The sequence below is a fragment of the Acidovorax sp. BL-A-41-H1 genome, assembly GCF_051942715.1.
In genome coordinates this window covers 1,293,215-1,347,185 of record NZ_JBPVJQ010000006.1, presented here as the reverse complement: position 1 = coordinate 1,347,185, position 53,971 = coordinate 1,293,215, and the positions used below count along the sequence as shown (strand labels likewise).

Sequence of the window (53,971 nt, the reverse complement as noted above, 5' to 3'; positions counted from 1 at the left end):
TCACGCGGTCTGCTTCTTGCTGCACCACCATGGCGGCTTCCTGCTCGGAATCGGTGGGGGTGTTGTCGGTCGGGTCAGTGTCGGCAGGCTTGTCGGCCTTCTTGGCCTCGGATGCCCGCTTGAACTCCACAAAGCGCAGCAGCTTCTCTGCGGCGACAGCGGGCACCAGCTTGGTGTCGCCAGGCGCCCAGGTGTTGCCGGAGTGGGATTCACGGTAGGCCTTGCGGCCTTCGTAGGTGATGCGTGTCAGGTCCATGGTGGACGCTCCAGTGTGTGGATGGAAAACAAGCCGGGCGGGCCGGCTTGTTCCTTGGGGGTGGCGTGTGCTTACGCGACGCCTTCGCTTGCCAGGGTGAGCACCACGTCGATGCGCGATACCTTGGCATTGGCCGCCACTGCGGTCGTGAGGGTCAGCCACGCATCTTTGGGGAGCGTGACCGGGGCCTTGGTCGTGGTGTTGCGCAGTCGGGCAGCGGTGGCCAGGGCCAGGCCGGCGCCGAAATACTGCAGGTCTTGCGGCACGGCAGTGCTGTCCACACCGTCGATGTACTCGAAACCGAGATCGCCGGTGATGGTGGCAGTCATGCCAGTGGAAATCACCACCATGCTGTCCAGCAGGACGGAGCCGGCAGGGATGCGGCCCAGGCGCACCTTGTCGGCAGCCAGGATTGCGGCGGTGGAATCGGAACCGATGGCGCTACCGTTGGCAGCGGTCTGCAGCGAATACTGCAAGCCATGGGCGTTGCCCCAAGGGGTCGCGCCTACCAGGTTGCGGGGGTTTACTTTGCGGGTGATCGTGGGCATGTCAGCCTCCGTAATCGAATCTATGAACTGGGGGTGTGGGCCGGGCAGCCTCTCAGCCGCCCGGGTCAATCACACTGGCTTACTGGCGGGCGCCGATGATCGGCACAGCCGTATCGAGGGCGATAACACCGTGGTCGGTGAAGTGCTTGACACCGTTGCCCTGGTCCACGGCCCAGCGGATCTTCGACAGGCCCTGAATCGCGCCGATCAGCAGTTCCATCTTGTCGTCGTGGTCGAACGTCTTTTCGCTCCAGAAGTAAGGCATGCCGCCCTTGTCGCTGCGGCCGAAGGCCTGTGCCAGCGCCTGGCCGCCCAGCAGCAATGCACGGTCCACGGCGAACGTGGTGCCGAAGGCTGCAGGGACGATGCAGGTGGTTTCCGTCTCGCTGGTGTTCGAGTTGCAGTAGCTGATCGTGTCACCGGCGTAGAAGCGGATCGGCTTGGGCATCTTGCAAATCAGGATGCCGTTCCAAAGGCCCACTTCGCCCAGGAACAGGGGGTGGTTGTCGGCCTTGGACGCGCGGGCCAGCGCATTCGCCTGGAACTGGCGGAAGTTCGGGTCGCTGGAAAAGCTGTGGTACTGGGCAGGCGACACCATCAGGCAGCGCAGCGGCGAGTCCTCGGCCACCTTGTCGCCCGGCAGCTTGATCGCTGGGGGCGGCAGGGCAATCGACTCGATCATGGTGCGAACGCTGTCCACCACATCCATGTCCAGCGTGTCCGTGGTCTGGAGGTCCACCTCGCCACCGCTGACAGCGAAAGGCTTGATCGTCGTGCCGTCCGCGATGAAGTGGCGGTTCTTCGTGGGGGCCATCACTGGGTTGATGGCCATTTCCGCGAAGAGCTCGTGGTCTGCTGTGGGCAGGCGCCACTCGATGTTGTCGTGAAAGCCACGGGCGCCAGCCATGTGCACCAGCATCGACTGGTCCTGGTAGGCGTCCATCAGCGACTGGGCAATGGGGCGGCCAATCTTGCGGAACTCCACAGGGCTGCGCAGGTCGGTCATGGTGTTACCCACGTCCACCGGGAAACGCGCCTGGTTGACGCGCACACGGTCCTTGTCCAGCGAGATGCCAGTGCCTTTGCCTTCGGCCTGGCGGCTACCCATGATGGGGTAAGCGCCTACGGGCTGAACGAAGTGGAATTCCACCTCATCGCCCTTGCCGCGGGACAGGTCTACGGTGCGGACCACGGGCATGTCGGTGCTGGTCTGCTTGCGCAGCACGGCATTGACCTCACCCTCGCCGGAGGGCATCTTGCCGACCATGCGGTTCATGGTCGAGTTGCGCTGCATCGACTGAGCGAAAAGCCCGGCAGCCTGTACGAATTGGGCGTTCGGGGAGCCCGAAGCCACGGCGGTTTTGCTGGTCATGCTGACCTCCATCAAGGGGATGGGGCGGCCTCATCACGAGGGAGCCCACGGGGGTTACGGGTCGTGGCTTACACCACGCTATTCATCAGCCGGTTTTGCTTTTCAGGGCTCAAACCCGCCATGAAGTCCATCAGCGCTGCAGGATCACCGGCCAGGGCGGCAAGCCGCTCCGCGTCACCAGTGCCGGATGCGGCGGCGCCAGGCAGGTCCGACAAGCTCATCGGGGGCTGCTGCTTTGCGTTCGCCAGGGCGCGGGTTACGGCATCGGCGGGATTGCCTTTGCCTGCTGCGCCCTTGAATGTCGAAAACACCTCGATCACCTGTGCTGACGTGCCCTTGGCAAGCGTGTGCTCGATGGCCGCGCGGGCGTAGCTGGGCTGGTTGCCCATCCATGCCTTGAACTCGGCCGATTCGTACACCTCGTCGGCGTCCGGATGGGCGCCGTAGATCGTTTGCTCGTGGGCGGTGACGGCGCTCTGGGCTTCACGCTCGCGCAGGGGTGCCAGCGCTGCGTTGAGCTTGGCGTCCACCATGGCGGCGGCGCGTTGCTCTACCAGTGCGGCGACACCCTTGGCCAGCGCTTCCTCGGAGAAGTCACCAAACAGGGAGACATCCACGCCTTGATCCGCTGCAGCCTGGGCCACCGCGAGATTGCTGTCCGCTGCGGTAGGTGCTGCCCCGGCGTCCGCCCGGGCCTGCGCCTGTGCCTGTGCGGCGGCGAGGTTTTGCGCCTGTGCGGCGGTCAGGTTGGCCAGTTGCGCGCGCAGCTGATCGTTTTCAGCCTTGAGCGTGTCCCGGGCCTGCCGTGCTTCGGTCAGCTTTTCATAGGGGATCGTGTACGCACCCGACTTGCTGGCAATGGGCGCTGGCTGCTCGTCATCCTGAGCGGCTGCGCCTGCCGTGGCGGCGGGGGCGGTGTTTTCGGCCGGTTGGCCTGCTTCGCTGGGCGGTGCAGAAACGGCAGAATCCCGGCCCGCATCCGCGTCCAGGTTCAGTGTTCCGGCGAAAGCCGCATCCAGCAGTTGCTGTGCTTCAGTTGTCACTTGTGCTCCATCCCAGCTATCCGGCTGGGCCTGTTTTGGGCACACCGATTCGAGGGACAGGGCCGGGACTATTGAAGCCCCAGCCCTCTCACTCTCCAGCGGTGGGAGGGGGCCGACTCATCACGAGCGGGCTGGATTGCAGTGTCTGGCGGTTCGCTGCAAACCCGAAAACCTAATAGGGGTCACGCGGGCATGTTGTCTGCTGGCGTGGCCGTCTCGATGCCCTCCATCGGGGATGTGCCGTCATCGGGCACGGGCGGGAATGTCGGGCTGGTGTTCTGCGGCACCCCGCCAGGCATGGGGCCTGGGCCCTGCGGCACTGGCATCGGCACATCGGCCGTGGGAAAGTTCGGGTCATCGCCGCGTGCGGGCTTGGTGTACCCGGCGCCCTGCATGATCGCGTCGGCCACGGGTGCAATCTGCGGCATCTGCGCCACCTGCGCTCCTGCTTGCATAGCAGAAAACGCAGCCTGCACGCCGGTTTGCACTGCTTGGGCCATCAGGTTCTTGATGCGCGCATCGCTCTCGCGCTCCTGAACTGCCAACTTGCGTTCTTCCAGCTCGTACATCAGCTCCTGCTTGATCTGTGCACGCAGGGCCTCGGGGTCCACCTTCCCGGAACTGGCCGCCTTGATGGCCTCCACCACTTCCTTCTTGCGGGGCAGGTCCATCAGGTCGATCATGAATGGCATCACTACCTGCTGGATCTCGGGCGGCGCGGCCTTCACGGCTTCGGACAGGGCGTTGAGCTGCTGCGCGCGGAAACTGCTGCTCGATGGCACATCCTCCAGGGCCACCTTGATGCGGGTGCGCTGCACATCGTTGCTCAGGTAGGGCATGCCCGTCTCGGGGTCCACCTCGGGTTTGTTGAGCACCACCGTGCGCGGCGGGTTGAGCGTGTCACCCTCGATGACGATCACCTGTTCCTCTTTGCCCATGTCCTCGATGATGAGTGCCAGCAGCAGCTCGCCCACCATCGTGCGGCCGTCCTTGAAGTTGTCCATCAGGTCCGCCATGGATACCTGCGACTGCTCCAGCTGCGTTTGCTCCTGCACGCCGCTGGTGGCGGTACCGGTGCGCCCCTGCATGGCCGGGGTGACGGGAGATACCCGCTCCAGCGCCGCGCGGCTGTCGGCCATCAGTTGGAACTGTTGGGCATTCAGCTGGAAATCGCGCTTGACCTCGAACCGCGCGCCGGGCTGCGCCATCGCATCCGGGTCGAGAATGATGTCCGCATCCGGGCGGCCGATCTGCTTGCGAAACTGGGCGTCCGTCATCGCCACAGCGCCCTTTGTGCGCTCCGTGCGGGTCGCTGCCATGCCCCATCGCAGCTTGGCAATGGTGCTGTTCAGGTTGTCCTGCGGGAAAAGCATGTCACGCACCAGGCCGAACGGCACGCCGGTCATGTCCTCCACGTAGCCCCAGAACGGCACATACGGGAAGTGCCGGTGCGGGTACGGCGTGGGGCCATCAAACAGGCAGTGCGGGCCCATCCAGTAGCTGCGGCGCACGCGCGCCACGGTCGTGCGCTCCAGCTTGCCCTGGCCGCTGGCCACGGCCGCCTGGTGGGCGGGGTTGTTCGCGTCGAACTCCACAATCCGGCCGCCACGCAGGCGCATGATCGTCGTGTTCACCCAGCGCCGGTACCAAAGTTCGATGATGCACACCTCATTCGTCTCGCGCCGGTACCACGCCTGCTCGCGGCTGGTCCATGCGCGATTCACATCCACGCCCGCGTTCAGCCCGGTCGATACGCCACCTTCCACCACATAGCCACCGTACCCGCCGATACCACTGGCAGCGTCGGCCTGCTTAATCAGCTCCGCATGGTCGGGGAAGGCTGCGGCGGCCCGGCTGCGCTTGATGTAGCGCTCGCGGAAAAGCCAGCCCGCGTCGGACAGGTCTTTCTCCTTGGCGCGCATGTCCCAGAAGATCTCATTGCGGTGCACGGCACGGCAGCGTTGCGGCGGGGTGAATGGATCGCTGCTGCGCGCCACCTCCACCCAGCCCATGCCTACGCTTACCTGCGGCCGGAAGGCGGCTGACATTGCAGCATCCGCACCCGATTGGCGCTCTGCCTGGTTCACCCGGTAGTTCATGGCGTCGGCCACGTCTTGGCCATCGGGGTCGCCGTCCGGTGTGATGCGCCAGTCCGTGCGGGTCTTGGCCTCGTATCCGCACATCGCGGCGATGGTCGGGCCGATGATGTTCTCCTTGGCCGGCGGGATGCCCAAGGCCTGCAAGCGCTGCAGCAGCTGGCTATCCAGCTGGTTGCCGTCCACGTAGTCGGCCTCTTTGTCCGCTTGGGCGCGCCATGGCGGCTGGTCAATGGCCTCGTCGATGATGTCCGCGAACTCGCGCGGGGTCATGGGCTGGCCCAGGTCGGCATTGGCGGGGGGTTTGAGGTATTGCATGGGAGGCCTCTGTGTCACGTCCGCCAGTCGGCGGGAGGGGGTTCTTGGTAGCTGCTGCTGTTGCTGCCGTAGGCGTCATCGGCAGGGGAATAAAGGCCCGTCTCCTTGGCCTGTGCCCACTGGCGCATGGCGTCGGCGCCCTCGGTGCAGCCGTTGCTCTTGTCGGGCTCGTCGGTGAACTTATTGAGGGCCTGGCTGAACTTCTTTTTGTAGCCACGCAAGCGCTCGATGCCCAGGGCGCACTGGTCCTTGTCGATCCATGCGCCTTTCAGGTGCTTGCGCAAGGTGTGCACGCCGGTCATCAGCTCGGTGATGCGGGGCACGATGACGAACTTTTGCCCCGGCATCAGGGCCTGCAGCATCTGCTTCGTCGATCGGTTGAAGTCGCCCAGGCGCTTGTGGTCGGCGTCGTGGGGCAGGAAGTGCTTGCCGAACACATAGCCCAGGCCCTGCAGGTGGCGCACGTAATGCCGCAAGTCCTCGTTGTGTTCCTCGTAGTAGTTCACAAACCGGTCCTCGCCGCGCAGCGACTGGGCAAACCAGATCGCGCACCCGTCGCTGTTGCCGATGTCCCAGAACGTGTAGATAGGCATGTCCAGCACGGGCACGCTGGTGATGCCTCCGCGCCGGGTCAGCTCCACCATGGTCTTGGTGAGGTAGTGGCCTTCTGTGGATTGCTGGAAGGCCTCGCGCGGCGTGGATGGGTACTCCTGCCACATCCGTTCCTCGCGCCCGGCAAAGTCGGCCTGCTGGGTCGCTGCGTACCATGCGCGCTGCTCGGGGTCGAGCTTGGTGCCCGTCTCGGCCTCCACCTCGTCGAAATACTCGTGCAGCTTGGCCGGGATCGCCACGACCGTGGCGTCCATGCGGTAGTTCGGCTCCTGCCACCAGGCGTAGAAGTGGAATCGGTAGTCGCGCTCGGTCAGCACCTTGTGCGCGTGGTGCAGCGCCTCGGCCCGGCTGGAAAGCTCGTAGAACTCCCCGTTGGCGCCTTCCGCGGTGGACTCAATCACCAGAATGCCGGTGGTGGGCACGGCTGGTATCGAGCCCGTCATCACCTCCTTGGCCTTGTCTGGGTACTTGGCGCAGATCTTCCCGAACTCGGAGATATGCAGGCGGTGGATGGTCCCGGAGCGCATCGACGTGGCCACGCGCACGCTGCTGTTGTTGTGCGCGAAAAGCAGCTCGGTCGCGCTGTCACGCGCCAGGGGGAAACGCTCGCGGATCTCGTCGGGTAGGTTGTTGTAGGCGTAGCGCACCTTGTCCCGAAAGATGGCCTCGGCCGCCTCGCGGTCCTGCGCGATGATCCCGCACCGCTGGTCGGCGTTGAACAGGGCATGGTCCAGCCAAAGGATGGCAATCAGCGTCGTAAAGCCCAGCTGGCGGGCCTTCAAGATGATGTTGCGATGCCATAGGCGCTTAATGAATCGCCGCTGCGCGCGGTTGGGCACGAACGGCCGGGAGAACGACTCGCCCGGCTCTCCGTCCTTGTCGTCGCCCTTGACCATGATCTTGTAGAGACACCCGGAGAACAGGCGCCACTCAGGATCGCGCAGGCAGCGCTCCAGTTCTTCCTCGGTGTTGGGAAGCTGGTTCAGTGGGACGCTGGGCCGGGCCGACACATCAATCCTCGTCGTCGTCGCCAACATCCGCGCGCATGGGCAGCCCGGTCGCGGGCTGGCGCTCGGGGTCCACGGCCACGGGCACAAACCCGTTGCTGTTGCCTTGTGCAATGCGGGTCAGCAGCGAAGAAAGCGGGTCGGCCTTCTGCTGGTTGTCCTTCTCGTAGAGGCCCACATGCTTGGCCAGCTTCTCAACGGCGTCCATCTTGGAGTGCGATAGCACCTCAATGCCGTACTTCGTCTCCTTGGCGCCCGCATACAGCGCCACGGCTGCCTGGCTCAGTTGCCGGGTGTCCTTGATGACCGTGCGCGCGTGGCCTTCACCTACGCAATCGGGGCAATCGGGGTGTGGCGGGCGGTGGGGGTTGTAGCCAATGCCTCCTTCCTGGTCGAAGTCGGCCGGGTCTTTGCCATCTTTGCGCCACTCCACCATGTCGGCGTTCATTTCGCCCACGGTGCGCTGGCGCTTGAAGCCTTCGCCCCAGCAGTGGCGGCAGCAGCCTTTGCGCACTTCCACAAGCTCGCGGGCGTCAGCAAAGGCCACCAGGGCTATCTCGGTCAGCACCCGGTCTGCGGTGATGCCTGTGCGCTCCTGCTGTGCCTTGCGTGCTATAGAAATCGCAGCTTGGATGTTAAGTTTTGCTAAGAGCTGGCAGCCCTGCTCGCCGGCTGTGTGCCGGCTGTATCCCGCCCGAATCGCGGCTTGGGTGGCGTTCAGGTCCACCATGTATTCATCCACAAAACGCTGCTGTTTTGGGGTCAAGCCCTTATCTGCATTGTCTGTGCTGCTATCACTTTTGATTGCACTGGACGCGCGCTCGGGCTTGGGTGTGGCCTTCTTGGGTGGCGCAGCCTTCTTCGCAGGCGCAGAAACGCCCGCGGCACTCTTACGCGCAGCGGGCTTCTTCTTGGCTGTGGGCTTCTTGGGGGGCGCCTTCTTGGGCGCGGGTTGTGATGCCATGGCCCGGAGTGTTCCGGGCGGGCTGGGGGGTGTCGAACCCTACTAGGGGGTTCAGGTCTTGGTCAGGCCGCAATCGCCCCCTGCCGCTCAGGCGCAATCGCGTGCAGCTGCTGGCGCACCTGGGAGTAGTCGCGCACCAGCCTGCGAATCTGCGCCTGCTGCTCGTTGATCTGGTGCTGCATCAGGATGACGGCCGCCTGCTCCACATACCCCGCGAGGCTGCGGGCCAGCGCGCGGGCTTCGCGCGGGTTCAGGTCCATCACCTGGTCGGCCTTCTCCAGCTTCACGAACCCGTTGGGCAGCACGGTCTGGGATACCGCTTGCGTCTCGGGCAGCTCGCCGGTCACGAAAAATGCCCCGTTGTCGCTGTAGATCCGGCCGCGCTGCTTGAGCGCCTTCACGCTGTCGTACACGATGGCGATTGCCAAGCCCGTGACAGCGGCAATGTCACGCACGTTCGCCGGCGTCTCGCTGTCCGACAAATCGAGGATGGCGTCGTACACAAGGTCGCGGCTGCTCTTGCGCGTGTTGTGCGCGGCCAGGGATGCCGCCTCGGTTTCGGATGGGGCGGTGGCGGTGGCGGTCGTGTTTGCAGTGGTCATCGTCATGGCTCCTGGGTATCATTGCGATTGCTCAGGTCGCAAGATCGGGAGGGCCACCTTCGGGTGGCTTTTCTTTTGGTCAGTCGGGCACGGGCACACCCTTGGGCCATAGCCCCAGCGCCACCAGCTTGCGGCGCGTGTCAGCGGCCCACACGGGTTCCAGCTCGCGGCGCACGGCTTTTGTGAATAGCGCGCCCTGGTCGATTCGCCCATGGCAGCCACGCACACCCGGGCGGTCGCAACACGCGGGGAACAAGGTGAGGTCACATGCCTTGATGCCTGCACCTTTCCCTTCTGACCCGTGCGCGGCCTGGGAATAGCCATACACACCGCAGATAGCGCACGGCAGGCTGGCCACAGCGCGGCGCAGGGCTTCGCTGCGTACAGGGGCGGTCTTGGCTATCTGCTCGGTGGGCGCGGCGTCCACTGCCCGGGGCGTGCGCCATGCGCCAGCCGATACCGTGGGGGTGCTGCGAACACGGTCAGGGTCGCGGGGTTCGCGGTGCTGCGCGCGGGGTTTGAATCCGGTGCGCTTCATTTGGCCCTCAACTCTTTGCTCTCCCGCCACACTGAATGCAACGCGGCGTAGTTGCTTGCGCTGGTGAAAGTGGGCTCCCGCCCCGTTTCAAACAGAAACCGATTCCGTGAGCACAGGCTGGCATTCTGTTGCGCGGAGACTTGTTTTGATGTTTCCGCGGCGCGGGCAGTACGGATGCGGTTAGCCCGCATCTTCTGGAACTGGGTGGGGGGGGTCACTGCGTCAGTCCTCCGATGATTTCGCCCGTATCCGGATCCACCTGCATTCCCTCCCACTGCTGGTACGTGGCCGGGAACGTCACCCCCAGCTCGGTCGCGGCAAATGCGCTCACGCGGTCGATCAACTGGCTGTAGCCACGCACGCCCAAGTCCTCAGTGCTCACGCGCACGCGGGTGCGGGTTTTCTTGCCGGTCAGCGGGTTCTTGTGGGTCAGGGTCTTGAAGCCCAGGTATTCCTTGCGGAAGTGCTCTTTCCAGACTGCCAGCGGGTACTGCTGGCCGTTGGGTCGGGCCTGGTCGGCAATGGTCTTGAGCACGACCCCGTGGTAGTACGCCCTTTGGCGATCTGTCTTGGCGTCCTCGTGTAGTCGCACCTCTACATGCAGCCGGTGGCCAGCGGCCCACATGCTCTTGCACCAGGGCACCAGCACGTTTTTGAAATGCTGGCCAGCCTGTATCGGCTCGTTCCAGGCGGCAGAAATGGCAAGTTCAGGCACTGCGGACCTCCACCTTCACGAAGCCGCCCACCTCGTCCGACTTGAACGGCGCCAGCTGCCAGTGCTTGTCATCCACCCCCAGCACATCGGCCAGGCCGTCCAGGCCCGACTTCATGCGCGCCAGGCAGTTGTCCAGGTCGTGCGCGCGGCGGTTCGGCGGCACAAACACCAGCGTCAGGTGCAGACGCGCGGCCTCGATGCGCTGGGCGCCCTGCTCCTTCGCGGTCCACGCGCACGCGGCGCGGTAGGCCTTCTTCGCCCGGGCCAGCTTGCTCCAGTGCCCGCGGGCGTTCGGGCTCAGGTCGGCCGGCGGCCATGGCAGGGTGAAGTGCAGCGGCTCAGACATTGGCGGCCTCCAGAATCTCCAGCCCCAGGCCCACGGCCAGCTGGTGCTCGATGCACGCGCCCTTGGACTTCGCCCAGCCGGGCAGCATCACCACGGCATCGCAGCTCGCCAGCTGCGCCACGGCCAAGCGCATGTAACCCAGCCAGCTTTCGCACGCGGGCGGGTCGTTCTCGGCGGGGTTTTCGACGTGCAGGCCCTTGGCGCGCAGGTGTGCAGCCATGGCATGGAAGGCCGGGTAGTTCAGGTCGGGCAGGCCGGACATAGGGCCTGCGATGTAGATGCGCTGGGTCATGCGGCACCCCTTGCGCGGATGGCTTCTGCCATGGCTCTGTCGTAGTAGTTGACTTTCGAGTGCTCCGGATTGAAGTTCTCACACACCTGCGCACACGCCTCGCGCTCCTTTGCCGCCGCCAACTGAATCAATCTCTGAACCTCTACCGACAATCGCCGGCCCTTTGGAAAGCCAGCATCCTTTGCCATTGCAATGATTTCTTCGGCGGTCATGCCTGAGCCTTTCGCAGCTGCAGCGCCCGGCCGCCCAGGTAGTGCGATGCACGCGCCTCGTCGCCTTGGGCGATCTCCGACAAAAAGCAGTCGTCGCACAAATCTGAAAGTTCATCTGGCTCCAGCCCGATGTCTGCCTGGATTTCCGCGATCTCCTTGTCGGTGTACGGGCCGTGGTGCACGGGCGAATCGCACAACTCGCACAGGCCCTGCTTTGCTTTTTCAATCGCGGTCATCGCTTTTTCCTTGTTTCCTTCTCTGGCTCCGGCGCCAGCTGCCACTCCGGCGCCTTGGCCATTCGCCGTATGTCCGACTCCGGCAGTCCCAGCGCCATTGCCTGCTGCAATGCCGTGCGGCACCTCGCCTGTGTGTTCGTCGCGCCCATTCGCAGGGTCCGTTGGATGAACTGGATGCGCCTGGCTGCGCAGTACAGACAGCCGTCCGCGAACATGCGGTGCTGTTCCGGCGCTGGCCGGGCCTCGTTGCAGCACTCGCACATTCATCGCACCCCCCGCGCGAAGCGCAGCTTTCCGACAGCGTTGCGCTCCAGCAGGCCATGGCGCACCAGTGCATCCGCGTGCGCCTGGGCGGCCTGGGTGGACGCCCACCCGAAGTGCTGGGAGATCGTGGCGATGGGCGGCAGCTGGTCGTTCTCCGCGAAGAACTCGCGCATGTACGCCAGCACATCCTTGTTGCGCGGCGTCGGGCCCGTGGCCTTCTTGCCGGGAGGGCTTGCACGGCCGCGCAGGCGGGCCGCAATGGCGTTAGCGTCTTGCATGTACCCCATGGCTCAGTAGTCCGCGGCGAAACGGCTGGATGCCGGGGTGGATGCCTTGGCGGGCGCCGACAGCGATTCCGTCGATTCGCCCCAGCGCTGGTATTGGCCCTCGAAGTGCAATGCCACCTCGCCGGTCTGCCCGTCGCGGTTCTTGAGCACGGCGCAGCCCTTGATGTCGGCCTGCCCTTCCTCGCCCTTGCGGTGCGTCCACAGGGCCAGGATCACGTCCGCGTCCTCTTCGATGGCACCGCACTCCTTGAGGTCGGACATCACCGGGCGCGGGTTCGTGCGCTTTTCCACTTCGCGGTTCAGCTGCGACAGCAGCACCACGGTGATGCCCAGCTGCTTGGCCATCTGCTTGGACCCGCGCGTGATTTCTTCGAGCTCCACCCGGCGATCCACCCGGCCGCCCGATCCCTTCATCAGCTGCAGGTAGTCCACCACGATGAGCTTCACGCCATGCTTGCGCACCAGCTTGCGGGCCTTGGACATCACTTCTGCCAGCGTCATGCCTGGCTGGTCGTACAGATACAGCGGCAGGTCGCGCAGCGCTTCCACGCCTTCGGACACGCGATTCCATTCCTCCGAGCTCAACTTGCCCGTCTTGAGCCCACTCAGCGGAGCGCGGCCGATGTTGGCCACCGTGCGGTTTGTGAGCTCGCGGCTGGTCATTTCCATGCCGAAGAAGGCGGCCGGGATGCCGTCACGGGCAGAGCTCAGGGCCAGCTGCTGGGCAAAGGACGACTTCCCCACCGATGGGCGTGCCGCCACGATCACCAGCTGCTCGTCGCGCAGGCCGCCCGACAGCAGGCGGTCCATCGCAGGGATGTGCGTGGGGCGGGCTGGTGTGATGTTCCCGTCCGCCATGTCCTGCAGGCGGTCCAGGAAGTCGGCCACGAACTCCGACACCGGCAGCGCATCCTTTTCGGCGCGTTCCTCAATGACGGCCTCCAGCTTGGCCACCGACTGCGACACGCGCTGCTCAATGGTGATGCTCTCGTCGTTGGCCAACTCGCCCACGTCACGCGCGGCAGACTGTAGGGCGCGGGCCTTGGCGTATTCCCGCACGATCTTGGCGTGGCCGCGAGCGGCGCGCAGCGTGGTGTAGCTGGCACTCAGGCCCTGCACGTACACCCAATCCATTTCGGTGCCGCGCATCGACTGCATCAGCTCCACTACGTTCACATGCTTGCCGGCCAGGATGAGCTTTTCCATTTCCACCCACAGCACCTGGTGCACGGGCTGGAAAAACATCGCGGCGGTCAGCGCGGTGGCGTCGTAAGCGTCTGGGCCAATGTTCAGCACAGCGCCGATGACGGCGCACTCGGCTTCGTGCGAGTAGCTGAATTCTTCGGTGGGGAGATCGTGGGGGTTCATGCTGGGGTTGCCTGTGTTTTTTCGATGACGTGCTTCTTGCCCTTCTCGGACAACAGAAAGTCGAGGTCGCATTGCCAGCTTTCGTGGCCTGCGCCCTTGCTTCCCCGGCCCATCAGGAAATCGTTTTCCCGGGCTCGGGCGAAGTAGCCGCGAATCCAGTTCATCGCCTCGGCTGCGTTGGTCGCCCGGGGTGTGCCGTCCGACCGCTTGCAGGTCAAAACGAACTTCCACAGCGAAGCGATGGCCTTGCGGCGCCCGTCGTTCATCAGCCGCACAGCGGGCAGTTCAGGCAAAACCTCGTGGTACAGGTCCACCACGGATTGCGTGTCGCAACGTGGCAGCGCGTCGGCCTTGCCGACAGAACCGTTAGGTTCTTTATCTGTATCTGTATCTGTATCTGTATCTGTATCTGGGGGCGTTGCTGCAACGTTGCGTGACGTTGCAATCACATTGGCAGTGGCCTTTTTAGCCTCCCGATGCTTGCGGCTGCGCTCTGTGCTGCTATCAGAATTGAACTGGCGCTTGTCCCAGTTCAGCAGATTCCAGGCGTCGTCAACAAAGCCTTTGCGCATGAAAAGAGCCTTCGTTTCGGCCAATTCATCGTTGCCAATGTGCAATGCAAACTGCAACTCGTCGTCTTGCAACGTTGCAAGAACGTCGCTGCAACGCAGGCACAACAGCATCATGAGACGGCGCTGCATCGCCTCGGTCATGCTCTGCACCTTCGCGTCCGTTGCGAACTCGGCGTACATGCGGAACCACGGGTTCGCCATCAGTGCGCTCCCATCGCCCGGCACATCGCAAAGCGTGCGGCCTTGCGGGCCTCGGTCTGGGCATTCATTTCATGCAGATGGCGGCGCGCGGCATCACGGTCGCCCACGGCCATCGCAATTTCGAGCTCAACGCCCGCCAGTTGCGCGGCCAGGTCGCGGCGCCTGTCGATCAGCTGGGCCAGTTCGGTATCAGTCATTGCAAACCCATCCTGGTGTGAGCGAGCCATTGCCCATCGAGCGCTGAAACAGCACCTCGCTGCGGCGGATATGCCCATCGCGGGCGGCCTGCGTGAAGATGGCACCCCACGCGCGCAAGTCCTGGGGCGCAATGCCTGCATCCATGGCCGCCAAGGTGACGTGCTCAGAGCTGAATGGTTGGCCCTTTTGCTTGCGCGCGAACCGGATCAGGAAGCCCAATGCGTCCTCGTCAAAGCGGCGCGGAGCTGGGCCGCCAAAAAGGTCTTGCTGTGCGGTTGCGGTCATTTCGCCACCGCCCTGTTTTCGCCATAGGCACGCGGCTGCATGGTCACAGTGCGGCGGCCGTTGCGGTCGAGCGCCTGGGCCACGTTGCCCTCCTTCGGCGCCTTGCTGGTGTTGGTCTTGCGTGGGGGGACGGCCGGGATGTCGAGATCCGGGCCGCGTGGGCGCACCGTGAGGAAAGGGCTCAGGCAGGAACAGTTACCCATGGCTGACCACTCCTGATTCGGGGGCCCCAAAATGACCTATGAGCTTCGTGAGCGCTTGGATACGCTTCTCGTCATGGCTCACCTTCTCCACCACCATTTGCCGATAGCTCTTGCCGTGCACCATGACGTACACGCAATCCCGCAGAGCGCAGGACGGGTCAATCCCGCGCATGGCGCACTGCTGCAGGAACAGGGTGTGGGTGTGCTCATCGACCTTCGTTTTCAGGTCGTGGTCCAGCTTGCCCAGGGGGCCGGCAATACCGCGGGAGAACGCGGGCAGGTCGTCGTCGTGGTGGTGGTCAACCATGCGTGACCTCCTTGGCTTCGGTAGCCGCGTCTTTCGCTGCGAAGTCCATCAGCGGGCGGCCAGCAGGATGAGGCCACTGCTCATCAGGAATGCGGCGCCACACGAGATCAGGGCGGATCACTTCGCACGTCCACTCGCCACGGGTTTCCCGCTCGATGGTCGGACAGTGACGGTCAGGGACGGCCTTCCAGCCGTGAACGGTCGGCACCGACAGCTTCACCATCTTGGCTACAGCTGTAGGCCCTCCAAGGTCTTGAACAGAGATCATGCGCAGATTCTAAGGCGCACCTAAGACAAAGACAAGGTGCACCTATGTCTTTTTTGCTTAGGATTGCCTAATGACCACGCTCAAGCAGCGATTTGCCGCGCTGTCGGCCGCCCGACCTGACATTTCGCAGGCTGACCTTGCTCGTGCAACGGGCGCAAAACCGCCATCCGTGAACGCCTGGTTCAGCGGGGATACAAAATCCATGAAGGGTGAAACGGCCGCAAAGGCAGCCGCCTTGTACGGATGCAGCGCAATATGGCTGGCCACCGGCGCAGGGTCGATGAACGATGCCAACCCTTCGCAGTCGAACGTTACGCCCGCCCCCATAGGTGGCCGCAGCATCCCTGTCATCAGCGCCATCCAGGCCGGCATGTGGTGCGAGATCGTTGACCAGTTCCAGCCGGGCGATGCCGACGAATACCTGCTGACGGACCTTGAACTATCAGCCCACGCTTTCGCGCTCACCATTCGGGGCGACAGCATGCTGCCGGAGTTCAACCCAGGCGATAGGGTCATCATCGACCCGGAAGTGGCCCCGCACCCTGGGGATTTCGTGGCCGCCAAAAACGGCGAGCAGGAAGCCACGTTCAAGAAGTACCGCCCGCGCGGCATGGACGCCAGCGGCAACATGGTGTTCGAGCTCGTGCCGCTGAACGACGATTACCCCACCCTGCGGTCCGATGTGGAGCACATCAGGATCGTGGGCACGATGGTGGAGCACCGGAAGTACCGTAGGCCCCGGTGATGCGCGCAGCCGCGCTGGGACTCGCTGCCCTGCTTTTTACGGCAGCGCTCCCAGCCGTGGAAAGGGATCGCTCGCAGGTACGCAATTTCCGGGCGGAACACCCATGCCCGGCCACGGGGAGCACGCGCGGAGCTTGCCCTGGCTGGCATGTCGATCATGTGATTGCGCTGTGTGCTGGCGGTGCTGACCGACCGCACAACATGCAGTGGATCACGCGAGAGGACCACCGGTTCAAGACGCTGGTGGATGTGAGGGAGTGCCGGAGATCCCGGCAAAAGGAAAACAAATGACCAGTTGGTACAAGCTCAACCTTGGCAACGGCGCAGATGCTTTTGCGCCCACGCGCGCGATTCAAGAGGCGTGCATAGCACTACTCATTGCGCACGGCAAACCATGGCCTGAATGGGCACTTTTCTCGCGATACGACCTGCAGGCCGACAACGTGGAGATGTACTTCACGCCCGCAACCAGCGCACTCGCTCTGCAGTATGGCGCAACCCCGTGCGAGAAGCCTGCACTCAATAAGTACAGGATGGGGTTACTGTGCGGTGAGGCCGACGCGCTGCGGCTTTATTTCCCCGATCAGTCTGTTGACCACCGTTAGAGCGTGATTCACAACCTTTGTGCCGGGCGGGAATCCCTCAACCCGTCCGTCCAGATACGCACGCCACACCTGCCCATCGGGACCGTGCAGCTCGAATAGAAGTTCATCGCCTTGCATCGCATCTCCATACCGCCCACTGAGGCGGTTTTTTTTCGCCCGGCGGGTGCAGGGCGTGGGGCAGTTTATCAAAAAGAATTAGGCACACCTATTGACACATAACTAAGGCGTGCCTAATAATTACCTCACTGGCAGCAAACACCGCTGCCGGTGGGCCCCAAGTGATCGAGCAGGCGCCCAGGCTCTTCCCACAATTCAACCGCCGATGTTGCTGGCCCTGCCTGTGGGGCCTTCGTCCGGCACATGAGCACCATCGGGCACGGCCGATGCTCTGCGCGGAATCCATCCGGTCCCAGTCCGCCGAAGCGCGGTACACGGGCTAACAAGGTGAGGTGTAGACGACCAAGAACAGAAACGGTTACGCCGGATGGAATGCCGGCGGATGCCCTGGAAACAGGGCCATCACATCAGGGGCGGCGTGGAAAGCAGACACGCTAACGTGGCACGGGTGTCCCGACAAGATCGGGCGGAAGGGGTGAGAGTCCCGCTTGGGCAGCGTCAGCCGATGCCAGTTCCGACTAGGCAAACCGTGTATCGACCGCATAGCAGGAGTAGCGCCCTGCCCCCTGATGTGATGGAAAGAGCACCGGCCATCCAAAGCCGTGAAGCCTGTTAGTGGCGAATGCCCTTGGCAATTTGGCGCGGTCCTTCGGGACGCTGGAGACGTAACCAGCACCATCATTGAAGCGCGGCGAATAGGCGTAGTGCGCAAGGGAGGTGGGTAGCACGCTGCAGCGTGTCCACTGGCTCTAGGGGTCTGAGAGTTCGTGACGGCTCAGGGCGCTTCAATGATGGTCAGCGCAGGCGCCCGTTGCCTTGGAGTGGCGCGGGCCGAAAGTACGGCAGTGAAAGCGCAGCGCGCGTGAGGGTTTGTATCCCTGCGGGCCTGTGTTTCGCCATCAGAGCGGATTGGGGTATCCCGGTCGTGTGCGCAGCGGGTGGAAGCCCCGCACCAATCCCCCAGTAGCACAAGGAGTGCACCGGCTTTTTAAGCCGAAGGCGCGAGGGTCATCCCCTTTGGTTCGATACCCGCCTGGGGCACCAGTCTCCCTCCCCCCTGCCCCGCGCAGGGTTCGCCCACCTCGTGTGGGCTTTTTTCATTCTCCGGCCATGCCAGCAGACGCAACCATCCCCCAGGCGCCCACGGCCGTGCACGGCAATGCCAGCCAGCCTTACCCGTGCCATGCAGCGCCAGAGCCACCCGGCAGTGAACCATTCATCGACTACGGCTACTGCCGCACGAGCCTTGACCACCAGCCACCAGGCGCGCGCCACGGCAGCAGCGATCCGCGCTGCCCGCGCAGCTGCCCGCACAAAGCGCCCGAGCGCGTGGCGGTGCAGTTCACCAAGGTTTTCGCCTGGAACGGGGCGCGCGCCGCCGCCGCGCTGTCCAAAGCGCACCGCGACAGATCGGGCAAGTAGCCCGGCCCAAAACAACCACCAGCCCGCCGACCGCGGGCTTTTTTACGACCACCAGGAGAGTCACATGAAGAACGTCCACGCGACATTCCAGCAGCTGCTGCGCATCCCTGGCGCACCTCCCCCGATTACAGAAGAGCAGATGCGTGCAGCACACGCCGATGCTTGGGCCCAAGTGCAGCACTCGGAAGCAAACGACCCGCGGATCTACCGTGCGCTGCAGGACCAGCAGCAATATCTGCACAGTACCGGGGTGCTGTCATGAACGGCGAAGTGAAAGGTGGCGGGCCGGCGTTTCCCGTGGATATGAACTACACCACGCAAGAGGGCATCCGCACGCGTATAGCCAGCGATGGCATGACTATCCGCCAGTACGCAGCCATCCACTTGTGCATCCCGGAAAGCGGTACCGACTGGCTGGACGACATGATCCGCAAGGCGGCGCGCGACAAGATTGCAGCGAAGGCGATGCAGGGGAGCCTGGCCGATGGGGCTGAAATCTACAAGCACGACGAGTTCGCGCGCTGGTGCTACGAACTGGCAGACGAAATGCTCAAGGTCGGGGAAGGCGGTGCAGCATGAGCGCAGCGCAGCCCTACACCGGCACCCTGACCGTGCGCGCCAACGGCGACGCCAACAGCTACGCCCTGCTGGACGATCACGGCCAATGGCTGCTGGCCGTGCTGCACAACGGCCAAGCGTTGGAGGCCAAGCAGCTAGCCACCCTGAACCGCCTGGCCGCCTGCTGGAACGCCTGCCAGGGCATCCCCACTGCGCAGCTGGAGCTTGCCGCCAGCTGGGGCGACATCATCAAGGCCGCTGTCGTCAGCGTGCCACCACACACCGGAGACGCGACATGCACGACCCGCTGACCTACCGCTACAAGCGCACGCTGATCGACGCCTTCGGCTGCGATGCCGCACAGGCAGTAGCGATCCACAAATACAAACCGCCCCTGCACCGGCGGTTTTTTTACGCCCTGATCCGCACCGGCTGGGCAGTGGCCGTGGTGGCGCTGGCCGCCGTGGTGCTGACAGGCTGCAGCGGCGACATGCGCTACGAGCAGGCCGCGGCCAAAGAACTGCAGGCCATCCAGCAAGAGGAAGCAGCACAGGCCAGCCGCGATTACGTAGGCAAGCGCCATTGCGGGCCCGCTGCGGTGCACGAGTGGGTGGGCGACAAGGACATCCGCTGTACGCCGAAGCGTGGCAAGCCGTACATGGTGGCCGGGGTGAAGCCATGAAAACCGCCGCAGCTGTCGCCCTGTGGCTTGCCGCCACCGTCATCGGCACCGCACTGCTTTACGTGCGGATCTACGGGGCCTGAGCCATGGAATGCCCAACTGGAAACGTAGTGCACACGCTGCAGACCGCGAAGGAAGCCAGCAAACGCGCCCGGCGCCGCACTGAAAAAACGCTGAGCCCCTACCGCTGCGCCGCTTGTGGCCAGTGGCATGTGGGCCAAAACAGCGGGCTGAAAAAGCCCGTCAAGACCATCCGAAACAACCACCAATTGAGGTTTTCATGAATGCACTGACACAGACCGGCACGCAGGCATCCGCGCCTGTCACCATGGGTTTCAACGACCTGCACAGCTTCGAGTTCCTGCAGCGCACGGCCAAGGCTTTTTCCAACAGCACGATGGTGCCCACGGCGTACCAGGCCATGGTCACGAAGGGCTACGGCGACCGCGCCACGGTCGAGCCCAACCCGGCCGCAATCTCCAACTGCATGATTGCCCTGGATATGTCCCAGCGCATGAACGCGAATCCGCTGATGATCATGCAGAACCTGCACATCATCGAGGGCCGCCCCAGCTGGTCAAGCCAGTTCATCATTGCCGCCATCAACAACTGCGGCAAGTTCAGCCCGCTGCGCTTCGACTTGCAGTGGCTGGACGAGATCGACGCCACCTACTCCACCTTTGAGTGGGAGGACCGCAAGAAGGTCGAAAAGAAGCACAAGGTACGCATCCGCAATGCGCGCTGCGTGGCCTGGGCCATCGAAAAGGCCACGGGCGAACGCCTTGAATCCGCCCCCGTCACGATGGAAATGGCGGTGAATGAGGGCTGGTTTGGCAAGAACGGCAGCAAGTGGAAGTCCATGCCCGACCTGATGATGCGCTACCGCAGCGCGGCATTCTTCGGCCGGATCTACGCGCCCGAGCTGCTGATGGGCCTGCCCACCGCCGAGGAAGTGCACGACGTATTCACGGTGGAGCCAGACGGCACTGTGACCGAGGGCGGGAAGCAATCGGTACCGCGCGCCACCGGGAACATTGACCCAGGCACGGGCGAGGTGCGCCCCGTCGAACTGCCGCCCTATGCCGATGAGGAGTTTGCAGCCATGTTGCCAAAGTGGCGCGCGGGCATTGCAGCGGGCAAGGCAACGGCGGATTCGATCATCGCCAAGGCCAGCACCAAGAACACGCTGACGGCCGCGCAGATGGACGCCATTCGCGCCCCCATTGAGCAGCCCGTGACGGATGTGGAGCCCAAGGCCACGCCAGCCAGCAGCGAGGCGCCCGAACCCATCCAAGAAAAGACGCTGGGCGACCGCATGCACAACGCCGCCACCCTGGACGCGCTGTACGAGGCCGCCGACCTGATTGGTGAAGTGGCCGACCCCGATGCCCGCACCCGGCTGACCGGGTTCTTTGAGCAGCGCAAGTTTGCCCTCGAAAGCGAATAAACCGCTATCACATTCATAGCTTTCAGCGCTTATAAATCAAGCGCTGCGCGCCAATTTCATAGGAATTTCCATGATTACCCACAACCTGATTCAAGGCTCCGCCGAATGGCACGCCTACCGCGCCGCCCACGACAACGCCAGCGATGCGCCGGCCATGATGGGCTGCAGTGCGTACAAGACGCGCGACCAGCTGATTGCAGAGTACGCCACGGGCATCCGCCCCGAGGTGGATGCAGCCACCCAGCGCCGTTTCGATGCTGGCCACCACTTCGAGAAACTGGCCCTGCCGCTGGCCCAAAAGATCATCGGGGAGGATCTGTACCCCTGCACCGGCTCTGTCGAAGGCTCGCGCCTGTCGGCCAGCTTCGACGGGCTGACGATGCTGGAAACCGTGGGCTACGAGCACAAGACGCTGAACGAGCGCCTGCGCGCGGTTCTGTCGGTCGAGGGGTGCACGGGTGCCGACCTGCCCATGGAGTACCAGATTCAGATGGAACAGCAGTGCGCCGTGTCGGACTGCGAGCGCATCCTGTTCGTGGCCAGCGCCTGGGACAGCGACGACCAGCTGATTGATGAAATGCACTGCTGGTACACGCCAAACCCTGCGCTGCGTGGCCGCATCCTGGCCGGGTGGGAGCAGTTCCATAAGGACGTGGCCGCATGGGTTCCGCCCAAAGCAACAGCGGTGGTCAAGCCGACAGCAAAGCTGCGCGATGCGCTGCCAGTGCTGGTGTTTGACGCCAAGGGCGAAATCACCGCGTCCAATGTGGACGAGTTCAAAGCCGAGGTGCTGGCGCGAATCAACAGCATCAAAACGACGCTGGAAACGGATCAGGATTTCGCGGACGGCGAAACAGATGCCAAGTGGCTGCGGGAGGTGTCCGCCGGCATGAAGGTGGCAATTCAGCGGGTCCGCAGTGGCATGACATCGGTGAACGATGTGCTGGACACACTGGAGCAGCTGGGGAAACTGGCTGCCGAGCGGGCCAACGCCGTAGAGAAACAGGTCAAGAGCCAAAAGGACAGCATCAAGCAGGCCGAGGTGCACCGCGGGCAGAACGCCCTGCGGGAACACATTGCCCATCTGAACGCGGCCATGCCAGAGGCCTACATGCCCAGCGTGCCCACCGATTTCGATGGCGTAGTGAAGAACAAGCGAACGCTGGACAGCCTGCGCGGCGCTGTGAACGACGAGCTGGCCCGGGCCAAGATCGCAGCCAGCGAAATCGCCACCCGGATCCATGCCAACCTCAAGACGCTGGACGCCAGCGGCCTGGTGGTGCACGACGCGGCAGCGCTGGTGCTCAAAGCCCCGGACGACCTGGCCTTTCTCATTGCGGTGCGCAAGGCAGACGAGGAAACCCGGCTGGAAAGAGAGCGCGAGCGCATCCGGGCAGAGGAAGCGGCGAAGCTGCAGCGCGAGGCCGATGCCCGCGCCCGCGCCGAGGCGGCCGAGCTGCAGCGCCAGCAGGATGAAGCAGCCCGCGCGGCCGTAGAAATTGCACGAAATCAGCCCGTAACGCACGCATTCATTGCCCCGGCTGCTATCAATTCTGATAGTGATGTGGTGGACGCGGAAATTGTTGACCGCGCGCCCGAGAGTGTCGTGCAGCTGTTCCGCGCTGCGCCAGCGCCAGCAGAGCGCACCGGCAACCCGACGCTCAAGCTAGGCACGATCAACGAGCGCCTGGGCGGTGTGATCCTGACCAGCGTGGAAGGCTTGCGCGCCGTGGGCTTCGCACCGGCCGCCACCGCAGGCAATAGCAAGCTGTACCACGAGGCCGATTTCCCCCTGATCCTGGCTGCGCTGGTGCGGCACATTGAGGGATTGCAGGCCCGCGCCGCAGCATGAGCGTCACGCCCCGCGTCAGCCTGGTGGCTTGGGAGGACCGCCAGGGTGGATTCATCTTCGTGGCCGTGCCCGACGAGCGCGGGCGCTACCTGCGCACCGACCGGAGCGTGACTGTCTGCGGCTGCCCGCAGTGCGGCGCGCTGGTCGGTGAGCCTTGCAAAAGCAAACAGGGCTACGGCGGCGGCACACACGTTGCGCGCCGTGTGCGGGCCGAGCGCATCGTGCCCCGAGGCTACCGGCCCGACGACCTTCTTTGCACCACTGAGCCGCCGCCCCCTGTTCCCGACGAGTGGATGGAGTCGGCAGCCTGACCACCACCCGCGTGCATGAACCCCCTTCGTGCACGCCCTTTTTCAACAGCCCGCACCACGCGGGCTTTTTCTTTGGAGCGCCATGGAACACAACATCATCAGCGTAAGCGGCGGGAAGGACAGCACGGCCCTGCTCCTGCTGGCCATTGAGCGCGAGGCCGAGAACATGCAGGCCGTGTTTGCAGACACCGGGCACGAGCACCCCCAGACCCTTGAGTATGTGCACTACCTGAGCGACTGGATGGTGGGACGAGGGTTGCCGGCAATCCGCTGGGTGAAAGCCGACTTTGCCAAGGACATTGCTCGCAAAGCGGAATTTGTCCTGAACCACTGGAAAAGTGGCCTCATGGCTGGCCAGCCAGGCGAGTGGAGTTGGTGGCCCGCGGAGAATGATGGCGATGACGCCTGCGCCCAGCCGGTCAACCGACTGACCGGCCAGCCCGTGGACGAGCCGCCAACGCCTGAAAACCCATACCTTTCGGCCATCGTTCCGCGAGGCACGGGCCGATGGTTTTGGGCGCCAGCCGTGCGGGCAATGAGCGATTCCGAGGCCGATGCCAAGATCCACGCTGCACGAGAGGTACTTGTTCCCACAGGGATACCCTTTCTGGATTTGTGCATCTGGAAGGGGCGCTTCGCATCGACGCGGGCACGTTTTTGCAGCGAAGAGCTCAAGCATGTGCCCATCACCGAGCAGGTTCAGCTGCCGCTGCTTGAATCCGGCGCCGATGTGATGAGCTGGCAGGGTGTGCGCGCCGATGAATCACTGGCACGCCGCCACCTGACGGAGTTGGAGGCAAAGCGCACGCTACCCAATGGTGCAACCCTGTGGAACTACCGGCCTATCCTGCAATGGACGGCCGATGATTGCTTTGCGATGCACCGCAAGCACGGGGTCAAGCACAACCCCCTGTACGAGCAGGGGATGGGGCGCGTGGGGTGCATGCCTTGCATCCATGCCCGAAAGGATGAGTTATTAGCCATCAGCCAGCGCTTCCCGCAGGAGGTTGAGCGAGTAGCCGAGTGGGAAAGAATTGTCAGCATCGCCAGCAAGCGCGGCTGCAGCACGTTCTTTGAAGCCGACACGATCAGCGGAAACCCACGAGACATGGCCGCCATCCACCATGAGACACACGGCATCACATCCGTGATTGAGTGGGCCAAGACAAGCCGCGGCGGTCGCCAGTTCGATTTTTTTAGGTCGCAGGACGCAGGGCCCAGCTGCTCGTCCATCTACGGGCTGTGCGAGTAGCACCACCCGCAACCCCACCAACACCCAGCCCGCCCCAGCGGGCTTTTTTACGCCCTCACCATGCTGAAAAACCTCATCATCTACCGCATTTCCCCCCTGTGGCCCGCCGACCTGTCTGCCATTGAGCAGGCCCTGGCCGCTGCCCCGTTCATCGAGTGCACCGCCACGCAAGAGAAATCCCGCGGCTTTGTGCCCCCGCGCGGCGAGGCCCACGGCGCCATGGTTGAAGCCATCGGCGGCCAGTGGATCGCCCGCTACAAGACCGAGGCCAAGGCCGTGCCCGGCGAAGTGCTGGCGCGCAAGGTGGCAGAGAAAGCCGCCCGCATTGAGCAGGAAACCGGCCGCAAGCCCGGCCGCAAGGAAACTAAAGAGCTAAAGGAGGACGCCAAGCTGGAGTTGCTGCCCATGGCGTTCACCAAGCAGGCCAGCACCTGGATCTGGATCGACCCGACCGCCCGCACCCTGGTGCTGGACACGGGCAGCCAGGCGCGCGCCGACGACATTGTGACCGCGCTGGTGGAACTGCTGCCCGGCCTGTCGGTGGCGCTGCTGAACACGCAGAGCAGCCCGCAGGCTTGCATGGCGCACTGGCTCAAGGAGCAGGAGCCGCCCACCGGGTTCACCGTGGACCGCGAGTGCGAACTGAAAGCGGCCGACGAGAGCAAGGCGGTCGTGAAGTACGGCCGCCACCCGCTGGACATTGACGAGGTGCAGGCCCACATCGAAGCCGGCAAGCTGCCAACCAAGCTCGCGCTGACTTGGGATGACCGGGTTTCGTTCGTGCTGACCGAGGGCCTGCAGGTGCGCAAGCTGGCTTTCTTGGACGTGGTTTTCGAGGGGCGCAGCGGCGAGGATGGCGGTTTCGACGCGGACGTGGCCATCGCCACCGGCGAGCTGTGCAAGCTGATCCCCGACCTGATCGAAGCCCTGGGCGGCGAGCAGGGGCCCGGCGTGCCCTGCCCGAGCAGCCTGGCGGTGGACGAGGCAGGCAATGTGACGGCACCAGCGCCAGCCGCTGACAGCGAAATCGACCCCATGTACCAGCAGGCCGTGGACCTAGTGCGCGCCCCCGATGGCCGGGCCAGCCCCAGCTACGTGCAGCGTAAACTGTTGATCGGCTACAACCGTGCCGCCCGGCTCCTGCATGCCATGGAGAAGGCGGGGATTGTCAGCCACATGGACGCCAGCGGCGTGCGCAAGGTGCTGGCATGAACTTCGGCAGCGTCTGCAGCGGCATTGAGGCCGCAAGCGTGGCGTTCGCGCCGCTGGGCTGGAAGGCCGCATGGGTTGCAGAGATTGAACCCTTCCCGGCCGCCGTGCTGGCTCACCACTACCCCTATGTCCCCAACCTGGGCGACATGACCACCATCGCGCGCCGGGTTCTGACCGGCGAGGTGCCTGCGCCTGAGAGCCTCTGGGGCGGCACCCCCTGTCAGGCTTTCAGTGTTGCAGGCCTGCGGCAATCATTGGCTGACGAGCGCGGAAACCTCACGCTCAAATTTGTGGAGCTTGCAGATGCAATTGACCATGTTCGAGCTCGCCGCGGTGAGCGAGAGTGCATCATTGGCTGGGAAAACGTCCCCGGCGTCCTCAGCACCAAAGACAACGCATTCGGGTGCTTTCTGGCAGGCCTTGCCGGGGAGGATGAGCCGCTACAGCCACCAGGGGAAAAATGGGCAAACGCTGGTGCTGTGTATGGACCAGCGCGCGCAGTTGCATGGCGGACCCTGGACGCCCAATATTTCGGAGTGGCCCAACGACGCCGCCGTGTGTTCGTTGTCGCAAGTGCTCGAAACGGGTTCGATCCCGCCCAGGTTCTTTTTGAGTGGGACGGCCTGCGCCGGGATACTGCGCCGAGCCGAGAAGCGGGGAAAGTCGCTCCCACCATCCCTTCACGGAGCACTGCAGGCGGTGGCCTTGGGACCGACTTCGATTGCGATGGAGGGCTGATTCAAGCCTTCGGCGGAAACAACCAAAGCGGCCCCATCGACCAGGCCGCCGCGCTGAACGCCAACCGCGGGTGCCACAACCCTGGCGATTTTGAGGCTGGAACACTCCTCGTTCAAGAAACCGCCCACACCCTGCGCGGCGCAGGCTTCGACGCCAGCGAGGATGGCACGGGGCGGGGGACGCCGCTGGTGCCGGTGGGCGTCACGATTCACGGCACCGACCCAACTGTGCAGAAGGTAGCCAGTTATTCCGATGTGGCTCAGTGTTTGCGCGCTCGCACGCCAGGCAACATCGACAACAGCAGCACAACGGTCGTGCAGCAACCCGTGCTGGCTTTCGACACCACCCAGGTGACGAGCGTTGCAAACCGCAGCAACCCCAAGCCCGGCGACCCATGCCACCCGCTTGCAGCCGGGGCGCATGCGCCTGCGATTGCGTTCCCTGCCAATTTGTCGGGCACCCAGCACGCCAGCACGGAGAACCTGAGCCCGGCGCTCGGGGCATTGAACCCGACAGGTGTGGCCTACACCACCAAGCTGCACAACACGCAAAGCAACCAAGCCGGGAAGGTGTACGAGGAATACAGCACCAGCCTGGACCGCAGCAGCCCGCCACCCGCCCTGTTGACCGCCATGCAAGTGCGCCGCCTCACACCAACGGAGTGCGAGCGCCTGCAGGGATTTCCCGACGACTACACCCTGATCCCATGGCGCAAGAAACCCGCCGGCGACTGTCCAGACGGCCCTCGATACAAGGCGCTGGGCAACAGCTGGGCCGTGCCAGTAGCCCGGTGGATCGGACAGCGTATCCAGAAACACATTGAGCAAACCACATGACCCCAGCCGAAGTCACACAGATGCGCCTCGCCCGCATCCAGGCGCTGCACCAGCTACAGCCGCTGCGCTGGCCATTCGCTACGCAGCCACCAGCGCCACCCGAGCCCGAGCACCGCACCTGCCTGGGCTGCGGCGCCCGGCATCCCATCAACCCGGACGGCACGCCCGAAGGGGGCGGCCTTCCCTGTGGACATTGAAAGGCATCACATGGCACCGCCGTTCCCTGCGCTCCCATCCGCCCGCGAGCTGCGCCGGGCGAAAGCCCGAGCAAAACCCGCCGCACACCAGCAAAAGCGCCGCGCAAGCACCCCTATCGAGGGTGCGGTGTTCAAGATGCGGTTGTCCAAGGATTTGGCCGTGTTGCGCACCGGCGCTGGCCTTCACGCATTCATGGGCGCCGACGCCATGGAGTTGTGCAACCTTACCGGCAGGCTGATTTACATCACCGCCTTCGCGGTCGGCAAACAGTGGGGCGAAGCCACCGACAACCCAGACGTTCGCATCCTGCTGGGCGCGGCCAATGCGCTGGGCGATCTGATGGAGCGACCGAAAGACCTGGAGCGGCACCGCGGGTCCATCCAGTCCGGGCTTGCGGCCATTGATCGACTGATGCCAGACCTCAGTGAATGGGCGCTGGCGGAGGGAACGCTTCGGCTGGCTGCGATCCTCGAAACCACGGAAGGGCTCAACACATCACACGTCAAGCAGGCCCTTGAATCGAAGCGCTGACGCTACTTAATTTATAGCTGCATGCGCTTATTGGCAAAGCGCTGCGCCCTGATTTGATTGGAAAACCATGAACGACACAAAAGACCTGATCCGCGAGATCCAGGAGCACATCGGACTGAACGGCATCGAGGACACGGCGACCCACCTGCTGGTGCAGGCAGCCGCTGCACTGCAGCGCCAGGCCGACGAGCTGGCAGCGATTGGCGCGGGGGGCGTGAGCGGGCCACTGCTGGGGGAGGCACAGGCCCCGGCAGTGCCAGCTGATGGCCCACCCGGCTCCGGCGGCTGGCGGTCCCACGCCGAGGACATGGAGCGCGAGCGCGACTACTGGCGCCAGCGCGCGAAGCTCATGTCCGAGCACCAAGACGGCGTTTGCTGGTACTGGCAGGGGGATGACAGCGACTACCCGGAAAGCCTTGTCAACAGCTTGCCGGTGGTGATCCGCGCGGACCAGCTGCGCGCGCTGGTGGCGCAGCCGCGCCCCGCCTCCGTGATGGTGGACTTCGCACAGGTCGGCACCGCCGGGCCGCTGCCTGTCGTGAATGGCCGCGTTTCCCTGCCGGACACCAACATGCAGGACTTGGTGCACATGCTGCGGCCGACGTTCGAGGCACAGGCACAGGCAGCGCCAGCAGTAGAACTGATCCAGTGCAGATATGGCGACAACGGTTACGCCTGCTGTGAAGGCGGCCCATGCCAAGCGGACCTGCACAACGAAGCCATGCTCGCAGCAGCACCCCAGCCCGAGGCACAGGCAGCGATGCCTGCATCTAACCCGTACCAGCACAGCAAGTCCGCAAGCGCAATCTGGCTTTCCGGTTTTGCCGCTGGTCAGAAGGCATCAGACGAAGCCATGCGCAAGGATGCGGAGCTACTGGATTTCATCTGCGACCCAAGTCGGCAACGCATGGTCGAGCAATCCGGTGGTTTCTGGCGCGTCTATCAGGACGAGGCCCCGCTGGAAGCAGAGCACCATCTGTGGCAATCCATGACAAGCCGGTGGTATCCCACTGCAAGAGATGCGATCAAGGCAGCTTTGGCTGCACAAGGAGACAAGCCATGACACAACCGACAGATGCAGAGTTGCAAGCCCTCTGGGCAGCGACAGACCACCCATTGCCGCAGAACTACGCCCGCGCAGTCCTTGCAAAGTGGGGCACACCCACACCAGCAGGGGAGCCTGTAGGGGCTGTGCGCTATACAGAGGGCTGGGCTGGAGTTAAGTGGTATGCAAAAGCACCGACAGCCGGAACCCGACTCTACACCACACCACCAGTGCGGGAGCCGCTGATAGAAACCTGCGAATGGACGCACGACGAAGCCGATGGCTTTTGGGAAACCTCATGCGGCGAAGCATGGCGCTTCGATGACGGCGGACCATCCGAGAATGGAATGAAGTATTGCCATAGCTGCGGGAAGCATCTGACCGTGGGCATCGCCAAAGGAGAGCCACATGCTGACAACTGACCCAGTTGGCTGGCTTCGAGATCAGCGCGGTGACGCGGTGGGCCTGGCAACAGCGGACCCGCTTTTCCAAGCGGGCAAAACGAAGCCCAATGGATACGTGGCCACATACAGCCCCGTGTTTACCGCCGAGCAGGTGCAGCAGGCGGTTACGGCCACCATCGCCGCCTGCATCGCCCGCCTGGAGCAAGGCGGCCAATCTGCCGCAGTGTCGATCCTGCGGCATCACTTTGAACAGAAAGGACCGGCGCCATGAAAGCCGCAAAGAAGCAACCCGCCGCGCCCAACATCGAGCCGATGTACCTGAGCCGCGAGCACGCGGCAGCATTCGTGTCGCTGTCGGAGAGCGCCTGGACGGCGCTAGTGTCCCGCGGCGAGGCACCTGCACCACGGCAACTTACGGCCGGCCGCGTGGGCTGGCTGGTGGAGGAACTGATTGCCTGGGGCAAGGCCCGGCCTATTTCGACCATCGCGCCACCCGAAGGAAGTGGCTACGGCAGGGCTGGAAAACAGGCGTAAGGTTTGGCGTGGTTTTTCGAGAAATCAGGCGTTTCTCATAGGAGGGTGTGGTTCTACCATTGAACTACACCCGCCTGTCAATGCCGATCCGGTAACGGATCAGTGCAATGGGCTGCCTTGGGTAGAAAGCCCCTGCAGGCTCCTCATTCCTCGGCAGAACCGATTGTAGCCCGCGATGGCCTGCAGCCGACCAGAACCGGCTGTCCGCCACCGGCGCCGGTCCACTTGCGCCGCGGAGTCAGGCCTCGTCGTTCCGGTGGGGCAGCATGGCGACACCGCTTGGAGCATCTCCCGCCGATAATCTGAAGTGCGCCACAGCGGCCACCATTTGCTGGGCCTGCGATTGCAGACTGCTGGCGGCAGCCGCCATTTCCTCGACCAGCGCGGCATTTTGCTGCGTGGTCTGGTCGAGCTGAGTCACCGCCTCGCCCACCTGGCCGACACCAGCAGTCTGTTCGCTGCTGGCCGCACTGATCTCGGACACCATCTCGGCCACACGGCGGATGGAGCTGACCACCTCCTGCATCGTGGTACCAGCCTGGTCGGCCAGCGCGGATCCCTGCCGGACCATGGCACTGCTGTTATCGATGAGTTCCTTGATGGCCTTGGCCTCCGCGGCGGTGCGCTGGGCCAGGTTGCGCACTTCGGCAGCCACCACGGCAAATCCGCGACCCTGCTCGCCGGCACGGGCGGCTTCCACAGCGGCATTCAGCGCAAGGATGTTGGTCTGGAAGGCAATGCCGTCGATGACCCCGATGATGTCGGCGATCTTGCTGCTGCTGCCACTGATGCCGTGCATGGTGCTCACCACCTTGGCAACGACCTCGCCGCCCTGGGCAGCGACGCCGCTGGCCTCCATGGCGAGGCGGTTGGCCTGCACTGCGCTGTCAGAGTTGTGGCGGATGGTGGCCCCCAGCTGCTCCATGCTGGCGGCGGTCTCTTCCAGCGAGCTGGCCTGGCTCTCGGTCCGCGCTGAGAGGTCCTGGTTGCCGTGAGCGATTTCGGAGCTGGCGGCCGAAACACTGTCGGCACTGGTCCGCACGGTGCCCAAGCTCTCGACCAGACGCACGCGGAAGCCTTCCATCGCCCCGGCCAGCATCCCGATCTCGTCCTGCGACTTGACGGTGACGCGCTGCGACAGGTCGCCCTGCGCCAGCAAACCCAGCGCATTTCCGAGCTGCCGCACCGGGCCACCCACGAGCCGCTGGGTGAGCTGCATCAGCACGACGGCAAGGATGACCAGCGCGGCAGCCACCCCCAGCCACAGCCAGGTCAGCATGGAGCGGGCGTTGGCCATCATCTCGGACACCGGCGCCTCGGCAACAATGACCCAGTTCCATGGCTTGTACCGCTCGATCGCCAGGAAACGTGCCTCACTGGCGCCGCCGGAGCCCTTGCGTACAGACCACACCGACTGCAGTTCGCCCGACTGGTCCACGGCAGCCACCGATTCGAGCCAGGCCTTGCCTTCCGCACTGGTGGCTTCGTCGATCTTTTGTGCGCCACTGGCCAGGCCGTACACACTGCCCCGCGCGGGACCCGAGGAGACATTCACGGCGTACACAGCGCCGGTGGCAAACAGCTTCTGGCTGGCCATGACCTTGTCCAGCTTGGAAAGTATGGGACCAATGTCCGACCCCGTGAACAGGATGCCGATGGTCCGATCACCCTCGCGGATGGGCTCGTACACCGTCATGTACTCGCGCCCGAACAGGCTTGCGCGGCCCACATAGGTCTTGCCCTCGACCATCAGCGGGTAAGCGGGATGCTTGCGGTCCAGCAGGGTCTTGTAGGCACGCTCTCCATCCTGCTTTTTCAGCGAGGTCGTCACGCGGATGAAGTCGTCCCCCGTGCGCGCAAAAATCGTCGCCACCCCTCCCAGGCTGTCCTTGGTGAACCGGTCTACAGCGGTGAAGTCAGCGTTGAGCGCGGCCGATTCGAACGAGAGCACTGCATCGGGCTTGCCGTCGCTGCCCTGCCCTTGCGACAGGGCGAACTTGCCTGCAAAGCCTGCCTTGAACAACGCGAAATCGCGCCGCGCCTGCTCTTGCGCAGTCTCGTCAAAGGTCTGCACCAGGGTCCTGAGCGACGCGGCCTGCATGGCCGCATCATTTCGCGCTAGCCGCCCGAAATCCCGCCACAAAAGCGTGCTGACGATGCCCATGGCGAGCATGAGCACCACAAGCAAACTCAGCACGGCCGTCAGCGAAAGCTTGAAGGCCACGGAACGCGAGGAAGACGAGGTTTTCATGATCAGGGGTCCTTCTGCAATGACAACTTTGGATGTCCGGCAAGGGCTGTCGAGCTACGCCTTTGATGCATTTTGCAACACTTTTATCACCATTAACGCTTTCCTATGCTGGTTGCGGGGACGTGTCTTTTGTGCCCGGCTGGGCCGGCGCGGTGGGGGCAACACAACCGCTCGGATGAGGCGATGGCTTGTAACGGCATCGACATTCCCGCAGTACCCGCATCCGCACTTCCGGTGCCTTCCTTTTTCCGGTGAATTCACTGTCAAAAGGAAGGCAGTGTGAGGCGCTGAGCGCTCTCGAAGCTCCGAAGCTCTCCCGACAAGGGATCCCGAAACGACAGTGATCGCGCCAGCAACTGCAGCGGTCGCGAATAGTCCCCTTCCGCCGGATCGTTCACGACAGGGTACAGCGGGTCATTGCGCAACGGCAGCCCCAGTGCCGCCATGTGCACGCGCAACTGGTGGCGCTTGCCAGTCACCGGTGCCAGCCGGTACAGCCCCCAGGGCGCATTCACCTCCAGTACGTCCATGCGTGTCAGGCTGTTGGGGTCGCCAGCCACTTCCTGCATGCGAAAGAACTGGGCGCTTTCCTCCAGCCGACTGGCATGTTCTCGCGGAAAGACCAGGTCCTCGCGCCAGGGCGCGACGGCGTCGTATTGCTTGACGATCTGGCGATCCCGAAATAACGCCTGGTACCGGCCCCGTGTGGCCTGCTGCACGGACAGCAACACCAGGCCCGCGGTGTCACGATCTATGCGGTGCAGCGGCGACAGCTCGGGCAGGCCCAGCTGCCGCTTCAGACGTACCAGCAGCGTGCTGTGCAGGTAGCGGCCCGATGGCACCACGGGCATGAAGTGCGGCTTGTCGGCCACCACCAGGTGCTCGTCGCGGTAAATCACCTGCTCGGCAAAAGGCAGCTCGGGCTCGGCAACCAGGCTGCGGTAGTAGTAAAGCCGCACACCCGCTTCAAAGGCACGCTGGGGCGTTACCGCACCACCGCGCTCGTCCAGCACATCGCCATCCAAAATGCGCTGCAACCATTCGGCGCGCGTGACCATGGGCAGGCGCTCTGCCAGAAAGTCGAGCATGGTGCCGGTACCGCGCCCGGGCAGCACCACGCAGCTCGGGCTCACTCCATCACGGACAGCGGGTACGGGAGCGCGGGTGGGGTTGGGCATGGCGAGCGGATTCTAGAAGGCCCCCGGCAGGCCTAATCGTTGGCCGCGCTGTAGGACAAGCTCCACAGTCTGCCGCAGACGCGCGGCGCGGCGGCCAAAACGCCGTTGACGGCCGTAGCATGAGCCGAATGCAGGAGCCCTCCGTTTCAATAAGCCACCCACCACCACCCGCACTGCCGAACGCGGCAAGCCACCACCCTGGCATGCGGCGGCCCTCGCTCGGCAAGGTACTGCTGGTCATCGCTGCCATGCTGGTCGGCGTACTGCTGATTGCCACGCTGGCGCTCACGCAACTGGCCCGCACAAAACCGTGGGTGAATGCGAAGGTGAGCGAGGCGACGGGGCGGCCCTTCGAGATTCAGGGGGAACTGTCCGCCTCGTGGAGCTGGCCGCAACCGCTTGAGGAAGGCTGGCGCCGATGGATACCGGGCGTGACCGTCAAGGCACGCGACCTCGTCATGCAGAACCCGCACGGTTTTGTGACACCGTTTGCAGGCTCCGCCCCAAATGGTGGAGTCGGTACCGGCAGCAACCCCACCATGGCACGCATCGGCAGCGCTACGGCCAGCCTTGACCTGTGGCCTCTCATGGCACGGCACCTGTCAGTCCACACCGTGGTCCTGGAACAGCCCGATATCGCACTGGCGCGCGCCGCTGATGGCGCCAGCAACTGGCAGTTCAAGCCACGGGACGAAAACGCACCGCACAGTCGCTGGACGGTGGACGTGGACCGGCTCGTCATCAGCGAAGGCCGTCTGGCATACGCCGACGCCGTGAAAGACATGGAGTTGCAGGCACGCGTGGAAACGCTGCAACCCAACAGTGAGCCAGTGAGCCCCCCCGCCAGTGCAGCTTCAGTCGCAGGCGCGCTTGCGAGCCAAGGTGTGGCTTCCAGCGTCACCGCAGCACCATCGGCCCCACGGGCCTCCGCACCCTCAGCGGCATCGGCAGCATCGGCGCCTGCAGAGCCGACAGCATCCGCAAGCGGCCCCAAAGGCACGCCTCATCCCGCGCCTGTGTACGGCATCCGTTTCGATCTGGAAGGCCGGTATGAAAAGGCTCGCATCAAAGCAAGCGGCCGCGGCGGCCAGGTCATCAGTCTGCGCGACAAGGTGGTCGACTATCCCCTGCAGATTGACTTGAAGGCCGGGACCGTGGCGTTTTCTGCCGAAGGGTTCCTCGCCAATCCCCGCGCGCTCTCGGGGCTCGACTTTGACGTGCAGCTCAGCGGCAACAGCATGGCCGACCTGTATGACGTGACTGGCCTGGTGCTACCCAACACCCCGCCGTTTCGCACGCGCGGCCGCCTCACGGGGAGTCTGGAGCCCGAGCGCGCGGTCTGGCAGTACAGCCGCTTTGACGGCACGGTGGGCCAGAGCGACCTGCATGGCGACGTGCGCTACACATCGGGCAAACCACGCCCACGGCTCGAAGGCAGCATGACCAGCAACCAGCTGCGTCTTGCGGACCTGGGCCCCACCGTGGGCACCACCGGCCGCAGCGATGACCCAACCGCCAGCAGCCCGCAAAAGACCAGTGCGCAGCAAGCCAGGCGCAGCGGCAAGGTGCTGCCCGACGCGCGCTTCGCCGCCGAGCGGTGGGACAAGATGGACATGGACCTGACCTTTAAGGGCCGGCACATCATCCGGCCGCAAAGCCTGCCGCTGCAAGACCTGAGCGTGCGTGCCGTGATGAAGACCGCGCAGCTCCGCCTTGCACCGCTCACCTTCGGGATCGCCGAAGGCCGCATCGAATCGGCCGTCGACATTGACGGGCGCAGCGCGCCGCTCAAGGCTCAGATCCGGGGCAATGTGCAGGGCCTCAAGTTGTCTGCGATGTTCCCCAAGATCGAGCTCATGCAAAAAAGCCTGGGCCGCATGGACGGCGCCATTGCACTGGAAAGCACAGGCAACACAATGGCCGAACTGCTGGGCCACGGCACGGGCGAAATGCGGCTCTACGTGCGCGAGGGCGTGCTGAGCAAGCAACTGCTGGAGCTGGCCGCGCTGAACGTGGGCAGCATCATCGTAGGCCGCCTCTTTGGCGAAGACCGTGAAGTGCGCCTGCGCTGTGCCGTGGCGGATTTCACGGTCCAGGATGGCCTGGCCCGCACCCGCGTGGTCAAGATGAGCACCGAGGACGCCATCGTGGAGGCCACGGGCACCATCGACCTGGCTTCGGAAAAAATCGACCTGCGCATCAAGCCCGAGTCGCTGGAGTGGAAGTTCTTTTCGCTGCGTACGCCACTGTATGTGCGCGGAACATTCGGTGACCCGGATGTGGGTATCGAACCGGGCCCTCTGCTGCTGCGTGCGGGCGCCGCCGTGGTGGCCGCCGTTGCCGCGCCTGCAGCGCTGGCGCTCATCCCGATCACCGTGCCTGCGGCCGACGACGACACATATTGCAAGCCGCTGCTGGACCTGGGCACCAAACCGGTCAAGCCTGGTGCGGCGGGCGCTTCTGGCAAGGCATCGCAAGCCGAGCGGGACGCAGTCACGCGGTAGAACTCTTCCCTGACTACTCTCTGTGCCTAGGAAGCTCTGAGGTCAGGCGCTTGCGATGGGGCAGGGACAAGATAAGAAAAAAGAGCCGGAGCCCTTTGCGGGACCCCGGCTCTTTGGGAGAGTCGCGGACGGGCCCGCAAGCATCATTTCATCGCCAAACGCGCCACCCGTTTCAGGCCACCAGCTTCACGCCGGTCTTGGACTGCAGCGCATCGAACGTGACGCCGGGGGCCAGCTCCACCACCTTCAGGCCCTGCGGCGTCACGTCCATCACGGCCAGGTCGGTGATGATGCGATCCACCACGCCCACACCCGTCAGGGGCAGCGTGCAGGCAGGCAGGATCTTGAGGTCTTCGGTGCCATCCTTCTTTCGGGCCACATGCTCCATGAGCACGATGACGCGCTTGACGCCGGCCACCAGGTCCATCGCACCGCCCATGCCCTTGACCATCTTGCCGGGAATCATCCAGTTGGCCAGGTCACCCTTCTCGCTGACCTGCATGGCACCCAGGATCGACAGGTTGATCTTGCCGCCGCGGATCATGGCAAAGCTGTCGTGGCTGCCAAAGATGGACGAGCCCTTGATGGTGGTCACGGTCTGCTTGCCGGCGTTGATCAGGTCGGCGTCCACCTGGTCTTCGGTCGGAAACGGGCCAATGCCCAGCATGCCGTTTTCGGACTGCAGCCACACTTCCTTGTCGCCCGTGAAGTTGGCCACCAGCGTGGGGATGCCGATGCCCAGGTTGACGTAAAAGCCGTCTTCGAGTTCTTGGGCCGCGCGGGCGGCCATCTGGTCTTGGGTCCAGGGCATCTCAGGCTCCCGATTTGTGGTTGACAGGGACTGCGGGCACGGGTGCCTCGCTGGTGGCGGCGGCCTGGGCGATCACCGCCTGGGCCTCGACTTTGGCGGCGGCTGCGTCTACCGGTGCGGCAGCAGACACCGTGCGCTTTTCGATGCGCTTTTCTGGCGTGGGGTTGTGCACGATGCGGTGCACGTAGATGCCGGGCAGGTGCACGTCATCGGGGGCAATGGCGCCGGTCTCGACGATTTCCTCGACCTCCACAATGCACAGCTTGCCCGCCATGGCCACGGCCGGGTTGAAGTTGCGCGCCGTCAGGCGGAACTGCAGGTTGCCTGACCTGTCGGCGCGGTGCGCCTTGACGAGCGAGACATCGGGCACCAGCGCGCGCTCCATCACGTAGGTTTCGCCGTCGAACTCGCGCAGCTCCTTGCCATCGGCCACGATGGTGCCGACGCCCGTCTTGGTGAAGAAGGCCGGGATGCCCGCACCACCGGCACGCAGCTTTTCAGCCAGCGTGCCCTGGGGCGTGAACTCCAGCTCCAGCTCGCCCGCCAGGTACTGGCGCTCGAACTCCTTGTTCTCGCCCACGTAGGACGAGACCATCTTCTTGATCTGGCGGGTTTCGAGCAGCTTGCCCAGGCCAAAGCCATCGACCCCCGCGTTGTTGGAAATCACGGTGAGGTTCTTGACGCCCGAGTCGCGCAACGCGTCGATCAGCGCCTCAGGAATGCCGCACAGCCCGAAGCCGCCCACGGCCATCAGCTGGCCGTCTGCAACCACGCCCCTGAGGGCGTCGGCTGCCGAAGGGAATACTTTGTTCACCACGATCTCCTTGTGTTGGGATGCGCTACGATACTACGTATACCGATAAGTAGTTTTCCGTAAAGATTTGCACTATGGACGTCGATTACCGACTGGCCTTCGACATGGCGCCCGTGGGGCTGGTCCTGTCACGCCACCGCACCATGCTCGATTGCAACCGGCAGGTCTGCGAAATGTTCGGTGCCTCTCGGGAGGTGCTGATCGGGCAGTCGTTCCAGATCCTGTATCCCAGCGCCGACGAGTACGAACGGCTGGGCGCGCACATGGAGCCCATCCTGAACGCCAAGGGCTATTACGCCGACAACCGCATCATGAAGCGCGCCAACGGCGAGGTCTTCTGGTGCCACGTTTCCGGGCGGGCACTCAACCGCGACTCACCGCATGAATCGGGCATCTGGAGCTTTGAAGACCTGAGCTCCCAGCGCCCTGTCAAGGCAGAGCTCACGGGCCGCGAGCGCGAGGTGGCAGCGCGGCTGCTGGAGGGCCTGACCTCCAAGGAGATCGGGCGCGCCCTGGAAATCAGCCACCGCACGGTCGAGATCTACCGTGCGCGCCTCATGCGCAAGTACAACGCGTCCACTGCAGCTGATCTGGTCCAGAAGCTGCTGGCTGGCGGCTGACCGGCGCGTCAGCCGCTGCGCCGTCACGATCAGCCCTTTTTCGGCCCATCCACCACTTCGGCCGCCGTGCGAAACGCGTCCACGGCCACAGGCAGGCCGCAGTAGATGCTGGCGTGCAGCAGCACCTCCTGGATCTCTGCCGCGGTGGCGCCGTTGTTGAGTGCGCCGCGCACATGTCCCTTGAGCTCGTGCTGCTTACCCAGTGCCGTGAGAAAGGCCACGGTGATCAGGCTGCGCGTCTTCATGTCGAGCCCCGGGCGCTGCCACACATCACCCCACGCATTGCGGGTGATGAACTCCTGAATAGGCTGGGTGAACTCGGTGGCGTTACCAAAGGCAGCGGCCACAAAGTCTTCGCCCATCACCTGCTTGCGGATGGCCAGACCCTTTTCGAAGTCCTTGGCAGATGCGTGGTCGGTTGGGGTGCGTGTCATGGGAGTCTCCGGGCGGCGAGTCAAAAAGTCCGCCATGGTAGCCGCGGCAGGATGATCACGCCCCGACGCCACGACGCCACGAGCGCGGCCCCTGCCCTTCGCGCGGCGGCGAACGACAGGGGCGGCAGGCCTGCTTCAGCCCTGCAGGTCAAACCGGTCCAGGTTCATCACCTTGGTCCAGGCCTTCACGAAGTCGCGCACGAATGCGGCTTTCGCATCGCTGCTGCCATACACCTCGGCCAGCGCCCGCAGTTGCGAATTGGAGCCAAACACCAGATCGGCCACCGTGCCCGTCCAGCGCACCGCGCCGCTGGTGCGGTCAATGCCCTCCAGCACACCCGCGGCACTTGCGGACTTTTGCCAGCGTGTGCGCATGTCCAGCAGGTTCACGAAGAAGTCATTGCTCAGCGTCTGCGGCCGATCGGTGAACACGCCATGCTGCGCGGCGGCAGACACGTTGGCACCCAGCACCCGCAGCCCACCCACCAGCACCGTCATCTCGGGCGCCGTCAGCGTGAGCTGGTGGGCGCGGTCTACCAGCAGTTCGGCTACGGCGCTTTCGAGACCCGGGCGCACGTGGTTGCGAAAGCCGTCAGCCACGGGTTCCATCACGTCGAACGACGCGATATCGGTCTGCTCCTGAGAGGCGTCGGTGCGGCCCGGTGCAAACGGCACCTGCACAGCTTGCCCCGCACGGCGCGCAGCCTCTTCCACGGCGGCACCGCCTGCCAGCACGATCAGGTCAGCCAGCGAGATCTTCTTGCCGCCCGTCTGTGCGGCGTTGAAGGCCTGCTGGATGGATTCGAGCTGGCCCAGCACCCGCGCCAGTTGCGCAGGCTGGTTCACTTCCCAGTCCTTTTGCGGCGCAAGACGGATGCGTGCCCCGTTGGCCCCGCCGCGCTTGTCACCACCGCGGAAAGTGGAGGCCGATGCCCATGCGGTGGACACCAGTTCGGCCACGGACAAGCCCGACGCCAGCACGATCGCCTTGAGCGCCGCCACATCGTGTTCATCCACCAGCGCATGGTCTACCGCGGGCACAGGGTCTTGCCACACCAGCACTTCAGCGGGCACATCGGGGCCCAGGTATCGGGCGCGCGGGCCCATGTCGCGGTGCGTCAGCTTGAACCAGGCGCGGGCAAAGGCATCGGCAAACTCTTCGGGATGCGCAAGGAAGCGGCGCGAGATCTTCTCGTAGGCCGGGTCCACGCGCAGCGACAGGTCGGTGGTCAGCATGGTGGGCACCAGCTTTTGCGATGGGTCGTGCGCGTGCGGGATGGTGGCCGGAGCGCCCTTGGCCGTCCACTGGTGGGCGCCTGCCGGGCTTTTCGTCAGTTCCCATTCGTAGCCGAACAGGTTTTCAAAGTAGTTGTTGCTCCACTGCGTGGGCGTGGTTGTCCACGTGACTTCCAGGCCGCTGGTGATGGTGTCGCCGCCCTTGCCGCTGCCGTGCTTGCTGATCCAGCCCAGGCCCTGGTCTTCCAGTGCGCCCGCTTCGGGCTCGGGGCCCACATTTGCAGCATCGCCCGCACCGTGCGTCTTGCCGAAGGTGTGGCCGCCTGCGATCAGCGCCACGGTTTCTTCATCGTCCATCGCCATGCGGGCAAAGGTGTCGCGGATGTCGCGCGCAGCCGCCAGCGGGTCGGGCTTGCCCTGGGGGCCTTCCGGGTTCACATAGATCAGGCCCATCTGCACGGCGGCCAGCGGGTTGGCCAGCTCACGCTCGCCGGTGTAGCGCTTTTCATTGGACAGCCAGGTCGATTCGGCGCCCCAGGACACCGTCTCATCGGGTTCCCACACGTCGGGGCGGCCACCTGCAAAGCCGAAGGTCTTGAACCCCATGGATTCGAGTGCCACGTTGCCAGCCAGGATCATCAGGTCAGCCCACGAAATGTTGCGCCCGTACTTCTGCTTGACGGGCCACAGCAGGCGCCGGGCCTTGTCCAGGTTGGCGTTGTCCGGCCAGCTGTTGAGCGGTGCAAACCGCTGCTGGCCCGAGCCCGCCCCGCCGCGCCCGTCGGCCAGGCGATAGGTGCCGGCGCTGTGCCAGGCCATGCGCACAAACAGCGGGCCGTAGTGGCCAAAGTCGGCCGGCCACCAGTCCTGCGAATCGGTCATCAGCGCGTGGAGGTCGCTCTTGACCGCAGCAAGGTCGACGCTCTGGAACGCCTGGGCGTAGTCGAAGCCGTCGCCCATCGGGTCGAGCAGGGGGGAGTTCTGGTTCAGCGGCTTGAGGTTGAGCTGATCGGGCCACCAGTGGCTGGCTTGCACCGGCTTTACCGGGGCAGCAGTGTGGTTGAAGGGACATTTGGCTTCGGCGGTCATGGCGGCTCCTTGAAAAGCGTCTGGAAACATGTGGTGCGTTAGATGTTACGAACGCGCATCGCATTAGTAAACACAATCGATTTCATGCTCGGAATAGGCATTGGTTATCGCCGCGGTTTCTGCACTCGCGCCGTCGCGACAACTGCGCCCACCGAGCCGCTGGCAAAATCGTCCAACGACGGGTAAGACCGCCCGAACCACCGCTCAGGAGCCGCACCCATGTCCACACCCCGCTACCCCTTCCCTGCCCTGGATTCCGTGCCAGACGACATCCGCGAGCGCATCCTCGAAGTGCAGGAAAAAGCCGGCTTCGTCCCCAATGTGTTCCTGGCGTTTGCGCGCCGGCCGGCCGAATGGCGCGCATTTTTTGCCTACCACGACGCGTTGATGCTGAAAGACGAAGGCAGCCTCACCAAGGGCGACCGCGAGATGATCGTGACCGCTACCAGCGCAGCCAACCAGTGCCTTTATTGCGTGGTGGCACACGGGGCCATCCTGCGCATCTACGAAAAAAAGCCCCTGGTGGCCGACCAGGTGGCGGTGAACCATCGCAAGGCCGACATCTCGCCGCGCCAGCGCGCCATGCTCGACTTTGCGATGAAGGTGTGCCGGGCATCGCACGAAATTGAGGACGCGGACTTTGCTGCCCTGCACGCACATGGGTTCGATGACGAAGACATCTGGGACATTGCGGCGATCACCGCATTCTTCGGGTTGTCCAACCGCATGGCGAGCTTTGCCGGCATGCAGCCGAATCCGGAGTTCTATCTGATGGGCCGCATGCCCAAGGCAAAACCCGCAGCCTGACCCATACTGTGCGCGCCGCTGCGGCAACGATCCTGCTTTGCGCTCTTGCGACGCCAGTCGCCGAGGCACAAGGATTTGGCCCACCCGAAGGCACTCTTCATGCGTACCCGCTGCCTGTGGCTCCAGCGGCTGGCGTCCTGCCACCGATACGCTACATCTCAACCTTCCGCGAGGACTTGGGCGAGGGGACCCTTCCGCGTTATTACATGGCTGCCGGCGTTGCGGGCTCGCGCCTGCCCATCCCCGACACGCCCGGTGCTGTGGCCTGGAAGGTGGTGGCCACTGCCGAATGCGCCCGCCTCGATCTGGCGCCCATCACGCTCATCCAGTCTCCCGGCGTAACCGCCGTGAAGGTGCAACAGAACCCTCTGCCCATGGAGTGCGCTGCCGCGTTCGAGGGCAGTTGCACCAGCCGTGACGGAAAACTGCACATCAGCACGTCGTTTGAAGGCCGGCGCCGCGCAGCACGCGTGGGCGGGGGCTTCTTCGGCAACGAGAGCCCGGTCGACACCATGTTCTACACGGGGGTGCGCACCCTCACCATCGAGCATCTGCACAGCCGCCTGGTGCTTCGCATGCATGAGCGGCTGAACAACACGCAGGGCTACAGCGCGGTGCCCACGGCCCTGCGCTACCTGCCGGAAATGCATCGTCTGCTACTGCTGGGGGCGGCCGAGACGAATGGCATGCAGCTGGCGCACTGCGTGGTCCTCCCGCCGTCGTAGACGGGCTCATGCATGCGCGTGTCAACTGACCAGCGCGCGCATCCAGTCGGGCAGGTCGATGGCCTTTTGCCGAGGGAAATCGACCCAGATGGTGGTGGCGCCGCCCGCTGCGCAAATCACACCGGGCCGGTCCACGCGCTCCATGGTTCCCCAGGTTTCGAAGGTGGTGCGCCCGGGGTCGCTCACATACAGCTTCAGCAGCACATCGGCCGGATATTCCAGCTGCAGGTAGAAATTGCAGAACGCATTGACGATTACCGGCCCCTGGCCAGCCGGATCGGGGGCGCAGCCCGCTGCCACCATCCAGTCGATGCGTGCCGTCTCCAGGTACCGGAAATACACGGTGTTGTTGACATGGCCCATGGCGTCCATGTCGCCCCAGCGCACGGGAAACCGCATCTCGTGCACCAGCTTCTTGACCTCGGGGATTTCGATTTTCATACGGCAAAGCCGTCATCGGCGGCAATCACCGCACCATTCACAAAGTGGCTCTGGTCGCTGGCCAGCATTACCAGCAGGGCATCCAGGTCTTGCGGGCTGCCCACGCGCTTGCGGGGCAGCATGTCAATGAGCTTGCGGCCCTGCTCGGTCTGCCAGTGGTGGTGGTTGATTTCGGTGTCGATATAGCCCGGGCAGATGGCATTCACGTTGATGCCGAACTTGCCCCACTCCACAGCCATGGCGCGGGTCATGTGCACCACCGCCGCCTTGCTCATGCAGTACACGCCGATCTGCGGCAGCACCTTGAGCCCGGCCATGGAGGCGATGTTGATGATGCGCCCGCCCGTGAAGCTGCCGGGTGCCGAGCCTTTGGAGCGGGCCAGCATGCGCTTGCCCACCTCTTGTGCCACAAAGAAGGCACCCTTGACGTTGGTGTCGAAGATGAAGTCGTAGTCCTCCGGCGCCACATCCTGGATGCGCTGGGTGGTGCTCACGCCCGAGTTGTTGACCAGGATATCGATGGAGCCCATCTCCGTCTCGGCGTGGGCCACGGCGGACCTGATGGAGTCGTGGTCGGTCACGTCCAGCTCGACCACATGGGCATCGCCGCCCTCCCCCTCGATGCGGGCACGCAGCTCCTTGAGCTTTTCCACCCGCCGGCTGGCTAGCACCACACCGGCCCCGGCACGCGCCAGGGTGCGGGCAAACTGGGCCCCCAGGCCGCTGGATGCGCCGGTGACAAAGGCCACCCGCCCCGACAAATCGATGCTGTATGCCATTTAGAGTCCCTCTACTGATCAAAAAAAGAACGATCGTTCGATTGTGCACATCAGGCTGAATACAATCAGTCGCCTGTCCGACAAGGCATGCCCCCTGCCTTCGAGACAATACCGATTATCAAACGCCCGACGAGAAGCCCATGACAAACGAAGAAATCCTCAGCACCTATGGCCCGCGCGAATCGATGGAATACGACGTAGTGGTGGTTGGTGGCGGCCCGGGCGGGCTGGCCACGGCCATTCGCCTGAAGCAGCTGGCTGCCGACAAGGGCCAGGACGTATCGGTGGTGGTGCTGGAAAAGGGCTCCGAGCCCGGCGCGCACATCCTGTCGGGCGCCATCATGGACCCGAAGGCCCTGACCGAGCTGATCCCTGACTGGAAGAAGCGCGGCGCACCGCTGAACCAGCCCGTCACGGACGACGCCTACATCTTCCTGGGCGAGAAATCGGGCTTCCGCGTGCCCAACATGTTCTTGCCGCCGTTTGCGCAGAACCACGGCAACTACATCATCAGCCTGGGCAACCTCACCAAGTGGCTGGGTGAGCAGGCCGAGGCGCTGGGCGTGGAAATCTTCCCGGGCTTTACGGCTGCCGAGGTGCTCTACAACGAAAACGGTTCGGTGCGTGGAGTTGCCACCGGCAACCTGGGCGTGGGCAAGGACGGCGAACCGACCGAGAACTTCCAGCTGGGCATGGAGCTGCTGGGCAAGTACACCGTGTTTGCCGAAGGCGCGCGCGGCCACCTGGGCAAGCAGCTGATCGCCCGCTACAAGCTTGACGAGGGCCGCGACCCGCAGAGCTTTGGCATCGGCATCAAGGAGCTGTGGGAGATCGACCCCAAGCGCCACCAGCCCGGCTTTGTGATGCACACCGCCGGCTGGCCCATGGAGAACGACACCTACGGCGGTGCCTTCCTGTACCACCTGGAGGGCAACAAGGTGGCCGTGGGCTTCGTCACGGGCCTGGGCTACGCCAACCCCTACCTCAGCCCGTTCGAGGAATTCCAGCGCTGGAAGACGCATCCGAACGTCCGCTACTACTTCGAAAACGAAAAGGGCGAAGTCACGGCCAAGCGCCTGTCGTACGGTGCGCGCGCCATCAATGCCAGCGGCATCAACGCCCTGCCCAAGACCGTCTTCCCGGGCGGCGCGCTGGTGGGCTGCAACGCCGGCTACCTGAACGTGGGCCGCATCAAGGGTAGCCACGCCGCCATCAAGACCGGCATGCTGGCGGCTGAGGCCGCGTACGACGCCATCGTGGCCGGTCGCCAGCACGATGAACTGACCGCCTACCCAGAGGCCTTCGAAAACAGCTGGCTGCACACCGAGCTGAACAAGGACCGCAATTTCAAGAACTGGTTCAAGTACGGCCTGACCACGGCCACGCTGATGAACGGTTTCGAGCAGTTTGTGCTGCGCGGGCACATCCCGTGGACGCTGCGCCGCGACAAGCCCGACCACGCCTACCTGAAGCCCGCGGCCGAGTGCAAGCCCATCGTCTACCCCAAGCCCGATGGCAAGCTGACTTTTGACCGCCTCTCCAGCGTGTTCATCAGCAACACGAACCACGAGGAAAACCAGCCCGCCCACCTGACGCTGAAAGACGCGAGCGTGCCGGTCAACATCAACCTGGCCAAGTACGCCGGCCCGGAGGCGCGTTACTGCCCCGCGGGCGTGTACGAATACGTACCGGACGAGGCCAAGGGCGGTGGCGCGCAACGCCTGCAGATCAACGCGCAGAACTGCGTGCACTGCAAGACCTGCGACATCAAGGACCCCACGCAGAACATTGTGTGGGTGACGCCGGAAGGCGGCGGCGGGCCGAACTACGCGGGCATGTAATCAACTTGATAGCATTCCAGCCAATAAAGGCCTGCACTGCAGGCCTTTTTCATTGGTTTTACGCAGTCAGGGCGTTTTTCGGCTCAGACGACAGCGCCCCGCACCAGCTGAAACTGCCCCATGGCCCCCGCCAGCCGGTGGGCCTGGTCCTGCAGGCTCTGGGCGGCAGCAGCGCCTTCTTCCACCAGGGCGGCGTTCTGCTGGGTCATGTGGTCAAGCTGGTCCACCGCCTGGCTAACCTGGCCGATCTGGCTGCTTTGCTCGGCGCTGGCGTGGTTGATCTCCGACATCAGCGTGGTCACGCGCTGCACGCTGTCCACGATGTCGCCCATGGTGGAGCCCGCGGTAACGACGAGCTTGGCGCCATCGCTTACCTTGCCCACGCTGGCCGAAATCAGCGTCTTGATTTCCTTGGCTGCGTTGGCACTGCGGCCCGCCAGCGCGCGCACCTCGCTGGCCACCACGGCAAACCCGCGGCCCTGCTCACCGGCGCGGGCTGCCTCGACCGCCGCGTTCAGGGCCAGGATGTTGGTCTGGAACGCAATACCGTCGATGATGCCCACGATGTCGGCAATTTTCTTGCTGCTGGCGTTGATCTCGTCCATGGTTTTCACCACCTGGCTCACCACCTCGCCGCCCTTGGTTGCGACTTGCGTGGCGCTCAGCGCGAGCTCGTTGGCCTCGCGGGTGCTGTCGGCGTTTGCCGCCACCATCTGGGCCAGCTGGGCAATGCTGGCGGCGGTCTGTTGCAGGCTGCTGGCCGCGTGCTCGGTGCGCGCGCTCAGGTCGGCATTGCCGGCTGCCACCTCCGAGCTGGCCACATGGATGGATTCACCCGAGTCCCGCACTTCATTGACCACGTAGTGCAGTGACTCCACCATTTTGTTGAGCGCCGTCAGCAGCTGGCCAATCTCATCGCTGCGCTGGTGGTCCAGGTGCACGGTCAGGTCGCCGCTGGCAACCACCGCGGCAGCTTGCGACGCCTGTCGAAGCGGCATCACGATCGAGCGCCGCAACAGCCACCCGAAGAGGGCTGACAGGCATACGACCACGACCACGGCGATGGCACTGATCCACTGTGCGCGCGATGCATCGTGGATCATGGCGTCTGCTGCGAGGCGCGAGGACTGCTCGGACGCAACCAGCAACTGGTCAATGGCATCCAGGTATTTGGCCAGTGCGACTGCATGCTCCTGCAGCTCCTTCTGGCTGATGATTTTTGACTCCAGCGCGCCCTGCATCAGGTTTTCGCGCAGGGTGGCATACCGCTGGCGCTGCTGCTTGGCCTGTTCCCACAGCGGTGCCATGCTGGCGGAAGTGGATGCGGACGACAGCGCCGCGTCGATCCTTTGATGGAGTTCGCCCTCGGCCGCGAGCAGCTTGCGCATCTCGGATACCAGCGGGAAAACATCGGTCGAAATCGTGGCGCGCAAGGCGATCTGGCCCATGTGGACCGACTGCGTTTTCCAGTCGTGCACCGCACGCTCGATCGGAAGTTGCTCGCTGGCCAAAATGGCCGCCTGCCGGCTGGTGCTCTGCCCGGTCAGCCAGGTGGTAGTGCCCAGCAGGGCCACCGCAGCGCCCAGGATGGCAAAGCTGGCTGCCAGCTTCTGGCCCACGCTCAGGCCGCGCCTGGCGGGCATGTCCGGGCTGCCTGAGGCCGCGGACGTGGCGGGCTTTTGCATATCTCCCACATCCGAGGTTCGGTTCCAGACCGAAGGGGCCCGGTGCACTGCGGCGGGAAGCTGGTTCATGGCAACTCCTTGTCATTCATCGAACAAACGGGCAATCACGACCATCAGCGACCGCCCGGAAACATGCATCGGGTACGGCTGTCTGCATCGGGATGACAGCACTGCGGACAGCCCCTGCGGTACGCAGCGCAGGCTGCGCCCCGCAGGGCGGTCCTCAGTGGTCCACCGCTTCCAGCACGGGCTGGCCGTAGCCCCCGCCCCCGGGCGTCACGATCTCGAACACATCGCCGGGCTCCATCAGCGCTGCACCGATATGGCCCAGTTCCTCCACGGCACCTGTGGCGCGCAGCACACGGTTGGCACCCGGATGGCCCGACTGCCCGCCCGCCATGCCAAACGCAGGGTTCAGGCGCCCGTTCGACAGGATGCTGGCGGTCATCGCCTCCAGGAAGCGCACGCGCCGCACGCCGCCGTTGCCGCCCGCCCAGCGCCCTGCCCCGCCCGATCCGTTCTGGATCTCGTAACTCTCCAGCACCACCGGGAAGCGGAACTCCAGCACCTCGGGGTCGGTCAGCCGCGAGTTGGTCATGTGCGTCTGGACCACGCTGGTGCCGCTGAAACCGCGGCTGGCCAGCCCGGCGGCATCCAGCACCACGCCGGCACCACTGCCGCCGGCAATGGTTTCGTAGTACTGGTACTGCGCGTTGCCAAAGGTGAAGTTGTTCATGGTCGGCTGGCTGCCGGCCATGACACCGAGCGCGCCAAACAGCGCGTTGGTGATGCAGGTGGACGTCTCCACGTTACCCGCCACCACCGACGCCGGCGGGTTGGGGTTGAGCATGCTGCCTTGCGGGATGATGACCTGCAGGGGCTTGAGGCAGCCCGCGTTGAGCGGGATGTCGTCGTCCACCAACGTGCGGAACACGTACAACACAGCGGCCATGCACACCGCGCGCGGTGCGTTGAAATTGTTGGTCTGCTGCGCGCTGGTGCCCGCAAAGTCGATCACGGCGCTGCGCTCTGCCGCATTGACCTTGACCGACACGCTGATCTGAGCTCCGTTGTCCAGCGGCAGCGTGAAGTGGCCGTCCTTGAGCTGCGTGATCACGCGGCGCACGGATTCTTCGGCGTTGTCCTGCACATGGCGCATGTAGGCCTGCACGACATCCAGGCCAAACTGCTCCACCATCTTCGACAGCTCTTGAACGCCCTTTTCGTTGGCAGCAATCTGCGCCCGCAGGTCGGCCAGATTTTGCTGCGGATTGCGGCTGGGGTATGGCGTGGTGCCGCCCCCGGTAGACAACAGTGCCAGGACCGATTCTTCCTGCAGGATGCCGCGGTCCACCAGCTTGACGTTGTTGATCTGCACGCCTTCTTCGTCTATGCGCTGCGAGAACGGTGGCATCGAGCCCGGCGTGGTGCCGCCAATGTCTGCGTGGTGGCCCCGGCTGCCTACGTAGAACGTGGGCTCGCGGCCGTCCTTGACGTACACGGGCGTGATGACCGTCACGTCTGGCAAATGGGTGCCGCCGTGGTACGGGTCGTTGAGCATGAATACATCGCCAGGCTGCATGCGGCCCGCGTTTTCGGTGATCACAGTCTTGATGCTTTCACCCATGGAGCCAAGGTGCACCGGCATGTGCGGCGCGTTGGCAATGAGGTTGCCCTCGGCATCAAACAGCGCGCAGCTGAAGTCCAGGCGCTCCTTGATGTTCACCGAATACGCCGTGTTCTGCAGCTGCAGGCCCATCTGCTCGGCGATGTTCATGAACAGGTTGTTGAACACTTCCAGCAGCACCGGGTCGACGCTGGTGCCTGCGGCGTACTGCACCTTGCGGGCCGCCACGCGGTCGAGGATGAGGTGGTCGAGGTCCGTAAGGCGTGCTGACCAGCCGGGCTCCACCACGGTGGTCGTGTTCTTCTCGGCAATGATGGCCGGGCCGGGGATGACATCGCCCGGACGCAGGTCTTCACGCACCACCAGGGCCGCAGGGTGCCACTTGCCGCCCGAGTACATCTGCACGGTTTCGCGCTGCGGGCACTTGCGATGCGGGTGTACTGTGAGCCGCGGCTCGGCCGGGGCATCGCCTGCAATCACAGCCTCGACCGACACGGCTTCCACCACCAGACCCTTGCCCTGCATGAGGAAGGCGAACCGCTGGCGGTACGCTGTCTCAAACGCCGCCGTGATCGCAGCGACATCGCCAAACGGCACGACCAGGGCAGAGTCTGTGCCCTCATAGCGAACATGCACGTTGTGCCGTACCTGCACCGGGCTGCTGCTGACCTGCGAGCCTTCCAGTTCGGCCTGCGCGGCGGAGCCCAGCGCATCCAGGCGCTCGGCGATCAGAGGCAGTACATCAACCGCCAGCGGCATCTCCAGCGCCTGCTCGCGGATCACGGTCTGGTCGGCCAGGCCCATGCCGTAGGCGCTGAGCACACCGGCCAGGGGGTGCACAAACACGCGCGTCATGCCCAGCGCATCGGCCACCAGGCACGCGTGCTGCCCACCTGCGCCGCCAAAGCATTGCAGCGTGTAGCGCGTCACGTCATACCCGCGCGCCACACTGATCTTCTTGATGGCGTTGGCCATCTGCTGCACGGCGATCTGGATGAAGCCTTCGGCCACTTCCTCTGGCTGGCGCTGCGTCTGCTGCGCAATCGAGTCGAACCGTGCGCGCACCGCATCGGCGTCGAGTGTTTCATTGGCCGCCGGGCCGAACACGCTGGGGAAATAGCGTGGCTGCACCTTGCCCACCATCACATTCGCATCGGTCACCGCCAGCGGGCCGCCGCGCCGGTAGCTCACCGGCCCGGGGTTGGCGCCTGCACTCTCGGGGCCCACGCGGAATCGGGCGCCGTCATACGCCAGCACCGAGCCGCCCCCGGCCGCCACGGTGTGGATGCTCATCATGGGCGCGCGCATGCGCACCCCCGCCACATGGGTTTCGAACTCGCGCTCGAACTCGCCTGCGTAGTGGCTCACGTCGGTGCTGGTGCCGCCCATGTCAAAGCCAATCACTCGCGCCTGCCCGGCCAGGCCCGCCGTACGCGCCATGCCCACGATGCCGCCTGCGGGGCCCGACAGGATGGCGTCCTTGCCCTGGAAGTTGCCAGCATCGGTCAGGCCGCCGGATGACTGCATGAAGAACAGCTTGACGCCCGGCATCTCGCTGGCCACCTGCTCCACATAGCGGCGCAGGATGGGCGAGAGATACGCATCCACCACGGTGGTATCGCCCCTGCTCACGAACTTCATCATCGGGCTGGTTTCGTGCGAGGTGCTGATCTGCGGAAAGCCCACCTCTTGCGCGATGCGCTTTGCCGCCTTCTCGTGCGCGGTATAGCGGTAGCCGTGCATGAACACGATGGCCACGCTGCGCAGGCCGCGGGCATAGGCCGCAAGCAGGTCACCACGCAGGCTGGGCTCGTCCAGCGGCTGCAGCACCTCGCCATGCGCGCCAACGCGTTCGCGCGCTTCGATCACTTCGGTGTAGAGCAGCTCAGGCAGCTGTATGTGGCGGTCGAACAGGCGCGGGCGGTTCTGGTAGGCAATGCGCAGCGCATCGCGAAAGCCACGGGTGGTGACCAGCAGCGTGGGCTCGCCCTTGCGTTCGAGCAGGGCATTGGTGGCCACGGTGGTGCCCATCTTCACGCACTCGACCAGGTCTGGCGTCACGGGCTCGCCGGGCTTCAGACCCAGCAGGTGGCGAATGCCGGCCACGGCGGCGTCCTTGTACTGCTCGGGGTTCTCCGAAAGCAGCTTGTGCGTGACCAGGCTGCCGTCTGGGCGCTTGCCGACGATATCGGTGAATGTGCCGCCCCGGTCAATCCAGAACTGCCAGCGGCTGCCAGCGGGCTCGGCGTGGGATGTGGTGGTTGCTTGCATGATGGAAAACTCACTCAGGAATTAACGTTGGAAATAAAACGGGATGAAAATCTTGTTGGCCTCGTTGCCTACCGACTGCACCCACTCGCGAGAAAAGCGTTCGCCCAGGCGCTTGAGTTCGGTATCGAGTTCAGCGGTGGCCCGCTCGACCTTGATGCCCTTGCGCTGCAGCTCGGCCACCGACTCTTCCGAGATCGCCTCACTCATGGACCAGCCGCGTGCCTCGGCATCGGCAGCGGCCTTGACCACCGCCTGCCGCACGGTCGCGGGCAGCGCGTCAAACGCCTTCTGGTTCACGAACACGATGTTTTTGGGAAACCACGCGTTGATAGGGTAGTAATGCTTGATCTGGCCCCACACCTGGTTTTCGACGCCGGTGAGGGCCGAGGTGATCATCGAATCGAGCTTGCCGCCCGAGAGCGCTTTGTTCACCTCGACCATGGGCACATCCACGGGTGCTGCATTGAGCAGCTCGGCAATGCGTACCGTGGCGGGGTTGTAGGTACGCATGCGCGTGCCCTTGAAGTCTGCCGCCGTGCGCACGGGCGCTATGGAAAACAGGCCCTGCGGCGGCCACGGCACGGCGTAGAGAGCCTTCATTCCTTTGCCCGCAAAGTGGGTATCGATCAGCGGGCGCTGCAGGTCCCATAGCCGACGGGCATCGCCAAAGGTGCGCACCACGAACGGTACCGAGTCCGCGCCAGCGATAGGCAGTTCGCGCACCAGGCTGGTCATGATGGTCTCGCCCGCCTGGGCCTTGCCTGCCTCCACCGCTGCAGGAATCTCGGCGAGCTTGAACAACGCATTGTTGGGCTGCACATCAATGCGCAGGGCACCGCCCGAGGCCCGCTCCACATCCTGCGCGAACTGCACAATGTTGCGGGTGTGGAACGATTCGGCGCGGTAGCCTGTCGCCAGCTTCCACTGCGTCTGGGCGTGCACCATCGGGGCCACGGCGAGCGCGGCCAGCAAAAGGACTCTGATCATGGTTGCTCCGAAGATGGGGCGGGGACGGGCGTCGGTTTCGCTACATGCGGTTGGGCAACCAGAGAACGATGTCCGGCATGAAATAGGTGGCAATCACTGCAAAAATCATGAGCGCGAACAAGGGGAACGCCGTGCGCGCAATCCACATGATTTCCCTGCGGGTGAGCCCCTGGATCACGAACAGGTTGAACCCCACCGGCGGCGTGATCTGCGCCATCTCCACCACCAGCACGATGAAGATGCCGAACCACACCAGATCAAAGCCCGCGGCCTCCACGGTGGGCAGCAGCACAGCGATGGTGAGTACCACCATGGAGATGCCGTCCAGGAAGCAGCCCAGTGCAATGAAGAACACGATGAGCAGCAGCATGAGCGCGAACGGCGATAGCTGCAGCGAGCCGATGAACTCGGCCAGGTGACGCGGCAGGCCGATGAAGCCCATCGCCAGCGTCAAGAAGGCTGCGCCCGCCAGGATGAGGCCGATCATGCAGTACACACGGCAGGCGGCGACAAGACCTTCCTTGAACTTGCTCCAGTTCAGCGAGCCTTCGATCTTGGCAAGGAGCAGTGCACCACCGACCCCCAGCGCCGCGGCTTCTGTCGCGGTTGCGATGCCGCTGTAGATGCCGCCCAGGACCAGGACGATCAACGCCACCACCGGAATCAGGTGGCGCGATGCGTAGACCATCTGGCCCAGACTCATCCGTGCATCTGGAGCAGGAATCTTGTCCTTGTTCAGCAGGGCCCACACAGCGATGTAACCCATGAAGAGCGCAGCGAGCAGGAGGCCAGGGATCACCCCGGCCAAAAACAGCTTGGAGATCGACACATTGGCCGCGACCCCATAGACGATCATGATGATTGAAGGCGGGATCAGGAGACCCAGCGTGCCAGCACCGGCCAGCGTGCCCACCGAAATGTTGTCGGGGTAGCCGCGCTTTTTCAGCTCGGGCAGGGTCATCTTTCCGATGGTGGCGCAGGTGGCGGCCGATGAGCCCGAGATGGCCGCAAAGATCGTGCAACCGACCACGTTCACATGCAGCAGGCGGCCGGGCAGGCGCTCCAGCCACGGGGCCAGGCCCTTGAACATGTCGCTCGACAGTTTGCTGCGAAACAGGATCTCGCCCATCCACAGGAACAGGGGCAATGCGGTCAGCGTCCAGCTGGAGGTATGGCTCCAGATGGTCAGCATCATGCTGTCCCCTACGGGGCGGCTGGTAAAAAATTCCATTCCGACCAGCGCCACTGCAAGCAGTGACAACCCGATCCACAGGCCCGAACCCAGCACGGCAAACAGCGCCAGGATCAAACCCAAAGCAATGACAACGTCCATGACTATCTCTCCGGATTCTGGTTACTCAAAACTGGCTGTCTCGGAGACCGCCATGAAAGACGAGCCCTGCCAACGAAGGATCAATGCGTGGGCAAATGCCAGCGCAAAACCGATGCAGCCCATCGCCATGCTGATCTGCGGAATCCAAAGCGGTGTGGCGTCGGCAGCGGGTGAGACGTCGTGCGTGATGTAGGAGATCCACACGGCGCGCACGGCGTAAAAAGCAATGTAGAGAGTCAATATCAGGGCAGCAGACAGGCAGAACCACTCCATGAAGTTGCGTGCGCGGGCGGGTAGCCGGTCCAGTACGAGGGTCACGCGAATGTGGTCACCGTTTTGCAGCGTGGCAGGCAGCGCAAAGAACAGTGCGGCCGCAATGGCGTAGCCTGCGTAGGCATCGAGGCCATTGATGTTGATGTGGATGAATTCGCGGGCCAGCACGCCGAGGGCGACCGCACCAAACGCTGCCAGCATGGACAGGCAGGACAGCAGCATCAGCAGCCTGTAGAAATTGCGGACGAGTTTGTCCATGGCGTACTCCAGTAACGCTTGAAAAGTGAGGGGGTGGTTGGCGTGAAGGTGCGAAGGGGTAGCGCTGCGCCAGGCACTACCCCGGCCCCGCGCCGGGAGCGGCGGGGCCAGAAGGGACGATCACTTCTTGCGGTAGGCGTCGATGATGGCCTGACCTTCAGCGCCAGCCGACTTGATCCAGTCAGCGGTCATCGTCTCGCCGATGCTTGCCAGTTCCTTCTTGATGCTGTCACTGGGCTCGGCCACCGTCATACCCTTGGCGGCAAGTTCCTTGACGAACTCCTTGTCCAGACGCTCGCTGGTCGCCCAGCCGCGCTCCTCAGCTGCCGCAGCCGCCTTGAGTACCGCGTCCTGCAAAGGCTTTTCCAGCGCATCAAACGCTTTCTGATTCACTACAGTGGCATTGCGC

The 53,971-nt window shown here is 64.2% G+C and carries 61 protein-coding genes and 1 pseudogene (2 of these 62 cut by a window edge); 25 read left to right on the top strand and 37 right to left on the bottom strand.

Translation table 11 applies throughout. From position 1 onward, the window contains the following. From ACTPOI_RS19485 to ACTPOI_RS19375, 23 genes are all read right to left on the bottom strand, one after another. Positions 1–256, bottom strand: partial view of a hypothetical protein gene (locus ACTPOI_RS19485; protein WP_440111765.1) — the 5' portion only. The gene continues 173 nt to the left of window position 1, outside the view; only the first 256 of its 429 coding nucleotides appear in the window; the start codon lies at positions 254–256; its stop codon lies beyond the left edge, outside the window. Positions 257–327: 71 nt separating this feature from the next. Further along, positions 328–804 (bottom strand): hypothetical protein, encoded by a 477-nt coding sequence (locus tag ACTPOI_RS19480; protein ID WP_440111762.1) that lies wholly within the window; start codon positions 802–804, stop codon positions 328–330. Between the two features lie 79 nt (positions 805–883). Further along, on the bottom strand, positions 884–2,176 hold the full coding sequence (locus ACTPOI_RS19475) for a phage capsid family protein (RefSeq protein WP_440111760.1): 1,293 nt from the start codon (positions 2,174–2,176) through the stop codon (positions 884–886). Positions 2,177–2,244: 68 nt separating this feature from the next. Beyond that, positions 2,245–3,219: a hypothetical protein gene (locus ACTPOI_RS19470; protein ID WP_440111758.1), complete on the bottom strand. Its 975-nt coding sequence runs from the start codon at positions 3,217–3,219 to the stop codon at positions 2,245–2,247. A gap of 182 nt (positions 3,220–3,401) precedes the next feature. Further along, on the bottom strand, positions 3,402–5,633 hold the full coding sequence (locus ACTPOI_RS19465) for a hypothetical protein (RefSeq protein WP_440111756.1): 2,232 nt from the start codon (positions 5,631–5,633) through the stop codon (positions 3,402–3,404). Positions 5,634–5,647: 14 nt separating this feature from the next. After that, a complete protein-coding gene (locus ACTPOI_RS19460; protein WP_440111754.1) occupies positions 5,648–7,255 on the bottom strand; it encodes a terminase in 1,608 nt (535 codons plus the stop codon). Position 7,256: 1 nt separating this feature from the next. Then, on the bottom strand, positions 7,257–8,216 hold the full coding sequence (locus tag ACTPOI_RS19455; protein ID WP_440111752.1) for a terminase small subunit: 960 nt from the start codon (positions 8,214–8,216) through the stop codon (positions 7,257–7,259). Positions 8,217–8,278: 62 nt separating this feature from the next. After that, the gene (locus ACTPOI_RS19450) at positions 8,279–8,818 is read right to left on the bottom strand and encodes a hypothetical protein (RefSeq protein WP_440111750.1); all 540 of its coding nucleotides are present in this window, start codon (positions 8,816–8,818) and stop codon (positions 8,279–8,281) included. Between the two features lie 79 nt (positions 8,819–8,897). Continuing rightward, complete coding sequence (locus ACTPOI_RS19445; protein ID WP_440111748.1) at positions 8,898–9,356, bottom strand: hypothetical protein; 459 nt, start codon at positions 9,354–9,356, stop codon at positions 8,898–8,900. Then, on the bottom strand, positions 9,353–9,574 hold the full coding sequence (locus ACTPOI_RS19440; RefSeq protein ID WP_440111745.1) for a hypothetical protein: 222 nt from the start codon (positions 9,572–9,574) through the stop codon (positions 9,353–9,355). Before ACTPOI_RS19440 ends, ACTPOI_RS19445 begins: the two co-directional genes overlap by 4 nt. Next, positions 9,571–10,071 (bottom strand): hypothetical protein, encoded by a 501-nt coding sequence (locus ACTPOI_RS19435; RefSeq protein WP_440111743.1) that lies wholly within the window; start codon positions 10,069–10,071, stop codon positions 9,571–9,573. Before ACTPOI_RS19435 ends, ACTPOI_RS19440 begins: the two co-directional genes overlap by 4 nt. Next, positions 10,064–10,417 (bottom strand): endonuclease, encoded by a 354-nt coding sequence (locus ACTPOI_RS19430; protein WP_440111741.1) that lies wholly within the window; start codon positions 10,415–10,417, stop codon positions 10,064–10,066. Before ACTPOI_RS19430 ends, ACTPOI_RS19435 begins: the two co-directional genes overlap by 8 nt. After that, the gene (locus ACTPOI_RS19425) at positions 10,410–10,709 is read right to left on the bottom strand and encodes a DUF4406 domain-containing protein (RefSeq protein ID WP_440111738.1); all 300 of its coding nucleotides are present in this window, start codon (positions 10,707–10,709) and stop codon (positions 10,410–10,412) included. Before ACTPOI_RS19425 ends, ACTPOI_RS19430 begins: the two co-directional genes overlap by 8 nt. Then, positions 10,706–10,921, bottom strand: coding sequence for a hypothetical protein (locus tag ACTPOI_RS19420; protein ID WP_440111736.1), 216 nt, complete (start codon positions 10,919–10,921; stop codon positions 10,706–10,708). The genes ACTPOI_RS19425 and ACTPOI_RS19420 overlap by 4 nt, the downstream gene beginning before the upstream one ends. Further along, complete coding sequence (locus ACTPOI_RS19415; protein WP_440111734.1) at positions 10,918–11,157, bottom strand: hypothetical protein; 240 nt, start codon at positions 11,155–11,157, stop codon at positions 10,918–10,920. The genes ACTPOI_RS19420 and ACTPOI_RS19415 overlap by 4 nt, the downstream gene beginning before the upstream one ends. 263 nt (positions 11,158–11,420) lie before the next feature. Further along, positions 11,421–11,699, bottom strand: coding sequence for a hypothetical protein (locus tag ACTPOI_RS19410; protein ID WP_440111732.1), 279 nt, complete (start codon positions 11,697–11,699; stop codon positions 11,421–11,423). Positions 11,700–11,711: 12 nt separating this feature from the next. After that, on the bottom strand, positions 11,712–13,076 hold the full coding sequence (locus ACTPOI_RS19405; RefSeq protein ID WP_440111730.1) for a replicative DNA helicase: 1,365 nt from the start codon (positions 13,074–13,076) through the stop codon (positions 11,712–11,714). Further along, positions 13,073–13,828 carry a hypothetical protein gene (locus ACTPOI_RS19400; protein WP_440111727.1) on the bottom strand — a complete coding sequence of 252 codons (756 nt, stop codon included), beginning with the start codon at positions 13,826–13,828 and terminating at the stop codon, positions 13,073–13,075. Before ACTPOI_RS19400 ends, ACTPOI_RS19405 begins: the two co-directional genes overlap by 4 nt. Positions 13,829–13,848: 20 nt before the next feature. Then, positions 13,849–14,046, bottom strand: a complete 198-nt coding sequence (locus tag ACTPOI_RS19395; RefSeq protein WP_440111725.1) for a neutral zinc metalloprotease — start codon at positions 14,044–14,046, stop codon at positions 13,849–13,851. After that, positions 14,039–14,332, bottom strand: coding sequence for a hypothetical protein (locus ACTPOI_RS19390; RefSeq protein WP_440111723.1), 294 nt, complete (start codon positions 14,330–14,332; stop codon positions 14,039–14,041). Before ACTPOI_RS19390 ends, ACTPOI_RS19395 begins: the two co-directional genes overlap by 8 nt. After that, the gene (locus tag ACTPOI_RS19385; RefSeq protein WP_440111721.1) at positions 14,329–14,535 is read right to left on the bottom strand and encodes a hypothetical protein; all 207 of its coding nucleotides are present in this window, start codon (positions 14,533–14,535) and stop codon (positions 14,329–14,331) included. The genes ACTPOI_RS19390 and ACTPOI_RS19385 overlap by 4 nt, the downstream gene beginning before the upstream one ends. Next, complete coding sequence (locus ACTPOI_RS19380; protein ID WP_440111719.1) at positions 14,528–14,842, bottom strand: hypothetical protein; 315 nt, start codon at positions 14,840–14,842, stop codon at positions 14,528–14,530. The genes ACTPOI_RS19385 and ACTPOI_RS19380 overlap by 8 nt, the downstream gene beginning before the upstream one ends. Next, on the bottom strand, positions 14,835–15,110 hold the full coding sequence (locus ACTPOI_RS19375) for a YdaS family helix-turn-helix protein (protein ID WP_440111717.1): 276 nt from the start codon (positions 15,108–15,110) through the stop codon (positions 14,835–14,837). Before ACTPOI_RS19375 ends, ACTPOI_RS19380 begins: the two co-directional genes overlap by 8 nt. 70 nt (positions 15,111–15,180) lie before the next feature. Here ACTPOI_RS19375 and ACTPOI_RS19370 point away from each other — a divergent pair. The 20 genes and pseudogenes from ACTPOI_RS19370 to ACTPOI_RS19275 form a co-directional block, all read left to right on the top strand. Continuing rightward, a pseudogene (locus ACTPOI_RS19370) lies at positions 15,181–15,360 on the top strand (helix-turn-helix domain-containing protein); the annotation flags it as partial. A gap of 30 nt (positions 15,361–15,390) precedes the next feature. Further along, positions 15,391–15,855: a LexA family protein gene (locus tag ACTPOI_RS19365; protein ID WP_440112699.1), complete on the top strand. Its 465-nt coding sequence runs from the start codon at positions 15,391–15,393 to the stop codon at positions 15,853–15,855. 286 nt (positions 15,856–16,141) lie between these two features. After that, a complete protein-coding gene (locus tag ACTPOI_RS19360; protein ID WP_440111715.1) occupies positions 16,142–16,459 on the top strand; it encodes a hypothetical protein in 318 nt (105 codons plus the stop codon). A 1,227-nt stretch (positions 16,460–17,686) separates the two neighbouring features. Further along, positions 17,687–17,998, top strand: coding sequence for a hypothetical protein (locus ACTPOI_RS19355; RefSeq protein ID WP_440111713.1), 312 nt, complete (start codon positions 17,687–17,689; stop codon positions 17,996–17,998). Positions 17,999–18,062: 64 nt separating this feature from the next. Continuing rightward, entirely contained in the window at positions 18,063–18,260 is a 198-nt protein-coding gene (locus ACTPOI_RS19350; RefSeq protein WP_440111710.1) for a hypothetical protein, read from the top strand. After that, entirely contained in the window at positions 18,257–18,577 is a 321-nt protein-coding gene (locus tag ACTPOI_RS19345) for a hypothetical protein (protein ID WP_440111708.1), read from the top strand. Before ACTPOI_RS19350 ends, ACTPOI_RS19345 begins: the two co-directional genes overlap by 4 nt. Next, entirely contained in the window at positions 18,574–18,867 is a 294-nt protein-coding gene (locus tag ACTPOI_RS19340; RefSeq protein ID WP_440111706.1) for a hypothetical protein, read from the top strand. The genes ACTPOI_RS19345 and ACTPOI_RS19340 overlap by 4 nt, the downstream gene beginning before the upstream one ends. Continuing rightward, positions 18,852–19,238, top strand: a complete 387-nt coding sequence (locus ACTPOI_RS19335) for a hypothetical protein (RefSeq protein ID WP_440111703.1) — start codon at positions 18,852–18,854, stop codon at positions 19,236–19,238. Before ACTPOI_RS19340 ends, ACTPOI_RS19335 begins: the two co-directional genes overlap by 16 nt. Positions 19,239–19,518: 280 nt before the next feature. Next, entirely contained in the window at positions 19,519–20,685 is a 1,167-nt protein-coding gene (locus ACTPOI_RS19330) for a hypothetical protein (protein ID WP_440111701.1), read from the top strand. A gap of 70 nt (positions 20,686–20,755) precedes the next feature. Then, positions 20,756–22,537, top strand: coding sequence for a YqaJ viral recombinase family protein (locus tag ACTPOI_RS19325; RefSeq protein ID WP_440111699.1), 1,782 nt, complete (start codon positions 20,756–20,758; stop codon positions 22,535–22,537). Further along, positions 22,534–22,848 (top strand): zinc finger domain-containing protein, encoded by a 315-nt coding sequence (locus tag ACTPOI_RS19320; protein WP_440111697.1) that lies wholly within the window; start codon positions 22,534–22,536, stop codon positions 22,846–22,848. Before ACTPOI_RS19325 ends, ACTPOI_RS19320 begins: the two co-directional genes overlap by 4 nt. A gap of 82 nt (positions 22,849–22,930) precedes the next feature. Next, positions 22,931–24,100 carry a phosphoadenosine phosphosulfate reductase domain-containing protein gene (locus ACTPOI_RS19315; protein ID WP_440111695.1) on the top strand — a complete coding sequence of 390 codons (1,170 nt, stop codon included), beginning with the start codon at positions 22,931–22,933 and terminating at the stop codon, positions 24,098–24,100. A gap of 60 nt (positions 24,101–24,160) precedes the next feature. Next, on the top strand, positions 24,161–25,312 hold the full coding sequence (gene rdgC, locus ACTPOI_RS19310) for a recombination-associated protein RdgC (RefSeq protein WP_440111693.1): 1,152 nt from the start codon (positions 24,161–24,163) through the stop codon (positions 25,310–25,312). Further along, positions 25,309–26,886 (top strand): DNA cytosine methyltransferase, encoded by a 1,578-nt coding sequence (locus ACTPOI_RS19305; RefSeq protein WP_440111691.1) that lies wholly within the window; start codon positions 25,309–25,311, stop codon positions 26,884–26,886. Before rdgC ends, ACTPOI_RS19305 begins: the two co-directional genes overlap by 4 nt. After that, entirely contained in the window at positions 26,883–27,083 is a 201-nt protein-coding gene (locus ACTPOI_RS19300; protein WP_440111689.1) for a hypothetical protein, read from the top strand. Before ACTPOI_RS19305 ends, ACTPOI_RS19300 begins: the two co-directional genes overlap by 4 nt. A 136-nt stretch (positions 27,084–27,219) precedes the next feature. Further along, entirely contained in the window at positions 27,220–27,615 is a 396-nt protein-coding gene (locus ACTPOI_RS19295; protein ID WP_440111687.1) for a hypothetical protein, read from the top strand. Between the two features lie 67 nt (positions 27,616–27,682). Continuing rightward, positions 27,683–28,678, top strand: coding sequence for a hypothetical protein (locus tag ACTPOI_RS19290; RefSeq protein ID WP_440111684.1), 996 nt, complete (start codon positions 27,683–27,685; stop codon positions 28,676–28,678). Next, positions 28,675–29,082: a hypothetical protein gene (locus ACTPOI_RS19285; protein ID WP_440111681.1), complete on the top strand. Its 408-nt coding sequence runs from the start codon at positions 28,675–28,677 to the stop codon at positions 29,080–29,082. The genes ACTPOI_RS19290 and ACTPOI_RS19285 overlap by 4 nt, the downstream gene beginning before the upstream one ends. Positions 29,083–29,197: 115 nt before the next feature. Then, a complete protein-coding gene (locus tag ACTPOI_RS19280; protein ID WP_440111679.1) occupies positions 29,198–29,335 on the top strand; it encodes a hypothetical protein in 138 nt (45 codons plus the stop codon). Further along, positions 29,332–29,598, top strand: coding sequence for a helix-turn-helix transcriptional regulator (locus ACTPOI_RS19275; RefSeq protein WP_440111677.1), 267 nt, complete (start codon positions 29,332–29,334; stop codon positions 29,596–29,598). Before ACTPOI_RS19280 ends, ACTPOI_RS19275 begins: the two co-directional genes overlap by 4 nt. Before the next feature lie 238 nt (positions 29,599–29,836). Here ACTPOI_RS19275 and ACTPOI_RS19270 read toward each other — a convergent pair whose 3' ends face one another. Together ACTPOI_RS19270 and ACTPOI_RS19265 are read right to left on the bottom strand one after the other, a co-directional pair. Continuing rightward, positions 29,837–31,849: a Cache 3/Cache 2 fusion domain-containing protein gene (locus ACTPOI_RS19270; protein WP_440111674.1), complete on the bottom strand. Its 2,013-nt coding sequence runs from the start codon at positions 31,847–31,849 to the stop codon at positions 29,837–29,839. Positions 31,850–32,112: 263 nt separating this feature from the next. Further along, positions 32,113–33,027 carry a pseudouridine synthase gene (locus ACTPOI_RS19265; protein ID WP_440111672.1) on the bottom strand — a complete coding sequence of 305 codons (915 nt, stop codon included), beginning with the start codon at positions 33,025–33,027 and terminating at the stop codon, positions 32,113–32,115. Between the two features lie 203 nt (positions 33,028–33,230). Here ACTPOI_RS19265 and ACTPOI_RS19260 point away from each other — a divergent pair, with 203 nt between their 5' ends. Continuing rightward, on the top strand, positions 33,231–35,531 hold the full coding sequence (locus tag ACTPOI_RS19260) for an AsmA family protein (protein ID WP_440111670.1): 2,301 nt from the start codon (positions 33,231–33,233) through the stop codon (positions 35,529–35,531). A 172-nt stretch (positions 35,532–35,703) separates the two neighbouring features. Here the strand turns inward: ACTPOI_RS19260 and ACTPOI_RS19255 are convergent, their stop codons facing one another. Both ACTPOI_RS19255 and ACTPOI_RS19250 read right to left on the bottom strand, forming a co-directional pair. After that, on the bottom strand, positions 35,704–36,342 hold the full coding sequence (locus ACTPOI_RS19255) for a 3-oxoacid CoA-transferase subunit B (protein WP_440111668.1): 639 nt from the start codon (positions 36,340–36,342) through the stop codon (positions 35,704–35,706). Between the two features lies 1 nt (position 36,343). Continuing rightward, the gene (locus ACTPOI_RS19250) at positions 36,344–37,156 is read right to left on the bottom strand and encodes a CoA transferase subunit A (protein WP_440111666.1); all 813 of its coding nucleotides are present in this window, start codon (positions 37,154–37,156) and stop codon (positions 36,344–36,346) included. Between the two features lie 74 nt (positions 37,157–37,230). Here ACTPOI_RS19250 and ACTPOI_RS19245 point away from each other — a divergent pair, with 74 nt between their 5' ends. After that, positions 37,231–37,776 (top strand): LuxR C-terminal-related transcriptional regulator, encoded by a 546-nt coding sequence (locus tag ACTPOI_RS19245; RefSeq protein ID WP_440111664.1) that lies wholly within the window; start codon positions 37,231–37,233, stop codon positions 37,774–37,776. A gap of 29 nt (positions 37,777–37,805) precedes the next feature. Here ACTPOI_RS19245 and ACTPOI_RS19240 read toward each other — a convergent pair whose 3' ends face one another. After that, positions 37,806–38,210 (bottom strand): carboxymuconolactone decarboxylase family protein, encoded by a 405-nt coding sequence (locus ACTPOI_RS19240; protein WP_440111662.1) that lies wholly within the window; start codon positions 38,208–38,210, stop codon positions 37,806–37,808. Between the two features lie 135 nt (positions 38,211–38,345). Then, a complete protein-coding gene (katG, locus tag ACTPOI_RS19235) occupies positions 38,346–40,535 on the bottom strand; it encodes a catalase/peroxidase HPI (protein ID WP_440111660.1) in 2,190 nt (729 codons plus the stop codon). Positions 40,536–40,754: 219 nt separating this feature from the next. On the opposite strand from katG, the gene ACTPOI_RS19230 reads away from it, so the two are divergent. Beyond that, positions 40,755–41,342, top strand: a complete 588-nt coding sequence (locus ACTPOI_RS19230) for a peroxidase-related enzyme (RefSeq protein WP_440111658.1) — start codon at positions 40,755–40,757, stop codon at positions 41,340–41,342. 206 nt (positions 41,343–41,548) lie between these two features. Further along, positions 41,549–42,067, top strand: a complete 519-nt coding sequence (locus ACTPOI_RS19225; protein ID WP_440111656.1) for a hypothetical protein — start codon at positions 41,549–41,551, stop codon at positions 42,065–42,067. Positions 42,068–42,088: 21 nt separating this feature from the next. Here the strand turns inward: ACTPOI_RS19225 and ACTPOI_RS19220 are convergent, their stop codons facing one another. After that, on the bottom strand, positions 42,089–42,508 hold the full coding sequence (locus ACTPOI_RS19220; protein ID WP_440111654.1) for an acyl-CoA thioesterase: 420 nt from the start codon (positions 42,506–42,508) through the stop codon (positions 42,089–42,091). Next, positions 42,505–43,287, bottom strand: a complete 783-nt coding sequence (locus ACTPOI_RS19215) for an SDR family oxidoreductase (RefSeq protein WP_440111652.1) — start codon at positions 43,285–43,287, stop codon at positions 42,505–42,507. Before ACTPOI_RS19215 ends, ACTPOI_RS19220 begins: the two co-directional genes overlap by 4 nt. Positions 43,288–43,427: 140 nt before the next feature. Here ACTPOI_RS19215 and ACTPOI_RS19210 point away from each other — a divergent pair, with 140 nt between their 5' ends. After that, positions 43,428–45,128 carry an electron transfer flavoprotein-ubiquinone oxidoreductase gene (locus ACTPOI_RS19210; protein ID WP_440111650.1) on the top strand — a complete coding sequence of 567 codons (1,701 nt, stop codon included), beginning with the start codon at positions 43,428–43,430 and terminating at the stop codon, positions 45,126–45,128. 83 nt (positions 45,129–45,211) lie between these two features. On the opposite strand, the gene ACTPOI_RS19205 is transcribed toward ACTPOI_RS19210, so the two are convergent. The 6 genes from ACTPOI_RS19205 to ACTPOI_RS19180 form a co-directional block, all read right to left on the bottom strand. Continuing rightward, complete coding sequence (locus tag ACTPOI_RS19205) at positions 45,212–46,231, bottom strand: methyl-accepting chemotaxis protein (protein WP_440112697.1); 1,020 nt, start codon at positions 46,229–46,231, stop codon at positions 45,212–45,214. Positions 46,232–47,036: 805 nt separating this feature from the next. Further along, entirely contained in the window at positions 47,037–50,711 is a 3,675-nt protein-coding gene (locus tag ACTPOI_RS19200; protein WP_440111648.1) for a hydantoinase B/oxoprolinase family protein, read from the bottom strand. A gap of 21 nt (positions 50,712–50,732) precedes the next feature. After that, positions 50,733–51,698 carry a TRAP transporter substrate-binding protein gene (locus tag ACTPOI_RS19195; protein WP_440111646.1) on the bottom strand — a complete coding sequence of 322 codons (966 nt, stop codon included), beginning with the start codon at positions 51,696–51,698 and terminating at the stop codon, positions 50,733–50,735. A gap of 40 nt (positions 51,699–51,738) precedes the next feature. Beyond that, entirely contained in the window at positions 51,739–53,031 is a 1,293-nt protein-coding gene (locus ACTPOI_RS19190; RefSeq protein WP_440111644.1) for a TRAP transporter large permease, read from the bottom strand. A gap of 21 nt (positions 53,032–53,052) precedes the next feature. After that, positions 53,053–53,562 carry a TRAP transporter small permease gene (locus tag ACTPOI_RS19185; protein WP_440111642.1) on the bottom strand — a complete coding sequence of 170 codons (510 nt, stop codon included), beginning with the start codon at positions 53,560–53,562 and terminating at the stop codon, positions 53,053–53,055. Positions 53,563–53,682: 120 nt separating this feature from the next. Next, positions 53,683–53,971 carry the 3' portion of a TRAP transporter substrate-binding protein gene (locus ACTPOI_RS19180; protein WP_440111640.1) on the bottom strand. 677 nt of this gene lie beyond the right edge of the window, so only the last 289 of its 966 coding nucleotides appear in the window; the start codon falls outside the window, past its right edge; the stop codon is at positions 53,683–53,685.

What these genes read in the sequence shown, in the direction of transcription:
- ACTPOI_RS19410 (WP_440111732.1), bottom strand. Translation starts at nt 11,699, where the DNA reads ATGCAAGACGCTAACGCCATTGCGGCCCGCCTGCGCGGCCGTGCAAGC.
- ACTPOI_RS19205 (WP_440112697.1), bottom strand. Translation starts at nt 46,231, where the DNA reads ATGATCCACGATGCATCGCGCGCACAGTGGATCAGTGCCATCGCCGTG.
- ACTPOI_RS19195 (WP_440111646.1), bottom strand. Translation starts at nt 51,698, where the DNA reads ATGATCAGAGTCCTTTTGCTGGCCGCGCTCGCCGTGGCCCCGATGGTG.
- ACTPOI_RS19450 (WP_440111750.1), bottom strand. Translation starts at nt 8,818, where the DNA reads ATGACCACTGCAAACACGACCGCCACCGCCACCGCCCCATCCGAAACC.
- ACTPOI_RS19225 (WP_440111656.1), top strand. Translation starts at nt 41,549, where the DNA reads ATGGCTGCCGGCGTTGCGGGCTCGCGCCTGCCCATCCCCGACACGCCC.
- ACTPOI_RS19330 (WP_440111701.1), top strand. Translation starts at nt 19,519, where the DNA reads ATGAATGCACTGACACAGACCGGCACGCAGGCATCCGCGCCTGTCACC.
- ACTPOI_RS19285 (WP_440111681.1), top strand. Translation starts at nt 28,675, where the DNA reads ATGACACAACCGACAGATGCAGAGTTGCAAGCCCTCTGGGCAGCGACA.
- ACTPOI_RS19420 (WP_440111736.1), bottom strand. Translation starts at nt 10,921, where the DNA reads ATGACCGCCGAAGAAATCATTGCAATGGCAAAGGATGCTGGCTTTCCA.
- ACTPOI_RS19430 (WP_440111741.1), bottom strand. Translation starts at nt 10,417, where the DNA reads ATGTCTGAGCCGCTGCACTTCACCCTGCCATGGCCGCCGGCCGACCTG.
- ACTPOI_RS19185 (WP_440111642.1), bottom strand. Translation starts at nt 53,562, where the DNA reads ATGGACAAACTCGTCCGCAATTTCTACAGGCTGCTGATGCTGCTGTCC.
- ACTPOI_RS19295 (WP_440111687.1), top strand. Translation starts at nt 27,220, where the DNA reads ATGCGGTTGTCCAAGGATTTGGCCGTGTTGCGCACCGGCGCTGGCCTT.
- ACTPOI_RS19390 (WP_440111723.1), bottom strand. Translation starts at nt 14,332, where the DNA reads ATGACCGCAACCGCACAGCAAGACCTTTTTGGCGGCCCAGCTCCGCGC.
- ACTPOI_RS19360 (WP_440111715.1), top strand. Translation starts at nt 16,142, where the DNA reads ATGACCAGTTGGTACAAGCTCAACCTTGGCAACGGCGCAGATGCTTTT.
- ACTPOI_RS19345 (WP_440111708.1), top strand. Translation starts at nt 18,257, where the DNA reads ATGAACGGCGAAGTGAAAGGTGGCGGGCCGGCGTTTCCCGTGGATATG.
- ACTPOI_RS19315 (WP_440111695.1), top strand. Translation starts at nt 22,931, where the DNA reads ATGGAACACAACATCATCAGCGTAAGCGGCGGGAAGGACAGCACGGCC.
- ACTPOI_RS19305 (WP_440111691.1), top strand. Translation starts at nt 25,309, where the DNA reads ATGAACTTCGGCAGCGTCTGCAGCGGCATTGAGGCCGCAAGCGTGGCG.
- ACTPOI_RS19465 (WP_440111756.1), bottom strand. Translation starts at nt 5,633, where the DNA reads ATGCAATACCTCAAACCCCCCGCCAATGCCGACCTGGGCCAGCCCATG.
- ACTPOI_RS19265 (WP_440111672.1), bottom strand. Translation starts at nt 33,027, where the DNA reads ATGCCCAACCCCACCCGCGCTCCCGTACCCGCTGTCCGTGATGGAGTG.
- ACTPOI_RS19445 (WP_440111748.1), bottom strand. Translation starts at nt 9,356, where the DNA reads ATGAAGCGCACCGGATTCAAACCCCGCGCGCAGCACCGCGAACCCCGC.
- ACTPOI_RS19355 (WP_440111713.1), top strand. Translation starts at nt 17,687, where the DNA reads ATGCCAGCAGACGCAACCATCCCCCAGGCGCCCACGGCCGTGCACGGC.
- ACTPOI_RS19190 (WP_440111644.1), bottom strand. Translation starts at nt 53,031, where the DNA reads ATGGACGTTGTCATTGCTTTGGGTTTGATCCTGGCGCTGTTTGCCGTG.
- ACTPOI_RS19425 (WP_440111738.1), bottom strand. Translation starts at nt 10,709, where the DNA reads ATGACCCAGCGCATCTACATCGCAGGCCCTATGTCCGGCCTGCCCGAC.
- ACTPOI_RS19405 (WP_440111730.1), bottom strand. Translation starts at nt 13,076, where the DNA reads ATGAACCCCCACGATCTCCCCACCGAAGAATTCAGCTACTCGCACGAA.
- ACTPOI_RS19240 (WP_440111662.1), bottom strand. Translation starts at nt 38,210, where the DNA reads ATGACACGCACCCCAACCGACCACGCATCTGCCAAGGACTTCGAAAAG.
- ACTPOI_RS19290 (WP_440111684.1), top strand. Translation starts at nt 27,683, where the DNA reads ATGAACGACACAAAAGACCTGATCCGCGAGATCCAGGAGCACATCGGA.
- ACTPOI_RS19350 (WP_440111710.1), top strand. Translation starts at nt 18,063, where the DNA reads ATGAAGAACGTCCACGCGACATTCCAGCAGCTGCTGCGCATCCCTGGC.
- ACTPOI_RS19480 (WP_440111762.1), bottom strand. Translation starts at nt 804, where the DNA reads ATGCCCACGATCACCCGCAAAGTAAACCCCCGCAACCTGGTAGGCGCG.
- ACTPOI_RS19380 (WP_440111719.1), bottom strand. Translation starts at nt 14,842, where the DNA reads ATGGTTGACCACCACCACGACGACGACCTGCCCGCGTTCTCCCGCGGT.
- ACTPOI_RS19275 (WP_440111677.1), top strand. Translation starts at nt 29,332, where the DNA reads ATGAAAGCCGCAAAGAAGCAACCCGCCGCGCCCAACATCGAGCCGATG.
- ACTPOI_RS19325 (WP_440111699.1), top strand. Translation starts at nt 20,756, where the DNA reads ATGATTACCCACAACCTGATTCAAGGCTCCGCCGAATGGCACGCCTAC.
- ACTPOI_RS19340 (WP_440111706.1), top strand. Translation starts at nt 18,574, where the DNA reads ATGAGCGCAGCGCAGCCCTACACCGGCACCCTGACCGTGCGCGCCAAC.
- ACTPOI_RS19475 (WP_440111760.1), bottom strand. Translation starts at nt 2,176, where the DNA reads ATGACCAGCAAAACCGCCGTGGCTTCGGGCTCCCCGAACGCCCAATTC.
- ACTPOI_RS19320 (WP_440111697.1), top strand. Translation starts at nt 22,534, where the DNA reads ATGAGCGTCACGCCCCGCGTCAGCCTGGTGGCTTGGGAGGACCGCCAG.
- ACTPOI_RS19335 (WP_440111703.1), top strand. Translation starts at nt 18,852, where the DNA reads ATGCACGACCCGCTGACCTACCGCTACAAGCGCACGCTGATCGACGCC.
- ACTPOI_RS19200 (WP_440111648.1), bottom strand. Translation starts at nt 50,711, where the DNA reads ATGCAAGCAACCACCACATCCCACGCCGAGCCCGCTGGCAGCCGCTGG.
- ACTPOI_RS19400 (WP_440111727.1), bottom strand. Translation starts at nt 13,828, where the DNA reads ATGTACGCCGAGTTCGCAACGGACGCGAAGGTGCAGAGCATGACCGAG.
- ACTPOI_RS19255 (WP_440111668.1), bottom strand. Translation starts at nt 36,342, where the DNA reads ATGCCCTGGACCCAAGACCAGATGGCCGCCCGCGCGGCCCAAGAACTC.
- ACTPOI_RS19245 (WP_440111664.1), top strand. Translation starts at nt 37,231, where the DNA reads ATGGACGTCGATTACCGACTGGCCTTCGACATGGCGCCCGTGGGGCTG.
- ACTPOI_RS19375 (WP_440111717.1), bottom strand. Translation starts at nt 15,110, where the DNA reads ATGATCTCTGTTCAAGACCTTGGAGGGCCTACAGCTGTAGCCAAGATG.
- katG (WP_440111660.1), bottom strand. Translation starts at nt 40,535, where the DNA reads ATGACCGCCGAAGCCAAATGTCCCTTCAACCACACTGCTGCCCCGGTA.
- ACTPOI_RS19455 (WP_440111752.1), bottom strand. Translation starts at nt 8,216, where the DNA reads ATGGCATCACAACCCGCGCCCAAGAAGGCGCCCCCCAAGAAGCCCACA.
- ACTPOI_RS19415 (WP_440111734.1), bottom strand. Translation starts at nt 11,157, where the DNA reads ATGACCGCGATTGAAAAAGCAAAGCAGGGCCTGTGCGAGTTGTGCGAT.
- rdgC (WP_440111693.1), top strand. Translation starts at nt 24,161, where the DNA reads ATGCTGAAAAACCTCATCATCTACCGCATTTCCCCCCTGTGGCCCGCC.
- ACTPOI_RS19210 (WP_440111650.1), top strand. Translation starts at nt 43,428, where the DNA reads ATGACAAACGAAGAAATCCTCAGCACCTATGGCCCGCGCGAATCGATG.
- ACTPOI_RS19395 (WP_440111725.1), bottom strand. Translation starts at nt 14,046, where the DNA reads ATGACTGATACCGAACTGGCCCAGCTGATCGACAGGCGCCGCGACCTG.
- ACTPOI_RS19260 (WP_440111670.1), top strand. Translation starts at nt 33,231, where the DNA reads ATGCGGCGGCCCTCGCTCGGCAAGGTACTGCTGGTCATCGCTGCCATG.
- ACTPOI_RS19220 (WP_440111654.1), bottom strand. Translation starts at nt 42,508, where the DNA reads ATGAAAATCGAAATCCCCGAGGTCAAGAAGCTGGTGCACGAGATGCGG.
- ACTPOI_RS19230 (WP_440111658.1), top strand. Translation starts at nt 40,755, where the DNA reads ATGTCCACACCCCGCTACCCCTTCCCTGCCCTGGATTCCGTGCCAGAC.
- ACTPOI_RS19365 (WP_440112699.1), top strand. Translation starts at nt 15,391, where the DNA reads ATGAACGATGCCAACCCTTCGCAGTCGAACGTTACGCCCGCCCCCATA.
- ACTPOI_RS19385 (WP_440111721.1), bottom strand. Translation starts at nt 14,535, where the DNA reads ATGGGTAACTGTTCCTGCCTGAGCCCTTTCCTCACGGTGCGCCCACGC.
- ACTPOI_RS19270 (WP_440111674.1), bottom strand. Translation starts at nt 31,849, where the DNA reads ATGAAAACCTCGTCTTCCTCGCGTTCCGTGGCCTTCAAGCTTTCGCTG.
- ACTPOI_RS19300 (WP_440111689.1), top strand. Translation starts at nt 26,883, where the DNA reads ATGACCCCAGCCGAAGTCACACAGATGCGCCTCGCCCGCATCCAGGCG.
- ACTPOI_RS19215 (WP_440111652.1), bottom strand. Translation starts at nt 43,287, where the DNA reads ATGGCATACAGCATCGATTTGTCGGGGCGGGTGGCCTTTGTCACCGGC.